54 protein-coding genes and 1 tRNA gene (2 of these 55 cut by a window edge) are annotated in these 56,007 nt (G+C 66.4%); 37 read left to right on the forward strand and 18 right to left on the reverse strand.

All coding sequences use genetic code 11. The features are described from left to right. A protein-coding gene (locus ACRYLO_RS12010) for an outer membrane protein (protein WP_482660372.1) crosses the window boundary here: on the forward strand, nt 1–228 show its end. It extends 321 nt beyond the left edge of the window; 228 of the gene's 549 nt are visible here — the last part of the coding sequence; its start codon lies off the left edge, out of view; the stop codon is at nt 226–228. 325 nt (nt 229–553) lie between these two features. On the opposite strand, the gene phbB is transcribed toward ACRYLO_RS12010, so the two are convergent. From phbB to ACRYLO_RS12025, 3 genes are read right to left on the reverse strand one after another with little or no spacing between them, the layout of a single operon-like run. Continuing rightward, entirely contained in the window at nt 554–1,276 is a 723-nt protein-coding gene (gene phbB, locus ACRYLO_RS12015) for an acetoacetyl-CoA reductase (RefSeq protein WP_482660373.1), read from the reverse strand. A 29-nt stretch (nt 1,277–1,305) separates the two neighbouring features. Further along, nucleotides 1,306–2,310 (reverse strand): ferrochelatase, encoded by a 1,005-nt coding sequence (gene hemH / locus ACRYLO_RS12020; RefSeq protein ID WP_482660374.1) that lies wholly within the window; start codon nt 2,308–2,310, stop codon nt 1,306–1,308. Then, the gene (locus ACRYLO_RS12025; RefSeq protein ID WP_482660375.1) at nt 2,310–4,535 is read right to left on the reverse strand and encodes a xanthine dehydrogenase family protein molybdopterin-binding subunit; all 2,226 of its coding nucleotides are present in this window, start codon (nt 4,533–4,535) and stop codon (nt 2,310–2,312) included. Before ACRYLO_RS12025 ends, hemH begins: the two co-directional genes overlap by 1 nt. 259 nt (nt 4,536–4,794) lie before the next feature. Here ACRYLO_RS12025 and lgt point away from each other — a divergent pair, with 259 nt between their 5' ends. The 5 genes from lgt (at nt 4,795) to ACRYLO_RS12050 (ending at nt 9,500) form a co-directional block, all read left to right on the forward strand. Beyond that, a complete protein-coding gene (gene lgt, locus ACRYLO_RS12030) occupies nt 4,795–5,685 on the forward strand; it encodes a prolipoprotein diacylglyceryl transferase (protein ID WP_482660376.1) in 891 nt (296 codons plus the stop codon). A gap of 83 nt (nt 5,686–5,768) precedes the next feature. Next, complete coding sequence (locus ACRYLO_RS12035) at nt 5,769–6,833, forward strand: class I SAM-dependent methyltransferase (protein WP_482660377.1); 1,065 nt, start codon at nt 5,769–5,771, stop codon at nt 6,831–6,833. After that, a complete protein-coding gene (locus ACRYLO_RS12040; RefSeq protein ID WP_482660378.1) occupies nt 6,830–7,354 on the forward strand; it encodes a GNAT family N-acetyltransferase in 525 nt (174 codons plus the stop codon). The genes ACRYLO_RS12035 and ACRYLO_RS12040 overlap by 4 nt, the downstream gene beginning before the upstream one ends. Next, nucleotides 7,351–8,118, forward strand: coding sequence for a peptidoglycan editing factor PgeF (gene pgeF, locus ACRYLO_RS12045; protein ID WP_482660379.1), 768 nt, complete (start codon nt 7,351–7,353; stop codon nt 8,116–8,118). Before ACRYLO_RS12040 ends, pgeF begins: the two co-directional genes overlap by 4 nt. A gap of 56 nt (nt 8,119–8,174) precedes the next feature. Further along, nucleotides 8,175–9,500, forward strand: a complete 1,326-nt coding sequence (locus ACRYLO_RS12050; RefSeq protein WP_482660380.1) for a cystathionine gamma-synthase family protein — start codon at nt 8,175–8,177, stop codon at nt 9,498–9,500. Between the two features lie 114 nt (nt 9,501–9,614). Here the strand turns inward: ACRYLO_RS12050 and ACRYLO_RS12055 are convergent, their stop codons facing one another. Beyond that, nucleotides 9,615–10,559: an alpha/beta hydrolase gene (locus ACRYLO_RS12055; RefSeq protein ID WP_482660381.1), complete on the reverse strand. Its 945-nt coding sequence runs from the start codon at nt 10,557–10,559 to the stop codon at nt 9,615–9,617. Between the two features lie 152 nt (nt 10,560–10,711). On the opposite strand from ACRYLO_RS12055, the gene ACRYLO_RS12060 reads away from it, so the two are divergent. The 4 genes from ACRYLO_RS12060 to ACRYLO_RS12075 all read left to right on the forward strand — a co-directional run bounded on the left by ACRYLO_RS12060 (nt 10,712) and on the right by ACRYLO_RS12075 (nt 16,402). Further along, a complete protein-coding gene (locus ACRYLO_RS12060; RefSeq protein WP_482660382.1) occupies nt 10,712–11,554 on the forward strand; it encodes a cupin-like domain-containing protein in 843 nt (280 codons plus the stop codon). A 48-nt stretch (nt 11,555–11,602) separates the two neighbouring features. Beyond that, entirely contained in the window at nt 11,603–12,760 is a 1,158-nt protein-coding gene (locus ACRYLO_RS12065) for a tetratricopeptide repeat protein (RefSeq protein WP_482660383.1), read from the forward strand. A gap of 96 nt (nt 12,761–12,856) precedes the next feature. After that, nucleotides 12,857–13,732 carry a thiamine-phosphate kinase gene (gene thiL / locus ACRYLO_RS12070; protein WP_482661737.1) on the forward strand — a complete coding sequence of 292 codons (876 nt, stop codon included), beginning with the start codon at nt 12,857–12,859 and terminating at the stop codon, nt 13,730–13,732. 573 nt (nt 13,733–14,305) lie between these two features. Continuing rightward, nucleotides 14,306–16,402 carry a sodium-translocating pyrophosphatase gene (locus ACRYLO_RS12075; RefSeq protein ID WP_482660384.1) on the forward strand — a complete coding sequence of 699 codons (2,097 nt, stop codon included), beginning with the start codon at nt 14,306–14,308 and terminating at the stop codon, nt 16,400–16,402. 68 nt (nt 16,403–16,470) lie between these two features. Here the strand turns inward: ACRYLO_RS12075 and ACRYLO_RS12080 are convergent, their stop codons facing one another. Next, nucleotides 16,471–17,313 carry an endonuclease/exonuclease/phosphatase family protein gene (locus ACRYLO_RS12080; RefSeq protein ID WP_482660385.1) on the reverse strand — a complete coding sequence of 281 codons (843 nt, stop codon included), beginning with the start codon at nt 17,311–17,313 and terminating at the stop codon, nt 16,471–16,473. A gap of 65 nt (nt 17,314–17,378) precedes the next feature. On the opposite strand from ACRYLO_RS12080, the gene ACRYLO_RS12085 reads away from it, so the two are divergent. Both ACRYLO_RS12085 and ACRYLO_RS12090 read left to right on the forward strand, forming a co-directional pair. Beyond that, nucleotides 17,379–18,389: a LacI family DNA-binding transcriptional regulator gene (locus ACRYLO_RS12085; protein WP_482660386.1), complete on the forward strand. Its 1,011-nt coding sequence runs from the start codon at nt 17,379–17,381 to the stop codon at nt 18,387–18,389. Between the two features lie 171 nt (nt 18,390–18,560). Further along, nucleotides 18,561–21,167 (forward strand): TonB-dependent receptor, encoded by a 2,607-nt coding sequence (locus ACRYLO_RS12090; RefSeq protein ID WP_482660387.1) that lies wholly within the window; start codon nt 18,561–18,563, stop codon nt 21,165–21,167. Nucleotides 21,168–21,188: 21 nt separating this feature from the next. Here the strand turns inward: ACRYLO_RS12090 and ACRYLO_RS12095 are convergent, their stop codons facing one another. Continuing rightward, nucleotides 21,189–21,857, reverse strand: coding sequence for an aspartyl/asparaginyl beta-hydroxylase domain-containing protein (locus ACRYLO_RS12095; RefSeq protein WP_482660388.1), 669 nt, complete (start codon nt 21,855–21,857; stop codon nt 21,189–21,191). Between the two features lie 185 nt (nt 21,858–22,042). Between ACRYLO_RS12095 and ACRYLO_RS12100 the strand changes: the two genes are divergently transcribed. Then, on the forward strand, nt 22,043–24,946 hold the full coding sequence (locus ACRYLO_RS12100; protein ID WP_482660389.1) for a M16 family metallopeptidase: 2,904 nt from the start codon (nt 22,043–22,045) through the stop codon (nt 24,944–24,946). Nucleotides 24,947–25,058: 112 nt separating this feature from the next. Here ACRYLO_RS12100 and ACRYLO_RS12105 read toward each other — a convergent pair whose 3' ends face one another. After that, nucleotides 25,059–26,858 (reverse strand): AMP-dependent synthetase/ligase, encoded by a 1,800-nt coding sequence (locus ACRYLO_RS12105; RefSeq protein ID WP_482660390.1) that lies wholly within the window; start codon nt 26,856–26,858, stop codon nt 25,059–25,061. A gap of 92 nt (nt 26,859–26,950) precedes the next feature. Then, nucleotides 26,951–27,922: a quinone-dependent dihydroorotate dehydrogenase gene (locus ACRYLO_RS12110; RefSeq protein WP_482661738.1), complete on the reverse strand. Its 972-nt coding sequence runs from the start codon at nt 27,920–27,922 to the stop codon at nt 26,951–26,953. 141 nt (nt 27,923–28,063) lie between these two features. Here ACRYLO_RS12110 and ACRYLO_RS12115 point away from each other — a divergent pair, with 141 nt between their 5' ends. From ACRYLO_RS12115 to ACRYLO_RS12165, 11 genes are all read left to right on the forward strand, one after another. After that, nucleotides 28,064–28,483 carry an SUF system Fe-S cluster assembly regulator gene (locus tag ACRYLO_RS12115; protein WP_482660391.1) on the forward strand — a complete coding sequence of 140 codons (420 nt, stop codon included), beginning with the start codon at nt 28,064–28,066 and terminating at the stop codon, nt 28,481–28,483. Then, nucleotides 28,483–29,946: a Fe-S cluster assembly protein SufB gene (sufB, locus tag ACRYLO_RS12120; RefSeq protein ID WP_482660392.1), complete on the forward strand. Its 1,464-nt coding sequence runs from the start codon at nt 28,483–28,485 to the stop codon at nt 29,944–29,946. The genes ACRYLO_RS12115 and sufB overlap by 1 nt, the downstream gene beginning before the upstream one ends. Beyond that, nucleotides 29,943–30,431: an energy transducer TonB gene (locus ACRYLO_RS12125; protein WP_482660393.1), complete on the forward strand. Its 489-nt coding sequence runs from the start codon at nt 29,943–29,945 to the stop codon at nt 30,429–30,431. The genes sufB and ACRYLO_RS12125 overlap by 4 nt, the downstream gene beginning before the upstream one ends. 63 nt (nt 30,432–30,494) lie before the next feature. Next, nucleotides 30,495–31,238: a Fe-S cluster assembly ATPase SufC gene (sufC, locus tag ACRYLO_RS12130; protein WP_482660394.1), complete on the forward strand. Its 744-nt coding sequence runs from the start codon at nt 30,495–30,497 to the stop codon at nt 31,236–31,238. After that, on the forward strand, nt 31,238–31,612 hold the full coding sequence (locus ACRYLO_RS12135; RefSeq protein WP_482660395.1) for a hypothetical protein: 375 nt from the start codon (nt 31,238–31,240) through the stop codon (nt 31,610–31,612). Before sufC ends, ACRYLO_RS12135 begins: the two co-directional genes overlap by 1 nt. Beyond that, the gene (locus tag ACRYLO_RS12140) at nt 31,609–31,992 is read left to right on the forward strand and encodes a hypothetical protein (RefSeq protein ID WP_482660396.1); all 384 of its coding nucleotides are present in this window, start codon (nt 31,609–31,611) and stop codon (nt 31,990–31,992) included. Before ACRYLO_RS12135 ends, ACRYLO_RS12140 begins: the two co-directional genes overlap by 4 nt. Further along, a complete protein-coding gene (locus tag ACRYLO_RS12145) occupies nt 31,989–33,086 on the forward strand; it encodes a SufB/SufD family protein (protein WP_482660397.1) in 1,098 nt (365 codons plus the stop codon). The genes ACRYLO_RS12140 and ACRYLO_RS12145 overlap by 4 nt, the downstream gene beginning before the upstream one ends. Next, entirely contained in the window at nt 33,083–34,294 is a 1,212-nt protein-coding gene (locus ACRYLO_RS12150) for an aminotransferase class V-fold PLP-dependent enzyme (RefSeq protein WP_482660398.1), read from the forward strand. Before ACRYLO_RS12145 ends, ACRYLO_RS12150 begins: the two co-directional genes overlap by 4 nt. Next, nucleotides 34,291–34,755: an SUF system Fe-S cluster assembly protein gene (locus ACRYLO_RS12155; RefSeq protein ID WP_482660399.1), complete on the forward strand. Its 465-nt coding sequence runs from the start codon at nt 34,291–34,293 to the stop codon at nt 34,753–34,755. The genes ACRYLO_RS12150 and ACRYLO_RS12155 overlap by 4 nt, the downstream gene beginning before the upstream one ends. Then, nucleotides 34,755–35,111 carry a HesB/IscA family protein gene (locus ACRYLO_RS12160; RefSeq protein ID WP_482660400.1) on the forward strand — a complete coding sequence of 119 codons (357 nt, stop codon included), beginning with the start codon at nt 34,755–34,757 and terminating at the stop codon, nt 35,109–35,111. Before ACRYLO_RS12155 ends, ACRYLO_RS12160 begins: the two co-directional genes overlap by 1 nt. Then, a complete protein-coding gene (locus ACRYLO_RS12165; protein WP_482660401.1) occupies nt 35,089–35,259 on the forward strand; it encodes a hypothetical protein in 171 nt (56 codons plus the stop codon). The genes ACRYLO_RS12160 and ACRYLO_RS12165 overlap by 23 nt, the downstream gene beginning before the upstream one ends. Here the strand turns inward: ACRYLO_RS12165 and ACRYLO_RS12170 are convergent. Both ACRYLO_RS12170 and ACRYLO_RS12175 read right to left on the reverse strand, forming a co-directional pair. Next, on the reverse strand, nt 35,256–35,675 hold the full coding sequence (locus tag ACRYLO_RS12170; RefSeq protein ID WP_294014915.1) for a VOC family protein: 420 nt from the start codon (nt 35,673–35,675) through the stop codon (nt 35,256–35,258). The genes ACRYLO_RS12165 and ACRYLO_RS12170 overlap by 4 nt on opposite strands. Then, the gene (locus tag ACRYLO_RS12175) at nt 35,675–36,670 is read right to left on the reverse strand and encodes a 2-hydroxyacid dehydrogenase (protein ID WP_482660402.1); all 996 of its coding nucleotides are present in this window, start codon (nt 36,668–36,670) and stop codon (nt 35,675–35,677) included. Before ACRYLO_RS12175 ends, ACRYLO_RS12170 begins: the two co-directional genes overlap by 1 nt. 98 nt (nt 36,671–36,768) lie before the next feature. Here ACRYLO_RS12175 and ACRYLO_RS12180 point away from each other — a divergent pair, with 98 nt between their 5' ends. After that, nucleotides 36,769–37,257, forward strand: a complete 489-nt coding sequence (locus ACRYLO_RS12180) for an SH3 domain-containing protein (RefSeq protein WP_482660403.1) — start codon at nt 36,769–36,771, stop codon at nt 37,255–37,257. A gap of 163 nt (nt 37,258–37,420) precedes the next feature. Here ACRYLO_RS12180 and ACRYLO_RS12185 read toward each other — a convergent pair whose 3' ends face one another. After that, the gene (locus ACRYLO_RS12185; protein WP_482660404.1) at nt 37,421–38,107 is read right to left on the reverse strand and encodes an RlmE family RNA methyltransferase; all 687 of its coding nucleotides are present in this window, start codon (nt 38,105–38,107) and stop codon (nt 37,421–37,423) included. Then, entirely contained in the window at nt 38,104–39,162 is a 1,059-nt protein-coding gene (locus ACRYLO_RS12190) for a Ppx/GppA phosphatase family protein (protein ID WP_482660405.1), read from the reverse strand. Before ACRYLO_RS12190 ends, ACRYLO_RS12185 begins: the two co-directional genes overlap by 4 nt. A 168-nt stretch (nt 39,163–39,330) precedes the next feature. On the opposite strand from ACRYLO_RS12190, the gene ACRYLO_RS12195 reads away from it, so the two are divergent. Beyond that, nucleotides 39,331–39,404 (forward strand) — tRNA-Gln (locus ACRYLO_RS12195). Between the two features lie 230 nt (nt 39,405–39,634). After that, a complete protein-coding gene (locus tag ACRYLO_RS12200; protein ID WP_482660406.1) occupies nt 39,635–41,605 on the forward strand; it encodes a putative bifunctional diguanylate cyclase/phosphodiesterase in 1,971 nt (656 codons plus the stop codon). Nucleotides 41,606–41,631: 26 nt separating this feature from the next. Here the strand turns inward: ACRYLO_RS12200 and ACRYLO_RS12205 are convergent, their stop codons facing one another. Then, complete coding sequence (locus tag ACRYLO_RS12205) at nt 41,632–42,819, reverse strand: acetyl-CoA C-acyltransferase (protein ID WP_482660407.1); 1,188 nt, start codon at nt 42,817–42,819, stop codon at nt 41,632–41,634. A 54-nt stretch (nt 42,820–42,873) separates the two neighbouring features. Here ACRYLO_RS12205 and ACRYLO_RS12210 point away from each other — a divergent pair, with 54 nt between their 5' ends. Genes ACRYLO_RS12210 through ACRYLO_RS12220 form a run of 3 tightly spaced genes read left to right on the forward strand, consistent with a single transcriptional unit; the run spans nt 42,874 to nt 45,291 of the window. After that, nucleotides 42,874–43,146, forward strand: a complete 273-nt coding sequence (locus ACRYLO_RS12210; RefSeq protein WP_482660408.1) for a hypothetical protein — start codon at nt 42,874–42,876, stop codon at nt 43,144–43,146. Continuing rightward, the gene (locus ACRYLO_RS12215; RefSeq protein ID WP_482660409.1) at nt 43,139–43,882 is read left to right on the forward strand and encodes a prepilin peptidase; all 744 of its coding nucleotides are present in this window, start codon (nt 43,139–43,141) and stop codon (nt 43,880–43,882) included. Before ACRYLO_RS12210 ends, ACRYLO_RS12215 begins: the two co-directional genes overlap by 8 nt. 2 nt (nt 43,883–43,884) lie before the next feature. Then, nucleotides 43,885–45,291: a coniferyl aldehyde dehydrogenase gene (locus tag ACRYLO_RS12220; protein ID WP_482660410.1), complete on the forward strand. Its 1,407-nt coding sequence runs from the start codon at nt 43,885–43,887 to the stop codon at nt 45,289–45,291. Here the strand turns inward: ACRYLO_RS12220 and ACRYLO_RS12225 are convergent. The 3 genes from ACRYLO_RS12225 to ACRYLO_RS12235 all read right to left on the reverse strand — a co-directional run bounded on the left by ACRYLO_RS12225 (nt 45,288) and on the right by ACRYLO_RS12235 (nt 48,580). After that, nucleotides 45,288–45,980: a glutamine amidotransferase gene (locus ACRYLO_RS12225; RefSeq protein WP_482660411.1), complete on the reverse strand. Its 693-nt coding sequence runs from the start codon at nt 45,978–45,980 to the stop codon at nt 45,288–45,290. The two genes, ACRYLO_RS12220 and ACRYLO_RS12225, sit on opposite strands and share 4 nt — an antisense overlap. A gap of 3 nt (nt 45,981–45,983) precedes the next feature. Continuing rightward, nucleotides 45,984–47,387 (reverse strand): NAD(P)H-dependent flavin oxidoreductase, encoded by a 1,404-nt coding sequence (locus ACRYLO_RS12230; RefSeq protein WP_482661739.1) that lies wholly within the window; start codon nt 47,385–47,387, stop codon nt 45,984–45,986. 62 nt (nt 47,388–47,449) lie between these two features. Then, nucleotides 47,450–48,580: a glycosyltransferase gene (locus tag ACRYLO_RS12235; protein WP_482660412.1), complete on the reverse strand. Its 1,131-nt coding sequence runs from the start codon at nt 48,578–48,580 to the stop codon at nt 47,450–47,452. A 456-nt stretch (nt 48,581–49,036) separates the two neighbouring features. Here ACRYLO_RS12235 and ACRYLO_RS12240 point away from each other — a divergent pair, with 456 nt between their 5' ends. After that, nucleotides 49,037–49,240: a hypothetical protein gene (locus tag ACRYLO_RS12240; RefSeq protein ID WP_482660413.1), complete on the forward strand. Its 204-nt coding sequence runs from the start codon at nt 49,037–49,039 to the stop codon at nt 49,238–49,240. A 93-nt stretch (nt 49,241–49,333) separates the two neighbouring features. Here ACRYLO_RS12240 and ACRYLO_RS12245 read toward each other — a convergent pair whose 3' ends face one another. Both ACRYLO_RS12245 and ACRYLO_RS12250 read right to left on the reverse strand, forming a co-directional pair. Then, nucleotides 49,334–49,696, reverse strand: a complete 363-nt coding sequence (locus ACRYLO_RS12245; RefSeq protein WP_482660414.1) for an endonuclease domain-containing protein — start codon at nt 49,694–49,696, stop codon at nt 49,334–49,336. 102 nt (nt 49,697–49,798) lie between these two features. Then, nucleotides 49,799–50,656, reverse strand: a complete 858-nt coding sequence (locus tag ACRYLO_RS12250) for an alpha/beta fold hydrolase (protein ID WP_482661740.1) — start codon at nt 50,654–50,656, stop codon at nt 49,799–49,801. A gap of 197 nt (nt 50,657–50,853) precedes the next feature. Between ACRYLO_RS12250 and ACRYLO_RS12255 the strand changes: the two genes are divergently transcribed. From ACRYLO_RS12255 to ACRYLO_RS12280, 6 genes are all read left to right on the forward strand, one after another. Further along, entirely contained in the window at nt 50,854–52,260 is a 1,407-nt protein-coding gene (locus tag ACRYLO_RS12255) for a protein adenylyltransferase SelO family protein (protein ID WP_482660415.1), read from the forward strand. Between the two features lie 68 nt (nt 52,261–52,328). After that, nucleotides 52,329–53,744, forward strand: coding sequence for a succinylglutamate-semialdehyde dehydrogenase (gene astD / locus ACRYLO_RS12260; protein WP_482660416.1), 1,416 nt, complete (start codon nt 52,329–52,331; stop codon nt 53,742–53,744). 101 nt (nt 53,745–53,845) lie between these two features. Continuing rightward, on the forward strand, nt 53,846–54,019 hold the full coding sequence (locus ACRYLO_RS12265) for a hypothetical protein (protein WP_482660417.1): 174 nt from the start codon (nt 53,846–53,848) through the stop codon (nt 54,017–54,019). A 66-nt stretch (nt 54,020–54,085) separates the two neighbouring features. Further along, a complete protein-coding gene (gene cobA, locus ACRYLO_RS12270) occupies nt 54,086–54,871 on the forward strand; it encodes a uroporphyrinogen-III C-methyltransferase (RefSeq protein WP_482660418.1) in 786 nt (261 codons plus the stop codon). Next, a complete protein-coding gene (locus ACRYLO_RS12275; RefSeq protein WP_482660419.1) occupies nt 54,868–55,164 on the forward strand; it encodes a DUF2849 domain-containing protein in 297 nt (98 codons plus the stop codon). Before cobA ends, ACRYLO_RS12275 begins: the two co-directional genes overlap by 4 nt. A gap of 1 nt (nt 55,165) precedes the next feature. Further along, nucleotides 55,166–56,007: the 5' portion of a nitrite/sulfite reductase gene (locus ACRYLO_RS12280; protein WP_482660420.1), read on the forward strand. 790 nt of this gene lie beyond the right edge of the window; only the first 842 of its 1,632 coding nucleotides appear in the window; it begins with the start codon at nt 55,166–55,168; its stop codon lies off the right edge, out of view.

A 56,007-nucleotide genomic window follows, 5' to 3' on the forward strand; every position in this document is an offset into this window, starting at 1 on the left:
GTCGGCGTGGTGGCCGGCAAGACGCTGATCTACGCCAAGGCGGGCTATTCCAACTTCCGCCTGCTCACGGTCGCCGGCAACGGCAACGCCGACGGCTTCCGCCTCGGCGCGGGCGTCGAGCACAAGCTGGGCGAGAAGGTCTTCGCCAAGGTCGAATATCGCTACACCGACTATGAAGCCGGCATGACCCGCCATCAGGGGGTTGCGGGGATCGGGTTGCGGTTCTGATTGGACTGCAATGAACAAAGGGGCGGTTCCCGGTTGGGGACCGCTCCTCAATCAATCCTCCCCCGCCAGGGGGAGGTGGCGCCGAAGGCGACGGAGGGGGAGGACGGCTGCGCCGTCGATCGTCGTGCTTCCTCCCCCTCCGCCAGCTACGCTGGCACCTCCCCCTGGCGGGGGAGGATAAAGGGAGGATGCGGTCAGCACGGGCAAAGCCCGTGCTTGGCGTCGGACGGCTCCGCATACGCGGCCCCGCCGTCCGTGCCGGGTCGTGCGCGATGGGCACCGGCGCCGTCCCCCGGCTTGCGCCGGGGCGACGCGCCTCGACCCGTCAGTACATATGCTGGCCGCCATTGATCGACAGCGTCGACCCGGTCACGAACCCGCCGTCCTCCGAACACAGGAACGCCACGGCCCGCGCAATTTCCTTCGCCTGGCCCAGCCGTCCGACCGGAATCTTGGCGACAATCTTCTCCAGCACTTCGGCCGGAACTGCCGCGACCATGTCGGTATCGATATAGCCCGGCGCGATCGCGTTGACCGTCACCCCGGCGCGCGCGCCTTCCTGCGCCAGCGCCTTGGTAAAGCCATGGATGCCGCTCTTTGCTGCAGCATAATTGACCTGGCCGTACTGGCCCGCCTGACCGTTGATCGACCCGATATTGACGATGCGGCCCCATTTGCGGTCGCGCATGCCCGGGAACACGCCCTTGGCCATGTTGAAGCAACCGCCAAGGTTGGTGTCCATGACCTCTTTCCACATCTGGTAGGTCATTTTGAGGATCGTGCCATCGCGCGTGATGCCCGCATTGTTGACCAGCACATCGACCGGCCCCAGCGCCGCCTCGACCTCCGCAACCCCCGCCTGGCACGCGTCATAGTCCGACACGTCCCATTTGAACGCCGCGATCCCCGTGCGCTCGGTAAACTCCGCCGCGCGCTGGTCGTTGCCCGCATAATTGGCGGCAACGGTCATCCCCATGTCCTTGAGCGCGACGCTGATCGCCTCGCCAATCCCGCGCGTGCCGCCCGTAACGATCGCTACCCGTGCCATAATCTCTCCTAAACCGATTTCGGCAAAGGCTAGGGAAGGTCGGCCCAACCCGCAAGTTCAGATGCGACAATGCTGCGCAACATCGCGATGCCCGGAGCGCTGTCGTTGAGGCACGACAGATAGGCGAAATGCGTGCCCCCCGCTTCCTCGAAACTCTCCCGCCCGCGGATCGCCAGCTCCTCCAGCGTCTCGAGGCAGTCGGCGGAAAAGCCCGGCGCGACGATCGCGATCTTCTTCACGCCCTTGCCCGGAAGCGCCTCCAGCACCGTATCGGTCGCCGGCTCCAGCCACTTGGCCCGCCCGAAGCGCGACTGGAACGTCACCGTCAGCTCACGCCCCAGCGCCTCGCCCAGCAGCCGCGCGGTCTTGCGGCAATGGCAGTGATAGGGGTCACCCAGCTCCAGCGTCCGCTGCGGCATCCCGTGAAAGCTCGCCAGCACCGCATCCGGCTCGAAATCGAGCGCGGCCAGCTGCGTCCGCACCGATTGCGCCAGCGCCGCAATGTAGCGCGGATCGTCAAAATAGGGCGGCAGCGTGCGCAGCGCGGGCTGCCAGCGCATCGCCGCCAGCGTCTCGAACGCCTTGTCCACCACCGTCGCGCTCGTCGCCGCGCAATATTGCGGGTAGAGCGGCGCGATCAGGATGCGCTCGCACCCGGCATCCTTCATCGCCTTCAGCTTCGCCGGGATCGACGGATTGCCATAGCGCATCGCCCAGTCGACCGTGATCTCCGGCCACGCCGCCTGCAACGCCACCGCCTGCCGCTTCGTAATCGCAGCGAGCGGCGAGCCGTCATCGGTCCACACCTGTTGATAGGCATGCGCCGACTTGGCCGGGCGCGTGCGCAGGATGATGCCGCGCAGGATCGGCTGCCAGATCAGCGCCGGGATCTCGACCACGCGCCGATCCGACAGAAACTCGCCCAGATAGCGCCGCACCGCACCCGCATCGGGCGCGTCGGGCGTGCCGAGATTGACCAGCAGCACGCCGATCCGCCGCGGCGCAACCGCGGGATGGCCTTGCGGTAACAGCATCATTCGCCTCCGGGAATCAGGGGAAGTTGCCGCAAGCGCACGCCGGTCGCAGCATGGATCGCGTTCGCAATGGCGGGCGCGACCGGCGGCACCGCCAGCTCGCTCACCCCGCCGGGATCGGCCTCGCTCGCGATCAGTTCGATCATGATCTCGGGCGTATCGGCGAGGCGCGGCAGGTCAAGATCGGCGAACCCGCGCGCCTCGGCCATGTTGCCGGTAAAGCCAGTCGTGACGCCCAGCGCCCCGGCCATGCCGAAAATCAGCCCGCCCTCGATCTGTTGCTGCACCACATCGGGGTTGACCACGCGCCCGCAATCGACCGCCGCAACGATGCGATCGACCTTGATGCGCTGGTCGCCGCCGACCGACGCCTCGACCATCACCGCGATGTACGACCCGCGAAAGGCATGGCACGCCAGCCCCTGCCCGCTGCCGGCAAGCCCGCCCTGCCAGCCACCCAGCGTCGCGACGGTGGACAGGCACCGCGCCAGTCGCGGCTCGCCGCCCAGCATCGCGATGCGGAAACTATGCGCCTCGATCTGCGCGACATGCGCCAGTTCGTCGATGAAGCTCTCGGTAAAGAACGCCGTCGCGCCATGCGATCCGGACCGCCAGTAGCCGGTCGGCAGGCCGATCTCGGCGGGATGATGATCGACCGCCAGATTGGCGATGCGATAGGGCGGCCGCGCCCCCGCCACCGCCGCCGGATCGCCGCTGCCCGCCAGTGCCAGCCCCGCCGCAATCGCGCTGTCCCCGCCCATCAGCCGCGCCGCCAGCTCATGCCCGCTCGCCGGTGCCGCAATCTTCGCGAGCCACCCCGCCACCGCACCATTGCTGCCCAGCCGCGCGGTCATCCGTGCAGCGGCCGGCGCGCGATAGCGGTCGTGCAGACACGTCTCGCCGCGCGACCAGGTCAGCTGCACCGGCTTGCCCACCTCACGCGCGATCAGCGCCACCTGCTGCGCGACCGCATGCTCCAGATTCTGCCCGAACGATCCCCCGGCGAACACCGGATGGATGACGACATTGCTTTCGCTCATGCCCAACACATCCGCGACCGCCGCGCGGGCAAGGCCGGGGGCCTGCGTCGCCATCCAGATGCGACAGCGCCCATCGGCAAAGCTCGCCGTCGCCGCCATCGGCTCGATCGCGGCGTGCAGCGCCACCCCGACGCGATACTCGGCCGTCACCACGCGCGCGCCCTTGAACGTTGCGGACAGGTCGCCCGCCGACTCGATCCGGGTGCCATCGCCATTCAGCGCGGCATCGAGCGCCGCCTGGATCGACGCGCTGTCGACCTTGGTCGCGACCTCGAACCGCGGCTTCATCGCATCAAGCGCGCGCTGCGCCGCCCAGCTGTTGTTCGCCACCGCCGCGACCCAGCGCTCATTCTTCACAATGTGCAGCATGCCCGGCACGCCGCGCGCCGCCGCCTCGTCCAGCGCATAGAGCTTCACCGTGCCGACCGGCCCCTGCCGGATCGCGGCGAACACCATGTCGGGCAGGCGAATGTCGGCGGCGAAATTCGCGCTGCCGGTGACCTTGCCCGGCGCGTCCAGTCGCGGCACCGGCTCGCCCATCAACCGCGCGCCATCGCCCTCGCGCAGCGGCAGATCGGCCGGCACCGTTTCGCCCGCCGCCTCGACCGCCAACTCGCCAAAGCCGATCTTCTGCTTGTCATGCACGACAAAGCCGTTCGCGGTATCGCACGCGGTCCATTCGACGCCCCAGCGCCGCGCCGCCGCCTGACACAGCATCGCCCGCGCTGCCGCTCCGGCCTCGCGCAGCGGCTCGGCAAACTGGCGCATCGATGTCGACGCGCCGGTCAGCACCAGTGCAGTGCGCTGCGCATGGGTGGCGCGCAACCGCTCGGGCAGTACGCCGGGGAACAGCTCCCCCGCCGCCATCGCATTGGCGTAAAGCGGGCTCAACGGCGCCTGCTCGACCCCCACCCGACGCCAGTCCGCGCCCAATTCATCGGCAACGATCTGCGGCAGCGTCGTGAACACGCCCTGCCCATATTCGCATTGCGGCACCGCAACTGTCACCTGCCCGTCCGGCGCGATCTTCAGCCACGCCCCGAACGCCGCCTCACCCTCGCGCACCGGCAGATTTGGCAGATAGGTGCGCGGCCACGCCGCCCATGCGACGATCAGCCCGATCCCCGCACCGCCACCGATCAGCAGCGTGCGCCGGTCGATCCCCTTGAAACCCTTCCGCTCCATCCCCGCCGCTCTAGCGGGGCGGATACCGCTGCGCCACTCCCCAATCCTCCCCCGCAAGGGGGAGGTGGCGTCCCGGACTTGTTCCGGGACGACGGAGGGGGAGGAACGGAGTGACCTCGACCGTCGTGCTTCCTCCCCCTCCGTCACGCTACGCGTGCCACCTCCCCCTGGCGGGGGAGGATTAACGCACCCCCCATCCCCCTTGGCCCCGCCGTCATATCCCGATAGGACAGCGCCGAACTCCCGGGGAGCCCGACACGTGATCCTGACCGCCGCCGCGCAAGCGACATCCCATATCCAGTTCAGCGACCTCGGCCTGCATTCGGTCGCGCTCGATCTGAGCTTCTTCAAGCTCAAATGGTATTCGCTCGCCTATATCGCGGGCATCCTGGTCGGCTGGTGGTATCTGCTCAAATTGCTGGCCCAGCCGGGTGCGCCGATGGCGCGCCGCCACGCCGACGACATGGTGTTCTATGCCACCATCGGCATCATCGTCGGCGGCCGGCTCGGCTATGTGATCTTCTACCAGCCCGCCCTGTTCCTCGAACCGCTCAAGCTGGTGCAATTGTGGGAGGGCGGCATGTCCTTCCATGGCGGCACGATCGGCGTGATGCTCGCGATCCTGTGGCTGTGCCGCAAGGAGCAGCTCAACTGGCTCCGCGTCCACGATTATGTCGCCTGCTGCGTCCCGTTCGGCCTGTTCTTCGGGCGCATCGCCAATTTCGTGAATGGCGAACTTTGGGGGCATCCCACCACCGTGCCCTGGGGCATCGTCCACGACATGAACGACCGTCAGCAGCTCACCGGCGAAACCTTCGCCCGCCACCCCAGCCAGCTGTACGAGGCGGGCCTCGAGGGTCTGCTCGTCGGCATCATCCTGTGGTTCCTGTTCTGGAAGACCGACGCGCGGTATCAGCCGGGCAAGCTCGTCGGCACCTTCATCCTCGGCTACGGCCTGTCGCGCTGGTTCGTCGAATTCTTCCGCGAACATGACGCGCAGTTCAACGACACGATCTTCGCCACGCCCGGCCTGCATATGGGCCAGCTGCTGACGCTCCCGATGATCTTCGGCGGCATCTATCTGATCGCCACCGCCAAGAAGCGGCGTGAGCGGGTCGAGCCGTTCGCGGGCGACCAGACCATTGCGTAAAACGCCCCTTCCGTTGCGGGAGGGAAACCAAAATCTCCCCTCCCGCTTGCGGGAGGGGTCGGGGGAGGGCATGTCGCCAAGCGATGACCGAACAGGCTAATTCCGAAGGCCCCCTGCCCGAGCGCATCGCCCGCGCGATCACGCTTGCCGGGCCGATTCCGCTCTCGCAGTTCATGGGTGCGGCCAACACCCATTATTACGCAACGCGCGACCCGCTCGGCACGCGCGGCGATTTCACCACCGCGCCCGAAATCAGCCAGATGTTCGGCGAGCTGGTCGGCCTCGCGCTCGCCGACCTGTGGGACCGCGCCGACCGCGCCGACTGCCATTATGTCGAGCTTGGCCCGGGCCGCGGCACGCTCGCCAGCGATGCGCTGCGTGCGATGCGCAGCGCCGGCCTGACCCCGCCAGTGCATTTCGTCGAAAACAGCCCGATGCTGCGCGCCGAACAGGCCAAGGCGGTGCCCAACGCCGAATGGTCGCTCGATCTCGTCGGCATCCCCGATGACAAGCCGCTGCTGGTCGTCGCCAACGAATTCTTCGACGCGCTCCCGATCCGGCAGCTGGTCAAGACGCAACATGGCTGGCGCGAGCGGCTGGTCGCCTGTCAGGACACGTTGTTCCTCCCCGTCATCGGCCACACCATCTTCGATCCGATCATCCCGCCGCAGTTCCGCGATGCGCCCGACGGGTCGATCCTCGAAACCTCGCCCCCCAGCGTCGCGATCCTGCGCGCCCTCGCCGCACGTTTGCTGCAACAGGGCGGCGCAGCGATCGTCATCGACTATGGCTATGCCGGCCCCGCAATCGGCGACACGCTTCAGGCGGTGCGCGGCCATGCCTATGTCAATCCGTTCGAGGATCCGGGCGAAGCCGACCTCACCGCCCATGTCGATTTCGGCACGCTGATCGAAGCCGCGCGGGTCGAGGGGTTGGAGGCATATGGCCCCGTATCGCAGGGCGCATGGCTGCGCGATCTCGGCATCGAACCGCGCGCAGCCGCGCTGACTCGCGCCGCGCCCGACCGTGCCGAAGACATCGCCGCCGCCCGCGACCGCCTGATCGGCGACGACGCGATGGGCGAGCTGTTCAAGGTCGTCGCACTCACCGCCCCCGGCTGGCCGATCCCGGCCGGGTTTGCGGAATGACGATCGCCGCCGCCCTCGCCATCGACACGCCCACCCCCGCCGACGCCGCCGCGCTCGACGCGATGGCGGAGGCCAGCTGGCGCGACACCTTCGCGCACTTCTACAAGCCCGAGGATCTGGCCGCCTTTCTCGACGAGAATTTCGGCGAGGATGGGCGCCTGGCCCGCGACCTCGCCAACCCGGCGATCACCTGGGCCGTTGCGCGCGCCGATGGGGTGATCGCCGGTTACGCGAAGATGGTGCCCCCGACCCTCGAACAGGCCGGCCCCGCCGACGCGCAACTGGCGCAGCTCTATGTCGCGACCGACTGGCACGGGCGCGGTGTCGCACAGGCGCTGATGGACTGGGCGATGACCACCGCCCGCGCCCGCCGCGCCCCCGCCTTGCTGCTGACGGTGTTCGAAGAGAACCACCGCGCGATCGCCTTCTACGCCAAATATGGCTTCGTCCATGTCGGCGACTATGCCTTCCCCGTCGGCCGCCAGATCGACCGCGACCTCGTAATGCGGCTCGCCCTGTGAGCGACCTCACCATCCTGCGCGCCGCCGCGCTCGACGGCGTCGCGCACGGCTTTGTCGGCCGCACCGGCGGCGTCACCACCGGCCCGACCGCCAGCCTCGACATGGGCCGCCGCGGTCTGCCCCCCACGCCGGAGCTTCAGGAAAACCAGCGCCGCGTGATCGCGGCCATCGCGCCGGGCATCCGCTTCGCCACCGTGCATCAGGTCCACTCGCCCGACGCGGTGATCGTCGCCGACGGCTGGGACGAGGACAATCGCCCACACGCCGACGCGCTCGTCACCGACCGCCCCGGCATCCTGCTCGGCATCCTCACCGCCGACTGCGCCCCCGTCCTGTTCGCCGACCGCACCGCCGGTGTCGTCGCCGCCGCCCATGCCGGATGGAAGGGCGCGCTGCACGGCGTCACCGACGCGACCGTCGCTCGCATGGAAGAACTCGGCGCGGACCGCAGCCGCATCGCCGCCGCCGTAGGGCCCTGCATCGCCCGCGCCAGCTACGAGGTCGACGAGGCTTTCCTCGCCCGCTTCGCCGCCGCCGACCCGGCCAACGACCGCTTCTTCACCCCCGGCAAGCCCGGCCACCACCAGTTCGACCTTGAGGCGTATGTCGTCCACCGCCTCGCCGCCGCTGGCCTGCGCCGGATCGAAGCGCTCGGCGCGGACACCTATGCCGACCCCGCGCGTTTCTTCAGCTATCGCCGCGCCACGCATGAAGGCGCCCCGGACTATGGCCGTCAGATCAGCGTGATCGCATTGACGGAATGATCCAAGGGTGCGACGGCTGCGGTAACTAGTTTCACTTGATACCAGGAGCGGCCCGCATGACCGACACTTCCGACCAGACCCCCGACGAAGCCGCCCTCACCGGCACCACCCCGCGCCGCCGCCCCAAGCCCCCGGTCGACACCGTCGGCGGCCGCAAGCTCAGCCCCAGCACGCTGATGATGGGCCATGGCTATGACCCGGTGCTGTCCGAAGGCTCATTGAAGCCGCCGATCTTCGCCACCTCGACCTTCGTCTTCCCCAACGCCGCCGCCGGCAAGCGCCATTTCGAAGGCGTCACCGGCAAGCGTCCCGGCGGCGCCGAGGGCCTTGTCTATTCGCGCTTCAACGGCCCCAACCAGGAAATCCTCGAGGATCGCCTCGGCGTGTGGGAAGAGGCGGAGGACGCGCTCGCCTTCTCCTCCGGCATGTCCGCCATCGCCACCCTGTTCCTCGCAATGGTCAAGCCCGGCGACACCATCGTCCACAGCGGCCCGCTCTACGCCGCCACCGAAACGCTGATTGCCCGCATCCTCGGCAAGTTCGGCGTCCACTGGGTCGACTTCCCCGCCGGCGCCACGCGCGAAGAGATCGACGCGGTGCTGCAAAAGGCATCATCGGGCAATGTCGCCCTCATCTATCTCGAAAGCCCCGCCAACCCGACCAACGTGCTGGTCGATGTTGAGGCCGTCGCCGCCAGCCGCGACGCCATCTTCACCGGCGACACCAAGCCGCCGATCGCGATCGACAACACCTTCCTCGGCCCGCTCTGGGCGCAACCGCTCAAGCAGGGCGCCGACCTCGTCGTCTATTCGCTGACCAAATATGCCGGCGGCCATAGTGACCTCGTCGCGGGCGGCGTGCTGGGCAGCAAGGCGCACATCAACACCATCCGCATGATGCGCAACACGATCGGCACGATCTGCGACCCCAACACGGCGTGGATGTTGCTGCGGTCGCTGGAGACGCTGGAGCTGCGCATGAGCCGCGCAGGCGAAAACGCCGCCAAGGTCTGCGAATATCTGCGCACCCACCCCAAGGTCGAAAGCGTCGGCTATCTCGGCTTTCTCCCCGAAGGCAGCCGCCAGCGCGACATTTACGACCGCCACTGCACCGGCGCCGGATCGACCTTCTCGCTTTACCTCAAGGGCGGCGAGAAAGAGGCCTTCGCCTTCCTCGACTCCTTAAAGATCGCCAAGCTCGCGGTCAGCCTCGGCGGCACCGAAACCCTCGCCAGCGCCCCCGCCGCGATGACCCACCTCTCGGTCCCCGACGCGCGCAAGCAGGCGCTCGGCATCACCGACAATCTCGTGCGCATCTCGATCGGCGTCGAAAATGCCGACGACCTGATCGCGGACTTCGAGGAAGCGCTGAAGGCGGTGTGACTCGGAAAGCCCCTCCCCTTCAGAGTATCGGGCGGCCATGCCCCCGGCATGGCCTAAACAGCGCGGGGCGCTGTTTACCCGATACTGGGTTGGGGTGGGGCGGTAGTGGCCAGCTCAGCGCCCGCCTCTGCCCCGGTCGAGAAATCCGAGCGGAATGTCGATCCGCTCGCGCCACGCCCGCTCATTATGCTCGGTGCCGGTAAAGCTGCGTAGCTCGAACGTCCGCCCCGGCACCCAGCCCAGCGTCGGCAGCATCGCGTCGACCGCCTTGGCGAAGGGCGGATAGGCCGCGTCCAGCGTCATCGTCCCATGGTCGAGATAGACGCGGTTGCGCGCGGGATCGAACGCGGTCCCCGTCAGCCACGCACGCAACGCCCGCGCCACCGCCTCCGGCCCCCCGGGCGGGCGGCTATAGGGTGCCATCGGCGCCGCCAGTGGCAGATGGATCGACAGGCACGCCGCCTGCCCGAACACGCGCGGATATTCGCCGACCGCATAGAGCGAGATCAGCCCGCCCATCGACGATCCCATCACCGATGTGTCCGCCGGCCCCGCCAGCGTGCGGAAGCGCCGGTCGATCGCCGGCTTCAGCTCCTCGACGATGAAGCGCAGATAGGCGTCGCCCAGCAACGGCCCGCCCGCCATCTCCAGCACCGCCGCACGATACGCCTCGGGCAGGTGCGCCGCGACCTTTTGCGGGAAATATTCGGAAAAGCGTGCCGACGTGTTCACGATCCCGACCACGATCGTGTCGCGCAGGTCGCCGCGCGCCGCCATCCGCGTGATCGCCTCGTCCACGCCCCATTCGCCGGCGAACGCCGACTTGCCGTCGAACAGATTCTGCCCGTCATGCATGTAGAGGACCGGAAACCGCGCCGACCGCCGCGTATCATAGGCCGCCGGCAGCCACACCAGCACCTTGCGCGCCGCGACATGGCGCGACGGAAACGCATCCAGCGTCACGATCCGCCCGCCCCTCACCTGTGCGCGCGCGGGCAGCGCCGCGAGCCCAATCCCGGCCAGCCCCCCAGCCAGCACCTCGCGCCGCGCCCAGCCCATTCGCCCCTCCTGCATCACTGCCGCCAGCCTATCAGCTCCGGCGTGCCGAGGGATATACTATACGAATGCAACGCCCCCGATTTGGGGGTTTCCCGAACCGATTGCACTGGTTAACCCGACTGCGATTGCACGTCGGTGAGTGTGGGTCGAGTATGCGGGATGAGGTTGCCTTCGATACGCTCCGGGCCACGGGGCTCGCCAGCCTGTCGCGTCCGACCAGGATCGTCGGTTTTGACCAGCCCGAACTGCGCGATCCCGGCTTTCTGGCCGAATTGAGCGCGATGCGCTTTCCGGTGGTCAACAACTATCTCGACGATCTGCGCGCCGGCCGCGATCTCGGCGGCACGCCGCGCGACATGACACTGGCGGCCTATCTCGCATCGCCTGCGCCGTCGGCGGAGCATGCAAATGCGCTCGAAATGGTGCTGGAGGCGAAGGTGCCACCAGCGATCCTCGACCGGATCGATCTGCCGCCATCGCTCGGCGCGATCCGCCAGCCGCGCTTCTTCGCCGGGCGACAGGGGGCCTGCGCCGACATGCATTTCGACTGGCTCAGCCACTGGCTGTTTCAGGTGCCGCTGTTCGGCCGCAAGCATTTTGCGTTTCTGCCGATCGCCGCCGCCGGATCGCTCGACGTGAAGGCCAATTTCGCCCGGCGCAATCTGCGCGGCATGACCCTCGATGAGTGGACGGCGTTGGTCGACGAACATGGCGGATGCCATTTCGTCATCGGCCCGGGTGAGGCGCTGGTCCAGCCGCCCTTCTGGTGGCATTGCGTCAGCTATGTCGAGCCGGCTGCAACGGTATCGATTGGAATTGGCCCGGTCGATCCGGTGATCGACGCGATTGTCGCCGAACCCGGTCCCCGCGACTGGAGCCTGGCGGCGCTGTTTCAAAAGCGGCTTCAGGGCGGCCCCGACGCCGAGGGCGCAACACGCATGATCGACGCGATGCACGCACGGCTCAAGGCACGGGCGAACCAGCCCGCAGCCTGACGCAATTCGTCGCTTGCCCGAAGCGCGGCCGCGGCGCACATCTCCGCCATGCGCCGCCTCGCCCTGCTGCTCGCCCTGATCGCCACGCCCGCCGCCGCGGATGAGTTCAAATTCGGCCTCCAGCTCGACGAGAGCGGCGCCGCCCTGCCGCGCGAAGCCGTGCTCCAGGCGACGGCGGACTCGCGCAGCAACTGCACCCCCGCCACCCCGCCGAGCGAAGATTGCGCGCTCGGCCTCGTCGCCGCCGCCGAGCTGCTCGCCACCGCCGGCCTGTTCGACGAAGCCGAACGCGCCGCCCGCACCGCCCTCACCATGATGGAAAGCCTGCGCGGCCCCGCGCATGAAGACACGAGCGTCGTGCGCGGCACGCTGGGCGCGGTACTGCTGCGCGGCGGCCGTTATGGCGAGGCCGAACCGGTGCTGCGCGTCGCGGCGCAGACGCTTCAGGCCAGCGCGAACGGCGACCCCGAATTGCTCGCCGATCACCTGATGAACCTCGGTATCGTGCTCGCCGAACAACGCCGCTATGCCGAGGCCGAACCCGCGCTCCGCCGCGCAATCGCGGTGCGGCAGGACAAGCTGCCCGATAACCTCATCGCCATCGCCACCGCCCGCTCGAACCTCGGCGTACTCCTCGCCCGAACCGGGCGGGACCAGGACGCGCTGGCCGAGCAACAGGCCGCATTCGCGATCCGGCGCGATCGGTTGAAGGCCAGCCATTACGACTTCGGCACCTCGATGCTCAACCTCGCCGAACTGCTCGCGCGCCAGCCGGATGCCGCGCGCCTCATTGCCGAACCCTATCTGCGCGCCGGGCTGATGACGCGCGAAGCCGTGCTGCCCCCCGGCGACCCGCGCACCACGCTCGCCCAGACGATGCTCGCGGAAAATCTCGACGCGCAGGGCAAGCGCACCGGCGCGCTCGAACTCTATCTGTTCGCCTATGCCGGCGCGCGCGAAACCCTGTCCCCCGACGCCCCCTTGCGCATCCGCGCCGCCCACAACCTCGCCCGCTTCCTCGCCGCCAACGGAACCGGCCTCCCCGTCGCCCGCACCCTGCTCCGCGAAGCCGCAACCGGCGTCCTCACCCGCGCCGCCCGCGCGCAGGAGTTCGACGAGTCCAGCCGCGCCGACCTGTCGCAATGGCGCGGGGTGTTTGCAGGCGGGGTGGCAGTGGCGTGGCGGTTGGGAGGAAGGGTTCCATAAGAGCTGATCAGCCTTCTTCCCCTCGTCCCTCCGCAGAGGGGAGAGGGAACGAAGGCCGTGCTGGCACCGCATCTATACTATGGCTACACCCGCCAAGTGCCCGACGAGTTCACCTTCCTCACCGCCCTGCGCGCCATCGCGACGCACCCGGCAGCGGCGGGGCTCGCGGACGATACCGCCCAGCTCGATGTCGCGGCGGGTCGCCTGATCCTCACCAGCGACACGATGGTCGAGTCGGTCCACTACCGCCCGCATGATCCGCCAGAGTCGGTCGGCTGGCGGCTGGCGGCGGTCAACCTCTCGGACCTCACGGCCAAGGGCGCGACACCGCTCGCATGCCTGCTCAATTACAGCCTGTCGGGCGATGCCGTGTGGGACCGCGCCTTCCTCGACGGTCTCAACCAGGCGCTCACCACCTACGCCATGCCGTTGATCGGCGGCGACACGGTGGCGATGCCCGGCGGAGCCCCGCGTAGCCTTACCCTCACCGCCATCGGCACCGCGCCACCCAAAGTCCCCCTGCGCAGCGGCGCGCAGCCCGGTGACACGCTTTGGGTCACCGGCACCATCGGCGGCGCCGCGTTCGGCGCGGATGGGAACCCGCGCGATCTCGCCCGCTATCTCAACCCTGTCCCGCGCGTCGCGGAGGGACAGGCGCTCGCCCCGCTCGCCACCGCAATGATGGACGTGTCCGACGGCCTGCTGATCGACGCCCAGCGGCTCGCCACAGCCAGCGGCATCGCGATCCACATCGACCTCGACGCGGTCCCGCTCGCCCTCCCCGGCCCGATCCTCGACGCGGCCTGTGCCGGCGACGATTACGAACTGCTCTTCACCCTGCCCGATGGCGTCGAGCCACCGGTCCCCGCAACCCGCATCGGCACCGCCAGCCCCGGCAGCGGCCTCACCCTCACGGCCAACGGCGCCGCCATCCCCCTCCCCGCCCGCCTCGGCTACCGTCACGGCGGCTGAGCATCGATAATCCTCCCCCGCCAGGGGGAGGTGGCAGCGCAGCTGACGGAGGGGGAGGAAGGGTCTCAGCAAGAGGCGACAGGACACAGCCGTCCTCCCCCTCCGTCGCCTTCGGCGCCACCTCCCCCTGGCGGGGGAGGATTGAGAAGGCCCACCCCCAACAACCCCCTTCAAATGTTGGATTTCTTCTGATCTACCCTGATCGATGAAGCCGACTCCATCCGACTCAGCCACCCCCACGTCGCCAACGCGACGCGCTCCGGTCGCGTGCCGGTTGTCAGCCTGTCGCTCCCCCGTCGCGTCGCGGTTGTCAGCCCGTCGCGCCCGCGTCGCGCCGCTGTCGCGTCACCGTCGCGCACCTGTCGAAAACCTGTCGCATCGCGGTCGCCAACCCGGCGCGTTTCCCTCCGCCGCGCAGGACACCCCGTTTTTTCGTCAGCTTCGTCGGACACCGCGCCGATCCACCACGCCGCTTGACAGCCCCCCGCCCCTCTCTACGCTCCACCCCGACGCGGTTTGTACCGGGCATCAAGATCTGGACGACCCGCGGGATTCACAGGGGAAGGATACCAGATGACGGTTGTTACGATCGCCATCGGGTGCGGCTTACTCGCCGTGCTCTATGGAATTTTCACGAGCTATCAGGTGCTCGCTTATTCGGCCGGCAATGCCCGGATGCAGGAAATCGCTGCGGCTATTCAGGAAGGCGCGCAGGCCTATCTTGCCAAGCAATATACCGCGATCGCCGTCGTCGGCGCCATCGTCGCGCTATTGGTCGGCTATTTCTTGGGGCTCACTTCGGCAGTGGGCTTCCTGCTCGGCGCAGTGTTGTCGGGCATCACCGGCTTTATCGGGATGAACATCTCGGTCCGCGCCAATGTCCGCACGGCTGAGGCTGCACGCACCTCGCTGCAGTCGGGCCTCACCGTCGCATTCCGCGCCGGGGCGATCACCGGCATGCTGGTGGCGGGGCTTGCGCTGCTCGCGATCTCGGTCTTCTTCTGGTATCTCACCGGCCCGGCCGGTTACGCCCCACAGGATCGCCATGTCGTCGACGCGCTCGTCGCACTGGCATTCGGCGCATCGCTGATCTCGATCTTCGCCCGCCTCGGCGGCGGCATCTTCACCAAGGCTGCGGACGTCGGCGCCGACATGGTCGGCAAGAACGAGCTCGGCTTTGACGAGGATGACGACCGCAACCCCGGCGTCATCGCCGATAACGTCGGCGACAATGTCGGCGATTGCGCAGGGATGGCCGCCGATCTGTTCGAAACCTATGTCGTCACGGTCGGCGCGACGATGGTGCTGACCGCTTTGCTGGTCACCGGCATCGACAATGCGTCGCTGCTCGCGCTGATGAGCCTGCCGCTCGCGGTCGGCGGCATCTGCATCATCACCTCAATTATCGGCACCTATTTCGTCCGGCTCGGCTCGGGCACCAACATCATGGGCGCGCTGTACAAGGGCTTCGTCGCCACTGCGCTGCTGTCGATCCCGGCAATCTATTACGTCACCGCGCAAACGCTGGGCGGCATGGACACGCAGGTTGGCGGCGGCCTCAACTTCACCGGCATGGACCTGTTCTGGTCGATGATGGTCGGCCTTGGCGTCACCGGCCTTTTGGTGTGGATCACCGAATATTACACCGGCACCAACTATCGCCCGGTCAAGTCGATCGCCAAGGCGTCTGACTCCGGCCATGGCACCAACGTCATTCAGGGCCTTGCGATCTCGATGGAGTCGACCGCGCTGCCGACGTTGGTGATCGTGGTCGGCATCATCGCCAGCTTCCAGATCGCCGGGCTGATGGGCATCGCCTTTGCCGCCACCTCGATGCTGGCGCTGGCCGGCATGGTCGTTGCGCTCGACGCCTATGGTCCAGTGACCGACAATGCCGGCGGCATTGCGGAGATGGCCGGCCTAGACAAGGAAGTGCGGGAGCGCACCGACGCGCTCGACGCCGTGGGCAACACGACCAAGGCAGTGACCAAGGGTTATGCGATCGGTTCGGCCGGCCTCGCCGCGCTGGTGCTGTTCGCCACCTACACCGTCGATCTGGGCGAGTTCTTCGCCGATGTCGCGGTGAACTTCTCGCTGTCCAACCCCTATGTCATCGTGGGGCTGCTGCTCGGCGCACTGCTGCCGTACATGTTCGGCGGCATGGCAATGACCGCCGTTGGTCGCACCGCGCAGGCGGTGGCGCAGGACATCCGTGCGCAGTTCAAGGAAAACCCCGGCATCGCCGATCGCAGCGTCCGTCCCAACTATGCCCGCACCGTGGGTCTGGTGACGTCGGGCGCGATCCGCGAAATGATCGTCCCTTCGCTGCTCCCGGTGCTCGCGCCGATCGCGGTGTATTTTGCGATCACCGCGGTGGCGGGTCAGGCCAATGGCTTTGCCGCGCTTGGCGCATTGCTGATCGGCGTGATCGTCTCGGGCCTGTTCGTCGCAATCTCGATGACCAGCGGCGGCGGCGCGTGGGACAATGCCAAGAAGGTGATCGAACTCGGCGCCTATGGCGGCAAGGGCAGCCCGGCGCATCAGGCCGCGGTGACTGGCGACACCGTCGGCGATCCCTACAAGGATACGGCGGGTCCGGCGGTCAATCCGATGATCAAGATCACCAACATCGTCGCGCTGCTGCTCCTCGCGGCACTCGCGGCGGGCTGATCTGTCTGGTCTTCTTCAGCCCCTCCCGCCTTCGCGGGAGGGGTTGGGGAGGGTCTTCTTCTTGAGGTTCAAGGCCAGCGGTAATCGGCCACCACCGGAAAGTGATCCGACGGAAACCGCCCGCCCCGCCCGAAATCGACCGTCTCGACCGCCACCGGCGTCAGCCCCCGGGCCATCACCCAGTCGATCCGCCTCCCCGGCGTTCCGGAAAAGCCATGGAACGTCCCCTCCGGCCCCTTCCGCTCCGGTGCCGCAACCCAGGCATCGGCCAGCCGGGCACTCAAAATGCGATGGGCTTCGCTGTCCGGCCCGGTGTTGAAGTCCCCGGTCAGCACCACCACCTCACCAGCAGGCCGCTGCGCCACCCATTGTGCAATCGCCGCCGCACATTTGCTGCGCGCAACCTCATCCTCGGCGCGATACGGAAAATGCGTGTTGATCAGCCAGAAGCGGTGACCAGCCGCCGTCTCGAACAGTCCCCAGGTCGCCATCCGCGGATAGGGATGCCCCCAGCTGATACTCCCCGGCACGCTCGGCGTATCCGACAGCCAGAAATGGCCCAGATCGACCACCTTCATCCGGTCACGGCGAAAAAACACCCCCATATGCTCATCGCCCCGCCCGCCGCGCCGGTCGATCCCGAACCAGCTGAACTGCGGCAGCCGCTCGACGACCTGATCGCCCTGGATCTTCCACAATTCCTGCGTGCCGATGATGTCGGGATCGCATCGCCGGATCGTCTCGACGAACAGATCGCGCCGCGCCTCCCACCGGTTCGGCCCGTCCGAGTCGATCGGCAGGCGAACGTTGAAGCTCATCGCCCGCAAGCCGGTCCGCTTCGCTGCGGCATGGGCCAATCCGGGCATCAGCCCCAGTCCCGCCGCTACCGCGACAACTCCGCGCCGATCCATGACCAAACTCCACTCTTGCCTGTTGCCAACGCTGTCACCTATGCCTGACGCGTCAGGGGAGGCAAATGGCGCGACGGCCGACGATCAAGGAAGTTTCGAAACTCGCGGGCGTGTCGTTCAAGACCGTCTCGCGCGTGCTGAACAATGAAAAGAACGTCAGCGAGGAAACCCGCCGTCGGGTCGAGCAGGTGGTTGCCGAACTCAACTTCCGCCCCAGCCTCGCCGCACGCACCCTCGCCGGGCGCAAGTCGTTTCAGGTCGGACTGCTCTACGACAATCCCAGCCCCTATTATGTCTATCACCTGCTCGCCGGCGCGCAGGAGGGGTGCGCCGAACATGGCTATCGCCTGCTGACCCAGCCGGTCGACAGCACCGCCCCCGGCCTCGTCGCCGATGTCGCGGCTCTGGTCGATGAAACGCATCTCGACGGACTCATCCTATCCCCCCCGGTGACCGAGAACGAAGCCCTGCTCGACGAACTCGACCGGCGCGGCCTGCCCTATGTGCGGATCGAGCCAGGGCTGCGCCGCGATGTCGGGCGATCGGTCACGATCGACGACGCCAGCGCGGCGCAAGAGGCGACGGCGCATCTCCTGGCACACGGCCATCGCCGCATCGCGTTCATCAAGGGGCCGCTCAGCCATGTTTCGACGGTCGAGCGCCTGAAGGGTTATCGCGCCGCGCTTGATGCCGCCGCGGTGGCGTTTGAACCCGATCTGGTGGCGGCGGGGGACTACAGCATCGAATCGGGCCGCCGCGCCGCCGTGGCCCTGCTCGACCGCGCCGCGCCGCCGACCGCGATCTTTGCCGGCAATGACGATATGGCGGCTGGCGCGCTCGCGGTGGCGCATGAGCGCGGGATCACCGTGCCCGACCAGCTGTCGATCGTCGGGTTCGACGATTCCGACCTTGCCGCTGCGGTGTGGCCACCCCTCACCACCGTGCGGCAGCCCGTGCACGAACTTGCCCGCAGTGCCGCGGATCTGCTGCTTGACGCAAAAAACCAGCGCGACCGGATGACGTTCGACACCCGGCTGATTGCCCGCGCCAGTACCGGCCCCGCCCCCTCCCGCTAGCACAAGTTGTCCGACATCTCGATTGACACGCCGAACGACTTGTAGGACAACACGACTGACACCGGTGTCTTAAAGCCGGGTCGATTGGCGCATGGCGCAGGAGAGGGGAACATTGGGTGAGAGGTGCACCCGCCCCCTGTCCGTGCCGTGCGGATAGAGGGAGGGAATATCATGAGCATCCGCACGTCCACGAACTGGGGCATCGCCGCCGGCGCGCTCGCAACCGCACTCGCATTCAGCACACCGGCACTGGCGCAGGACGCCGCGCCGGAGGGCGACGCCGAGGCAAAGGACGAAATCGTCGTGACCGGCATCCGCGCGTCGCTCGAGCGCGCGGCCGACATCAAGCGCGAGGCCGACCAGGTCCTCGACGTCATCACCGCCGAAGATGTCGGCAAACTGCCCGACGCCAATGTTGCCGAGGCACTGCAGCGCGTGACCGGTGTCCAGATCACCCGCGTGTTCGGCGAGGGGCAGTCGGTGTCGGTGCGCGGGCTTCAGCAGGTGCGGGTCGAAGTCGATGGCCGCACTCTGCTCGGCTGGTCGGCGCGCCTGTCGCCACCCGAAAATGATCAGCTCGGCCGGTCGTCCGGGCTCGACTCGGTGCCCTCCAGCCTGTTCGGACGGCTTGAAGTGCGCAAATCGCCGCTCGCCAGCCAGGCCGAAGGCGGGCTCGGCGGCACCGTCAATCTCGTCACCCCCAAGCCGCTCGACTTCCGCGATACCACCGTTTCGCTGCGCGCGACCGGCGTCTATTCGGAGAATAGCAAGACGTTCGAACCGGTGCTGACCGGCTTTGCGACCACCAAATTCGCCGATGGCAAGGTCGGCGTGATGCTGGCGGCGGAGTATCAGAAGCGCACCTCGACCACCCAGGCGTTCGAGCGCAACAATTTCCTCAACCGCACCTATACCGGCACCGGTGCCGGCGTGGTCCCGACCCCGGTGCTGCTGCAATATGAGAATTTCGTGGTCGATCGCTCACGCATCGGCCTCAACGGCGCGGTGCAGGTCGAGGTGACGCCGGAATTCGTGGTGACCGCCGACGTGCTCTTCTCGCGCCTCACAACGGGTCGTCATCAGGATTTCTTCGCCTTCCGCCTGCCCACCGGCAGCAACCCGGTCAGCAACCGCGTCGTCGAAAATGGTGTGGTCGTCGCGGGCAATGCCAATGGCACGGTGACGACTGCGGGCCAGATCCGGAACGAGCCGACCGAAAGCTATCTCTACGGCCTCAACGGCAAATATGAGAGCGGCGGGCTGACCATCGCGGCCGACGGCTATTACAGCAAGGGCACGATCGACCAGACGATCCAGATCATCACGCTTCAGGGCACCGCATTGGTCCCAGGTGCCTTCGATTTCCGCAACGGCACGATCCCCAGCCTTGATCTCGGCACCTGGGATCCAACCGCCTATTCCTCCTACAACCCGGCGAGCAACGGGGTGCGCAGCAACCGCCTGCTCGGCCTGCTTGAGGAATGGACGGGCAAGCTCGACCTGTCCTATGAATTCGACGGCGGGTTCACCCTTTCGGCGGGCGTGCGCTACACTGACCTTCATGCGCGCACCAATGCTTATCGCAGCCAGGTGACCCCGACCCGCGCCGAGATCCAACCCTATCTCAATCAGGTCATGCCGGGTTCCTTCCTGAGCGATATTCCGGGCAGTTTCCCGCGGGGCTTCCTCAGCACCGCGCCCGACTTCACCTATGTCTTCACCCGCGCGCAGGCCGCACAGCCCAACCCCAACCCCAATGACCGCTCGACCCTGCTCCCCAATTCGCAGCGCGACTATGACTTTAGCGAGCGGACGCTGGCGGGCTATCTGATGGTTGCGACCAAGGGTGAGATCGGCGGCGTCCCCTTCTCCGCCAATGCCGGCGTACGCATCGCCCGGACGCAGCTGTCGGTCGACACCTTCCTCAATGTCGGAACGACCAGCACGCTGGTGACCGACGAGAATAACTATACCAACTTCCTGCCCAGCGCGAACATCGTGTTCAACGTCAGCGACAACTTCCTCGTCCGCCTGTCGGGGTCACAGACGATGCAGCGCGCATCGATCGCCGACCTTGCCCCGTCGACCTTCTTCAACGCGACCAACTTGTCGGTGACCGGCGGCAACGTCGCGCTTGAACCGCCGATCTCGACCCAGGCGGACATCAGCTTCGAATATTACACGGGCAAGAGCTCGCTGATCTCGGGCGCGTTCTTCTACAAGGACGTCAAGAACTTCATCGCCAGCTTCGTTACCACCGGCATCGACACCAACCTCGATCCTGCCGGCCGCGAACTGACCTTCTCCCGCCCCGAAAACCTCGCCAGCGCGAAGATCAAGGGGTTCGAGATCGGGGTTCAGCAGTTCTTCGACTTCCTCCCCGCCCCGCTCGACGGGCTCGGCATTATCGCCAACTACACCTTTTCGGACTCTGAGGATAATGGCGGCTTCCCGCTCGTCGCGGTGTCGAAGCACAGCTACAATCTCGTCGGGCTGTATGAAAAGGGGCCGTTCTCCGCGCGCATCGCGTACAATTATCGCGACGAGGCGGTGTTCGAATTCTCCGAAGGCCGTCCCAGCTTCATCGGTCCGCGCTCGCAGCTCGACGCCCAGATCGGCGTCGATCTGGCCAAGGGGATCGCGTTGTCGCTCCAGGCACAGAATCTGATCCCGGAGGATTCGGCGACCAGCGAATACAGCGCGGCGGGTCCGATCGCGCTCAACAGCTATGCGCTGTCCGAACGGCGCTTCTCAATCGGCGTGCGCGCGAAGTTCTGACCTAGCCGGGCGGTCGGCGCTTCAGCGAAGCGCCGACCGCAATCGCAGCAGCGTGTCGGCGAACCACCGCCCCGGCTGACGCAGCGGTCGCCGCACGCGCACGCGCAGCACTACCCGCGTCCCGCCGCTGTCGTTCCACGACTCATGGTCATAGGTATCGTCGAACACCAACGTCTCGCCCTCGGCCCAGCGGACCATGCGGTCCCCCACGCGCATCCGCGCATCGCCGTCACGCGGGACGATCAGGCCGAGGTGGCAGGTCAGCAACCCGCGGGTCGGTCCGCGATGCACCGGGACATGCGCGCCCGGCGGCAGCACCGAAAAGCTCGCGCTGTCCAGTCCAGGAATCGCCGCCACAGCAGCAGCCGTTGCCGGACAGCGCGCGGCGTTCGCCGATTCGCGACCACCCCTCCGCCACAATGTGAGGCGCGCATCGGCCTGTCCCTGATCCGTGCCGAGCGCGGTAGCACGCGCCTCGTCCCGGATCGCGCACCAATTATCGCGCAGCTCTCGAGTCCAGCCAAAGGCACGCATGTCGAGCACCGGCGCAATCGGCACCAGCGAGAATTCGCCGATCACCCGGTCGGCAATGCGGTGCAATCCGGCGCGACGCGGCGCGCGCGCGCGCCCGGCGGGGGCAAGCTGCGGGGCGAACGACAGCGCAACCGGCTCGCTTTCACTTCGACCCATCGACCGCTGATACACCTGATGCCCCGCCCTGCTGTCCGTCGACGTCCGTTTCCGTCGCCGCTTCGACTCTGCGCCTAGGCAGACTCTGGGTCCAAAACATGGCCGAACCCGCGCCAAACTCGCACGCGCCAAAGCGTTTCTGCGGCGCTGGCAAGCGGCACGCATCCAAGCTAAGCTTCTGCGCGATGGCATTGTTTCCCCGCGTAAGGCCGCTCGCCCTTCCCTTCCTGCTGATCGCTGCGGCGCTGCCCGCGCTTGGCCAGTCCAGCGCTCCTGCGGCACAAACCGCCCCTGCGCCGGTCACCGTCGACAAGACGCCGTGGCTCTACAAGGGCAGCGACATTGCGCACGACCCGGCATGGCGGTTCGGCACGCTGCCCAACGGCTTGCGCTATGCGGTGCGCAAGAACGACGTGCCGCCCGGCCAGGTCGCGGTGCGGCTGCACATCGCCGTCGGATCGCTGATGGAGCAGGAGAGCGAAAAGGGCTTCGCGCATCTGCTCGAACATCTCTCCTTCCGCGGGTCGTCGAAAATACCCGACGGCGAATCGAAGCGGGTGTGGCAGCGGCTGGGCGTCACCTTCGGTTCGGACAGCAACGCCAGCACCACCCCGGTTTCGACGACCTACAAGCTCGACCTGCCCGAAGCGACCGAGGCGAGCCTCGACCAGTCGATGATGATCCTCGCCGACATGATGGCGGCACCGAACATCACCACCGAATCGCTGACGCTGGAACGCCCCGTGGTGCTGGCTGAACAGCGCGAGGCGCTGGGGCCGGCGGAGCGGTTGGAAGAGATGCAACGCCGCCTGCTCTTCGCGGGGCAGCGCTTTGCCGACCGTCCGGTGATCGGCACGGTTCAGACCCTGACCGGCGCGACCACCGAGTCGGTCCGCGCCTTTCACCAGCGCTGGTATCGGCCCGAACGCGCCACGCTGGTGATCGTCGGCGACCTCGACCCCGACCTGTTCGAGGCCCAGATCGCCAAGCATTTCGCGGCGTGGAAGGGAGTCGGCCCCAGTCCCGCGACCCCCGATTTCGGCACGCCCAGCGACGCGCATCCCAAGAGCGCCGCCCTGGTCGAACCGACCCTGCCTCCGGTCGTCGTGCTGGCGACGCTGCGTCCATGGACCGTGTTCGAGGATACGGTGAAGTTCAATCAGGAACGCTGGGTCGATTTCGTCGCCGTGCGCATCATCAACCGCCGCCTGGAACGCCGCGCCCGCGCCGGGTCGAGCTATCTTCAGGCCAGCGCCGATCTGTCCGATGCGGTGCGTTCGGCCAATATCACCTCGATCCAGGTGATTCCGATCGGCGAGGATTGGGAGACCGCGCTCAAGGAAGTGCGCGGCGTCGTCGCCGATGCGCTCGCCACCGCCCCGACCCAGGCCGAGATCGACCGCGAGGTGAACGAAATCGCCTCGGAGATGCGCAACGCGATCGACACCGCGCGCGTGACCGCCGGATCGATCCGCGCCGACACGCTGATCGCGGCCATCGACATCAATGAGGTGACGACCAGCGAACAGACGAGCTTCGGCATCTTCCAGGGCGCAATCGACCAACAGATGTTCACGCCCGAACGCGTGCTGGCATCGACCCGGCGGGTACTTCAGGGTGTCGCGACCCGTGCGATCATCAACACGCGCACCGCCGATGCCAATGTCCAGGCCAAGCTGGCCGCCGCGCTGCAGGCCGACGTCAGCGGACTGGCCGGCTCCCGCGCCGCGCTGCGCAATGTCAGCTTCGCCTCGCTGCCCAAACTCGGGACGCCGGGCACGGTAGCGTCGCGGTCGATCGCCGTGACCGATCCGAAGATCGAACAGGTCCGCTATTCCAATGGCGTGACCGGCCTGTTCTACCAGAATCCGGGAGAAGTGGGCCGGATCTATATCTCGGTCCGCTTTGGCCGGGGGATGCAGGCGCTGCCCTCCAACCGCCAGACTCCGGCCTGGGCCGCCAACTTGGCGCTGCTTGAAAGCGGCATCGGCAAGTTGGGACAGGAAGAGATCGACCAGATTACGGGCGACCGGCGCATTTCGATGCAGTTCGGCGTGGGCGACGACGCCTTCGTCATCGCTGGCCAGACCTCACCCGCCGACCTTGCCGATCAGCTTCGCCTGATGGCGACCAAATTGGAGGTCCCGGGCTGGGATCCCAAGCCGATCGCGCGGGCGCGCGCGCTTGCAATCGCCGGCAATGCGGCGCGCAACGCGTCGCCCGACGCGGTAATCGGCAACAGCCTGGAAAAGCTGCTCCATGCCGGCGATCCGCGGTGGGGCATGCCCGAACTCGCCGACATCGAAAAGCTGACCGCCAGGGATTTCCGCACCTTCTGGGAACCGTTGCTGGCCAGCGGGCCGATCGAGGTGCAGGTGTTCGGCGATATCGATGTCGCCAAGGCGATCGAGGCGGTGCGCATGACCTTCGGCGCGATGAAGCCGCGCCGCGCGTCGCGGATCGTTTCCGCCGCCGTGCGCTTCCCCGCGCATGTCGAAAGCCCGGTCGTGCTGCGCCATACCGGCGAGCCCGATCAGGCGGCGGCGGTCATCGCATGGCAGGCGGGTGGCGGCGCGACCAACATTTCCGAAGGGCGCAAGCTGGAGATTCTGGCGGCGGTGATGCGCGACCGCATTCTCGACCGCATCCGCTCGACCGAAGGGGTCAGCTATTCGCCCACCGTCATCAGCCAATCGCCGGTCGGCCAGCCCGGCGGCGGGCGGGTGATCGCGTTGACGCTGCTGCCGCCCGACAAGACCGACCTGTTCCTGAAGGTCGCGCGGGAGATCGCCGCCGACCTGATCGCCAAGCCGATCGAACTTGACGAACTGCGCCGCGCCCTGGTTCCGACCGCGCAGATGATCTCGCGCCGGGCCAGCGGCAACCCGTTCTGGATGCAGCAGACCGAGGGCGGCACCTATGATCCGCGCCGTCTTGCGGCCGTGAGCACGCTCGGCATCGACTATGGCCGCACCGGGCCGGAAGAGCTTCAGGCGCTCGCGATCAAATATCTGGCGCGTGACAAGGACTGGTCGATGGTCGTCCTGCCCGAGGAGAAAGCAGCGGCGCCAGCGACTGGGAGTCGGTAAGCCTATCCCTTCGTCGTCCCGGCCTTGAGCCGCGGCAGGGCTTTTTCTTGCACGAAAAGAAGCCCAGCCCCGGCTCAAGGCCGGGGCGACGACAGGGTAAACCGGTCCCAGCCTATTGCTTGTACAACCCGTCCAGCCGCTCGCCATACACACCCTTCAGGATGTGGCGGCGGATCTTCAGGCTCGGCGTCAGCTGCTGATTCTCGATCGTGAACGGCTCGTCCGCCAGGATGAAGCGGCGGACGCGCTCGATCACCGACAGATCCTTGTTCACCCGGTCGACCGCGGCGCTGATCGCGGCGCGATACTCCGGGTTCTCGCGCAATGCCTTGAGGTCGCACTTGGTGCCCGTCTTCGCGCAATATTCCTGCGTCCATTCGGGGTCAGGCACCAGCACGGCGGTCATGTACGGCTTGCGATCGCCCGCGATCATCGCCTGCATGATTTCGGGCTGCAGCGTCAGCATGCCCTCGACCTTTTGCGGGGCGACATTGTCGCCCTTGTCGTTGACGATGATGTCCTTCTTGCGGTCGGTGATCTTGATCCGGCCCTTGTCGTCGATCAGGCCGATATCGCCGGTATGCAGCCACCCGTCCTTGAGGACACGGGCGGTTTCCGCCTCGTTCCGCCAGTAACCGTGCATCACCAATTCGCCGCGCACCAGGATTTCGCCATCGTCGGCGATCTTGACTTCGACCCCCTCCAGCGGCGGGCCGACCGTGTCGTGCTTGAGGCCGACCTTGGGCCGGTTACAGCTGATCACCGGCGCCGCCTCGGTCTGGCCATAGCCCTGCAGAAAGGTGATGCCGAGGCTCTCGAAAAATACGCCGACTTCGGGGTTGAGCGGCGCGCCGCCCGACACCATCGCCTTGATCCGCCCGCCGAACTTCTTTGACAATTTGGGCTTGAGCGTGCGGTCGAGGAACAGGCTCATCGGCAGGTCGAGCAGCGTGTTCTTGCCCGCCGCCTTCTTGCCGCCGATGCTGACCGCACGGTCGAGCAGGTAATTGGCGAACTTACCCTGTTTCTCGACCTGCTTGCTGATCCGCGTGCGCAGCACTTCGAACAGGCGCGGCACCACGACCATCAGCGTCGGGCGCACCTCCTCGATATTCGACGCAAGCTTGTCGAGCCCTTCGGAATAATAGATTTGCGCGCCCAGTCCGATCGGGAAATGCTGCCCGCCAGTATGCTCATAGGCGTGGCTCAATGGCAGGAACGACAGGAAGATCTCGTCCTCCCAGCCGAAATCCTCGCTGATCACGGTGCAGCAGCCTTCGACATTGGTCAGGATCGCGCCATGATGCTGCATCACGCCGCGTGGGGACCCGCCGGTGCCGCTGGTGTAGATGATGCACGCCAGGTCGGCCCGCTTCATCCGCGCCGCCGCCTGCTCGGCCTCGGCCACATCGACCGGGTTGGCGGCGATCAGCGCGTTCCAGTCGTGAAAGTCGATCGCACCCGGCTGGCTGAGCTTGAGCTCCTCCATCCCGATCACGACATGCCCGACGCTGCCCGCCGTATGCAGGATCGCCGGCAACAGCGTTTTTGCCAGCTTGGCGTCGGACACGATCGTCATCGTCGCGCCCGAATTGTCGATGATATGCTGGTGATCCCGCTCGGTATTGGTGGTGTAGGTCGGCACCGTGACGCCGCCCGCCGCCATGATTGCCAGATCGCTCAGGCACCATTCCGGGCGATTCTCGCTGACCAGCATCACGCGGTCGCCGGGCTTCAGCCCCAGCTGCTTGAGCGCGGCGGCCAGGCTGGCGACCTTGCGGGCGGATTCAGCCCAGCTGGTGGAGTGCCACTTGCCGCCAGACTTCGCCCATAGAAACGGGGCATCGCCCTGTTCCCGGGCGCGCGTGAAGAACATCGAAACCAGATTGTCGAATTTTTCGAGCTTGCGCATCCTGTTCCCAACTCCTGCGGCGCGAGTTCGTGCCCGCGCTCGATCTGCGCGCAAACCCTAACGACACCGCTGGCAATCGCAATGCCGCTACGTCACAGCCGTTGCAGAATGCGCCGCACCAGCCCCGGCCCCTCGAACACCAAAGCGGAGTAAATCTGCACCATCGCCGCCCCGGCATCGAGCCGCGCCAGCGCCTCCACGGGCGAGTCGATCCCGCCCACCGCGATCACCGGCAGCGCGCCATCGGCAATCTCCAGCGCCTGGGCCAGCTTCGCCCGCGCCAGCGCCGCCAGCGGCCGCCCCGACAGCCCGCCCGCCTCACGCGCCAGCGGCGAACGCAGGCTATCCGGGCGCGAAATCGTGGTATTCCCGACGATCAGCGCATCGACGCTCGCATTGGCGGCGGCGGCAACCACGCCCGCCATGCCATCGCGGTCGAGATCGGGCGCCACCTTCAGAAACAACGGCACCCGCCGCCCCTCCAGCATCCGCGCCGCGCTCGCCGCGTTCAACAGCTCGTCCAGCGCCGGCCGCGACTGCAGGTCGCGCAGCCCCGGCGTGTTGGGTGAGCTGACATTGATCGTCACATAGTCCGCATGCGGCGCGACCTTGGCCACGCCCAGCGCATAGTCAGCAACCCGATCATCGCTATCCTTGTTCGCCCCGACATTGATGCCGAGCACGCCCGCCCGCTTCGCCCGCTTGACCCGCTCCAGCGCCGCATCGATCCCGCCATTGTTGAACCCCATGCGGTTCACCACCGCGCGATCCTCGACCAGCCGGAACAGTCGCGGCTTGGGATTGCCCGCCTGCGGGCGCGGGGTCAGCGATCCGATCTCGACGCTACCAAAGCCCAGCCCCATCAGCCCGTCAATCGCCTCGCCATCCTTGTCGAGTCCTGCCGCCAAGCCAACCGGATTGGGAAATTCCACGCCCCCAATCGTCACCGGCCGCACGCGCGGGATCGCGCCACCCGGCGCCAGCGCCGCCGCGCGGATCGCAAGCCGGTGCGCGCGCTCGGCATCGAGGGTGTAGATCAGCGGCTTCAGCAGGTCGTAGAGCATGAACGCCCCATAGTGCGACGGCTTGACGAACGCTACGACCAAGCCCATCTGCCCAATCGGAACGAATCATTCCGATTTAAGAATTGTTCGCAACTGCGGTAGGCCGTAGCGCTTTTGCGCGGAGGCCCAACAAGGAAGTTCATGCGGCTCTCCGCTCAAACCGATTATGCAGTGGTCATGCTCTCCGCCGCCGCGCGCCATTGCGGCGTCAGCGGGCGGCTGAACGCGACCCTGCTGGCGGACGAGACCGGCCTGCCTTTGCCCACCGTCCAGAAACTTGTCAGCCGCCTGTCCGCCGCCGGCCTGATCGAAAGCGCACGCGGCACCGGCGGCGGCTTCCGCCTCGCCCGCCCGCCCGCCGCAATCAGCCTCGCCGACATCGTCGAGGCGATCGAGGGGCCGATCGCGCTCACCGCCTGTGTCGACAGCAACAAGCATGACTGCGTGATCGACGCCACCTGCCGCGTGAAGCCGCATTGGACCAGCGTCAACGCATCGGTCCGCGGTGCGCTCGCGGGCGTCACCCTCGCCTCCCTCTCCTCCCAGCCGGTATCCGCATAATGGCCACGAAGAACGCAGAGGCGATCGCCGCCGCCAACAAGAAGTACGAGTGGGGCTTCTCCTCGCCAATCGAACAGGACTTCGCGCCCAAGGGGCTGAGCGAGGATACCGTCCGCTTCATCTCGGCCAAGAAGAACGAGCCGGAGTGGATGCTCGATTGGCGGCTCAAGGCCTATCGCCACTGGCTCACGATGACCGCGCCCGACTGGGCGAAGCTCGACATCGACCCGATCGACTATCAGGACGCTTATTATTACGCCGAGCCCAAGGCGAAGCCGAAACTCGGCAGCCTGGACGAGGTCGATCCCGAAATCCTGCGCGTCTATGAAAAGCTCGGCATCCCGATCGAGGAGCAAAAGGTGCTCGCCGGGGTCGAGGGCGCGCGCAAGGTCGCGGTCGACGCGGTGTTCGACAGCGTCAGCGTTGCCACCACCTTCCGCAAGGAGCTCGAGGCCGCTGGCGTCATCTTCCGTTCCATCAGCGAAGCGATCCGCGAATATCCCGAGCTGGTGAAGAAGTGGCTCGGGAAGGTCGTGCCGATGCACGACAACTACTTCGCCGCGCTCAACTGCGCGGTCTTTTCCGACGGCACCTTCGTCTACATCCCTGAGGGCGTGCGCTGCCCAATGGAGCTGTCGACCTATTTCCGCATCAACGCCGAAAATACCGGCCAGTTCGAACGCACGCTGATCGTTGCCGACAAGGGCAGCTATGTCAGCTATCTCGAAGGCTGCACCGCGCCAATGCGCGACGAAAACCAGCTCCACGCCGCGGTGGTCGAACTGGTCGCGCTTGACGATGCCGAGATCAAATACTCGACCGTCCAGAACTGGTATCCGGGCGACGAGAATGGCAAGGGCGGCATCTACAATTTCGTGACCAAGCGCGCGCTCTGCCAGGGCCGCAACAGCAAGGTCAGCTGGACCCAGGTCGAAACCGGCAGCGCGATCACCTGGAAATACCCCAGCTGCGTCCTCAACGGCGAAAACAGCGTCGGCGAATTCTACTCGGTCGCGGTGACGAACAACCGCCAGCAGGCCGATACCGGCACGAAGATGATCCACAATGGCAAGGGGTCGCGCTCGACGATCATCTCCAAGGGGATCAGCGCGGGCCGCAGCAACAACACCTATCGCGGCCTCGTCCGCGTCGCGCCGGGCGCGGAGGGCGTACGCAACTTCACCCAGTGCGACAGCCTGCTGCTCGGCTCCGAATGCGGCGCACACACCGTGCCCTATATCGAAGTCAGGAATCCTTCAGCTCAGATCGAGCACGAGGCGACCACGAGCAAGATCAGCGAGGACCAGATGTTCTACGCCATGCAACGTGGGCTGGATCAGGAAGCGGCGGTCGCCCTGATCGTCAACGGCTTCGCCAAGGAAGTGCTGCAGCAGCTGCCGATGGAGTTCGCGGTCGAGGCACAGAAGCTGCTCGGCATTTCGCTGGAAGGCAGCGTGGGATGATCGCCGCGCTCGCCCTTCTGGCGGTCATGCCGCAGGACGCGGTCGCCGCGCCCGAGCCCGAATATGAGGAAGTGGTCATCACCGCCCGCGTCGGCCGCGTCGCGCTGGTGTTCGACCGCGCGCCCGACGGTCGCCTGATCAATTGCCGCGTGTTCAAATCCTCCGGCACCAAGCGGATCGACGACGCCGCCTGCACCGCGCTGCCCGATTGCGTCACCTCGACCAAGGGGCAGGAATTTTGCGGCGGCACCGGCGCAGGCCTGACCGCGACCGCGCCGAAAATCCTGACAACCGAGCCAAAGCTCGGCCTCGGCGTCTCGCTCAAACCCGAAGCACCGAAAATGCCCGCCGTCGGCCCGGTCGTTGCGGGCAAGGCGGACGAAGACCCCAACCGGCTCGGCAAACTCCCGCCCCCGCCCAAGGACGAAAGCGGCACCCCCGCGATCACGCTGGGCGGAATGAAGCCGCAGGAGGAGCCGCGGTGAGCGGCGCCCCATTTCCCTTCTTCCGTCATGCTGACGAATCTCAGAATTTGCACGCAGGATAACATGCTCCAGATCACCAACCTCCACGCCGAAATCGACGGAAAGCCGATCCTCAAGGGCCTGACCCTCAGCCTCAATGCGGGCGAAGTCCACGCGATCATGGGTCCGAACGGCGCGGGCAAATCGACGCTCGGCTATGTCCTTGGCGGCCGCCCCGGTTACGAGGTGACCGAGGGGAGCGTGACCTTCAACGGCACCGACCTGCTCGACCTCGAACCGCATGAACGCGCCGCCGCCGGCCTGTTCCTCGGCTTCCAATACCCGGTCGAAATCCCCGGCGTATCGAACGTCCAGTTCCTGCGCGAAAGCCTCAACAGCCAGCGCCGCGCGCGCGACGAAGCCCCGCTGTCGGGCGCCGAGTTCCTGAAACTCGCCCGCGCCCAGGCCGCCGCGCTCGAAATGGACGCCGAGATGCTCAAGCGCCCGGTCAATGTCGGATTCTCGGGCGGCGAGAAGAAGCGCAACGAGATGGTTCAGATGGGCATCCTCGCCCCGCGCCTCGCGATCCTCGACGAAACCGATTCCGGCCTCGATATCGACGCGCTGCGCATCGTCGGCGACGGCATCAACCGCATCATGCGCGCCCCCGACAAGGCGGTGCTGCTGATCACCCACTATCAGCGCCTGCTCGATTACGTGAAGCCGGACTTCGTCCACATCCTCGCCGATGGCCGCATCGTGAAGACCGGCGGCCCCGAACTCGCGCTCGAACTGGAGCGCGAGGGCTACGCGCAGGTGGCGGCATGATGACATCCCGGCAAGGCTGGATCGCAGCGCTGCTCGGCATCAGCCTATGGGCGTGCGGCGCGGCGATCGTCCATTTCCTGCCCTTCCTGTTCGATGGCGGGATCGCGACGGCGGCGATGTTCGGGGTCGGCGTCATCACCAGCCTGATGACGGTCGAAGCCGCGCGTCGGCTCGGCGGCGCATCGGGCGCGCCGCTGATCGCGATGATGGCGCTGGGCACCGGCATCGCCCTGCTGCTCGACGGGATCGGCCTTGCCTTCGTGCCCGATGTCTATGCCGGGCGCAGTTTTGCAAGCCAGGCCGGCGCGGCCTTCATCATGTGGGCGGGCGGCGCTGGACTGCTGATCGCGCTGGTGACGGAGCGGAAGCGATGAGCGCGCTCGTCCTCGCGCTCGCGCTCCAGACCGCCGCACCGCCGCCCGCCGACGCGGTCGCCGAAGAAATCGTCGTGATCGGTGAAAAGATGAAGACGTGGCGCGCCGCGATCCGCTTCGGGACGAAGGGCACGGAGTGCACGGTCAAGGTCTCGACCGGCGACGCCGCAATCGACCGAATCGGCTGTGCTGCAATGGAGCAATGCTGGCCCGACGTCGCCGCCCGCTTCGAAGCGACCCGCGCAAAGGGCGTGACCGCCGCCGACCGCAAGACGCAGCGCGCGGCGCTCAACAAGGAACTCGGTACCTGCGTGATGGCGCGGCGTGAGGCGGGCATAGCCGAACTGGCCGATGCCCGCGTGGCGGAGAAATTGAAGTGACCCACGGACTCGTCCTCGACGCTCCCGTTGCGGAGGATTGGCGCTGGTTCGATGCCGCGCCGCTCGACGTGCTGGCGGCGACGCCGCGTGCCGCCGCCCCCGATGTCGCGCATCTGTGGATCGACCTGCCCGGCCCGCGCCTGTTGTTCGTCGATGGTGCATTCGTCGCCGACGCCAGCGCGCCCGGCGCGGTCGAGATTTCCGCCGCGCCGATCATGACCCGCGCCAATCCCTATTCGGAAGCGGCGTGTGCACAGGCAACGGCCGGCTATGTCCTGTACCTTAAGTCGCAAGCCGCGCTCGACGGCCCGATCCAGGTGATCCACGCCACCACCGGCGGCGTCGCGCATTTGTCGAACAAGATCGTGATGCAGGCCGATGCCGTCGCCTCCTTGGTCGAAACCCATGTCGGCCCCGGCTGGAGCAACGCCAATCTGTGGGCCGAACTGGCAGAAGGTGCGCGGCTGATGCGCGCGGTGCGCGTGCTCAAGGACGATGGCGCGCACACCGATTATGCCGATGCCACCATCGGTCAGGCGGCCAGCTTTGTCAGCACCGCACTCGTCACCGGCTGCCGCACCGCGCGGGTCGAGGCGCGGCTGACGCTGACCGGCGAAGGCGCCTTTGGCGAAGCGGGCGGCGCGCTGCTCACCCGTGGCGATGAGAAGGCCGATGCCGCGACCGTGGCCGATCATGCCGCGCCCGAAGGCACCAGCCGCCAGATCTGGCGCGCGGTTGCCGCCGACACCTCGACCGCCAGCATCGCCTCGCGCGCCGCAGTCCGCCGCGACGCGCAGAAGACCGACGGCGAACAATCGCTGCGCGGCCTGTTGCTCAAGCGCACCGCGACGGTGAATTTGAAGCCCGAACTCGAAATCTTCGCCGATGACGTGAAGTGCGCGCACGGCGCGACCGTGGGCGAACTCGACGCCAGGGCGTTGTTCTACATGCAGTCGCGCGGCATTCCGGAAGCACAGGCCAAGGCACTGCTCACCCGCGCCTTCGTCGCCGACGCGATCGACCGGATCGGGGACGAAGCGGTGCGTGAGGCATTTGCAGCGGACGCCGATGCCTGGCTGGAGGCGGCGCTGTGACCACCCTCACCGCCACCGCTCCCCTCGACGTCCTCGCCGATTTCCCGGCGATCCCGGCAGGCTGGGCCTATCTCGACACCGCTGCCACCTCGCAAAAGCCGCAGGCGGTGATCGACGCGATCACGCGCGGCTATGCGCAGGACTACGCCACGGTCCATCGCGGCGTGTATCAGCGCTCGGCCGACATGACCCTCGCCTATGAAGCCGCACGCCGCCGCGTCGCGACCTTCATCGGCGGGCGCGAAGACGAAGTCGTGTTCGTGCGCGGCGCGACTGAGGGGATCAACCTCGTCGCGCAAAGTTGGGCCATCCCCAATCTCCGTGCCGGCGACCGCATCCTGCTCAGCCAGCTCGAGCATCACAGCAATATCGTGCCGTGGCAGCTGGCAGCGGAGCGCACCGGCGCGGTGATCGACGTTGTGCCGTTGACCGATGACCACCGCATCGACCTCGACGCGATGGCGGCGATGCTGACCGAGCGGCACAAGCTCGTCGCGCTGACCCATGTCTCCAACGTCATGGGCTCGATCCTCGACGTGCCGCGCGCGACGCAGCTTGCGCACGGCGTCGGGGCAAAGATCCTGATCGACGGCTGCCAGGCGGTCCCCCGTCTGCCCGTGAACGTCGCCGAGCTTGGCTGCGACTTCTACGTCTTTTCGGGCCACAAGCTCTACGGCCCGACCGGCATCGGCGTGCTATGGGGTCGCCACGAACTGCTCGACGCGATGCCGCCCTGGCAGGGTGGCGGGTCGATGATCGACCGGGTGACGTTCGAAAAGACGACCTACGCCCCCGCGCCGGGACGGTTCGAGGCGGGGACGCCGCACATCATCGGCGTGACGGGCCTGCACGCCGCGATCGACTATATCGACGCAATCGGCCTCGACCGCATCCACGCGCATGAAAGCGCCCTGGTGAAAGCAGCCCGCGACGCCCTGTCCGGCCTCAACAGCGTCCGGCTGCTCGGCCCTGACGACAGCGCCGGAATCGTCAGTTTCGTCGTGGAGGGGGTGCATCCGCACGACGTCGCCACCATCTTGGACGAAGACAATGTCGCCATCCGCGCCGGGCATCATTGCGCGCAGCCGCTGATGGACAGCCTCGGGCTGCCGGCAACCGCACGCGCCAGTTTCGGCGTCTATAATAGCGCGAGCGACATCGCCGCACTGGTCAAGGGAATCGAACGAGTGACGAGGATCTTCGGATGAACGAAGAACGCAGGATCGAAGTCGAGGAAGTGGACGCAGTCGCGCCGCCGCCGCGCGCACGTGTGGAAGACGCGCGAGAGACGTTTGAACGCAAGCGCGACTATCTTGAGGGCTTCCTTTCACAAAAGCCCGCAGATGTCCCCAAAGGCGAACCCGGCGGCGCGACCTATGACGCGATCATCGACGCCTTGAAGGACATTTACGACCCCGAAATCCCGGTCAACATCTACGACCTGGGCCTGATCTATAACGTCGAAGTGACCGATGCCGGCCACGCGGTGGTCACGATGACGCTCACCACCCCGCACTGCCCGGTCGCGGAATCGATGCCGGCCGAGGTGGAACTGCGCGTCGGCGCGGTGCCCGGGGTCGGCCATGCCGAGGTCAACCTTGTCTGGGACCCGCCCTGGGATCCCGCGAAGATGAGCGACGAAGCGCGGCTCGAACTGGGGATGCTGTGATGACCGAGGTAAAGACCCGCGCCCGCCCCGCCGCGATCCTGCTGACCCCAGCATCGGAAGCCCGCATCGCCGACCTGATGGCGAAAGCGCCCGACGGCGCGATCGGCGTGAAGCTGTCGACCCCGCGCCGCGGCTGCTCGGGCCTTGCCTATTCGGTCGATTACGTCACCGCCGCCAACCCGATGGACGAGCGGATCGACACGCCCGGCGGCACCCTGTTCGTCGATGGTGGGTCGGTGCTCTACCTGATCGGATCGACGATGGACTGGGTCGAGGATGATTTCACGGCCGGGTTTGTATTCAACAATCCGAACGCCAAGGGCGCCTGCGGCTGTGGCGAGAGCTTCACTGTCTGACGCCCCCGAAAAGTCGAACACCGCCCGCAACGCCGCCATCGCGGCAACGGTGCTGCTCGCGCCGGGCGGGTTTATTCTCGGCGGGATCCTGATCGCCCGCGCGATGAAGAAGCGGCGCGCGGCGAAGGAAGTCGAAGCGGCGGATTAAACCGCGAACAGCTGCCCGATATCCTTGAACGCCTTGAATTCCAGCGCATTGCCGGCGGGGTCGAAGAAGAACATCGTCGCCTGTTCGCCGGGCTGGCCGGCGAAGCGGATATGCGGCTGGATCACGAACTCGGTTCCCGCCGCCTTCACCCGATCGGCCAGCGCATGCCATTCGTCCCAGTCGAGCACCAGCCCGAAATGCGGCACCGGCACCGCATCACCATCGACAGCGTTGCGCAGCCGGACCCCCGCCCCCTCACCCTTGTGCAGCACCAGCTGATGCCCGCGCAGGTCGAAATCGATCCAATGTCCCGGGTCCTCGCGCCCCTGCGGGCAGCCGAGCAGGTCGCCGTAAAAGGCGCGCCCCGCCTCCAGATCGTCGACCGGAATTGCCAGGTGAAAGCGCGGCATCGTCATCACATCCATCCTTCCAGCACCTGATCGGGCGGACGATGACCGTCGGCCCAGAAACGGATATTGGCGATCACCTTCTCCCCGGTCGCCTGCCGCCCCTCGAACGTTGCCGAGCCCATATGCGGCGTCATCACGACATTGGGCAAGGCGAGCAGGCGCGGATCGATCTGCGGCTCGAACCGCCACACGTCCAGCCCCGCCCCGGCGAGCCGCCCGCCCTCCAGCGCATCGACCAGCGCCGCTTCGTCGACGATCCCGCCGCGCGAGGCGTTGATGAGATAGACGTGAGGCCCGAGTAGCCCGATCCGGCGCGCATCGATCAGGTCGCGGCTCTGGTCGTTGAGCGGCGTGTGGATCGTCAGAATGTCGATCTCGCCCAGCATCGCGTCGAGATCGGCGTGGAATGTCGCGCTCAGCTCGGCCTCGACCGCTTCGGGCAAGCGGTGGCGATTATGATAGTGGATCGACAGGCCAAATGCCCGCGCGCGCCGTGCGACTGCCTGGCCGATCCGCCCCATTCCGACAATGCCCAGCTTCTTTCCGCCGATCCGATGGCCCAGCATTCCACCGGGCGACCAGCCCCTCCACTGGCCCGACCGGACCAACTTCTCGCCCTCGGCCAGCCGGCGCGGCACGGTTAGGATCAGCGCCATGGTCATGTCGGCGGTGTCTTCGGTGAGCACACCGGGGGTGTTGGTCACCACGATGCCCCGCGCCCGCGCCGCGCGCAGATCGATATGGTTCACCCCCGCGCCGAAATTGGCAATCAGCTTCAGCCGCGCGCCCGCCGCTGCTATCAGCTCGGCATCGATCGTGTCGGTAACGCTGGGAACCAGCACGTCGCAATTCTGCACCGCCGCGACGAGCGTCGCACGATCAATCCCCTCCTCGACCGGGTGGAGTACGGTATCGAACAGCTCCACCATCCGCTGCTCGACCGCCTCGGGGAGCTTGCGGGTGACGACCACACGGGGCCGGGAGACGCGCGGCTGTGCCATGCCGGTTCGCTTGGCCTCACGGCGCGCGCCAGTCAACGGTTGATGCCGATGGCCGTCCGCCCCTAAGATAGGGCCGACACGTGTTCGCGGGGGAAATAATGCAATTGCGGGTGCTTCTTGCCGCACTGGTGACGGTCGCGTTGGGGATTTGCGCGATCGGCGACGCCTGGGCGCAGCAGCGCAAGCCGCCCTATTTCGCTTCGATCGCCGCCAGCAAGGCGCGGATGCGCACCGGACCGGGGCGCAACTATCCCGCCAGCTGGCTTTATGTCCGCGCCGATCTGCCGATCAAGGTGATCGAAGTCTATAATGACTGGCGCAAGGTCGAGGATCCGGACGGCACCCAGGGCTGGATGCTGGTGTCGCTGCTGTCGAGCACGCGCACCGCGATCGTCGTCGGATCGGTGCTGGAGATGCGCGACGAGCCGCGCTTTGGTGCGCGCGTCAACTGGCGCGCCGCCCCCGGGGTGGTCGGCAAGATCAGCAAATGCCGCCGCGGCTGGTGCTGGCTCGATGTGCGCGGACGCGGCGGCTATGTCGAACAGAACCGCATCTGGGGCACCGAGCCGGGCGAGGAAGTGCCCTAGGGTCTGTACTCAATCAGCACGGGGTCGAGACGGAGCGGATTTTGGCGCAGGGCGAGGAGCGCGGAGGGAGCGATGCCAAAGCATCGAGACCGACGAGGGACGACGCCATGCGCCAAAAGGCGCCCGCCGCTGCGCGGTTGCCCGGTCTGATTGAGTACAGACCCTAGACCTCTTCCTCCGGGCTTTCCACCCGCCCCTTAAACCCCTGCGCCACCACGAACCATTCGACCGATCCCTTGCGGCTCGACGGCGGCTTGGCGTGCTTCACGCTGGTAAAGTTGCGCTTCATCTCCGCAACCAGCGTGCTGTCGGCACCGCCCGCAAAGACCTTCGAGACGAATGCGCCACCAGGAGCGAGATTCTGGATCGCGAAGTCGAGCGCGGTTTCCACCAGTCCCATGGTGCGCAGCGCATCGGTCTGCGCGTGGCCGACGGTGTTGGCCGCCATGTCCGACAGGACCAGGTCAGGCGCACCGCCCAGCGCTTCGACCAACCGGTCCGGGGCCGCATCGTCGGTGAAGTCCATCTGAAAGATCGTGACTCCCTCGATCGGATCGACCGGCAACAGGTCGATACCGACCACTGCCGCCTTGGGCAGCTTGCGGCGGATCACCTGGGCCCACCCGCCCGGCGCGATGCCGAGATCGACGACGCGCTTGGCACCCTTGAGCATGTCGAACTTTTCGTCGAGCTCGATCAGCTTATAGGCGGCGCGGCTGCGATAGCCCTCTGCCTTGGCCTTTTTGACATAGGGGTCGTTGAGCTGGCGTTCGAGCCAGCGGATCGACTGGCTGGTGCGCCCGCGCCCGGTGCGCACGCGCGTATGCCCTCGCGTTCCGCCCCGGCTCACAGCGTGCGTCCGTCGATCAGGCGGCGAAGGATGCCTTCGCGAATGCCGCGGTCGGCAATGCCAAGCCGTTCGGCGGGCCAGATGTCCATGATCGTCTCCAATATCGCGCAGCCCGCAACGACCAGATCGGCCCGCTCGGAACCGATGCACGGGATCGCCGACCGGCCGGCCAGGTCGAGTTCGGCGATGCGCTGACTGACCGCCCGCATCGACGCGGCCGATACGATCAGCCCGTCGACGGCGTTACGGTCATAGGACGGCAGGCCGAGATGCACGCTCGCCAGCGTCGTCACGGTACCACTTGTGCCGAGCAGCCGCGGCGTGCCGGTGATCCTTGAGAGCCGGGCGACAAATGGCGCAAACGCCTCGACCACCGCAGCACGCATCCGGGCATAAGCGGCGGCGCGGGTTTCGGCATCATGATCGCCCACGATGCCGCGCGCCTCGGTCAGCGAAACAACGCCCCATGGCGCGCTATGCCAGTCCAGGATCCGCGGCTGTTCCCCGGTCGAATCGACCACCACCAGCTCGGTCGATCCACCGCCGATATCGAACACCAGCGCCGGGCCATCGCCGGGCTCCAGCAGCGCGTGGCAACCCAGGACGGCGAGCCGCGCTTCTTCCTCTGCAGTGATGATGTCGAGCACGATTCCAGTCTCGCGATAAACACGCTGGATGAACTCCGGCCCGTTCGCCGCCTGCCGGCACGCTTCGGTCGCGACCGACCGCGACAGCGCAACGTTGCGGCGGCGCAGCTTTTCGGCACAGATGCGCAACGCCGCGATTGTCCGCTCGATCGCCGCATCCGACAGCCGTCCGCTCGACGCCAGCCCCTCGCCCAGGCGCACGATGCGCGAAAAAGCGTCAACTACTGTAAAGCCACCTCCCGTGGGCCGGGCGATCAGCAGCCGACAATTATTCGTGCCCAGGTCCAGCGCGGCATAATGGCGCGCCTCGGGCCAGCGCGCACGCCCCGCATTCGGGGCAAGTTCAGGGGCCGGGCGGGCCGGTTTCTTGGCCGGCGGGCGCGGCATCCTGGCGGAGCCATCCCCCATGCAACTACTCACTTATGTTCTTCCGTCACGGCCGGAACAGGCCGCCGGTGCTTGGTAGCCAAGCTAGCGCAAGGACTTGGGGCAGGCAAGCGGCGCCGATGGCAACCGCATCGTTACCCTATTGACCCGGACGCCAAGCCCGCATAGATGCGCGCGCTCCGAGCGCGATGCCCTGTCGTCTAATGGTAAGACCACGGACTCTGACTCCGTTAATTGTGGTTCGAATCCACACGGGGCATCCAATTCACCGCTAGGCACCATACAGCACCGATGGCACGTCGTTTCCCCGCGACAGGAATGATGCGCGGGTGACACGCCCGTTATGCGCCCTGCCCGCCGATTTCCGGTGGGCGCCGCCCGAATCCCAAAATTCTCCCCTAAAATGTGAAGCTCCAGCCAGTTGAGATCGGCTGGGCGTTCCATCCGGCCATCCATCGGCCAGTACGAGGATTGAGGCAAAGCAGGCCGCCGGATGACCTTCTATCGCGCCATGAACGGATTGTGGGCCATCGGCAGCTCCGCCGAACTGGTGGCCGCGCAATATCGCGCGTTACGCAACCAGATCCCGCTGATGTACGCGCTGATGATCGTCGACGCGGGGTTTCTTGCGGCTGCGACATTCCATAAAGTTCCGTTACTGCTCAGCGTCGGCGCGCCGATACTCCTCGCGCTGATGGCAACGGGCCGTGCGCTGATCTGGCTCAAGCGACCGGGTGCCATCGCAGAGATCGCCAACATCCGGCGCTATCTTCGCGGCACGGTCGTCGTGGCTGCGATCCTCAGCACCGCATTTGGTGGCTGGGGGTTCGTGCTCATGAGTTTTGCGACCCCGGAGCAAGTCTTTGCGATCGCGCTCTATATCTTCGTCGGTGCGATCGGATGCTGCTACTGCCTTCAGGCGCTTCCGGCGGCGGCACGGCTGGTTCTGCTGCTCGGCGCAGCACCCGTCACTGCCCGCCTTTGGCTGTCCAATGACTGGTATCTGTTCGGCATCGGCGTGAACTTCGTCCTTGTCGCGGCACTGATCGCCAAGATGCTGTCGAGCTATCATGACGGTTATATCGACATGCTCAACTCGCGATCGGAAATGCTGGTCGAGCAGGCGCGGGCGCAATCGGCGGAGCGCCGCGCGCAGCAACTGGCCTATCAGGATGTCCTGACCGAACTCCCGAATCGCCGCGCGCTGAGCGAGAATCTCGCCGGCCTGCGCTTTCTGGCCCCGCAACGCGCGCTTGCGCTGCTGGTGCTCGATCTCGACCATTTCAAAGCGGTAAATGACGTCCATGGCCACCATGCGGGCGATGAATTGCTGCAACGGGTGGCCGCATGCCTGACCGAGATTCTGGAGGGCACCGGGACGGCCTATCGGCTCGGCGGCGACGAGTTCGCGATCACCCTGGACCTCGACCCCGCTCAGTCCGACCTGCCCGAGGTGACCGCGCACCGCATCGTGACCAAGCTCGCCGCGCCATTCTGGATCGACGGTCTCGTCCATCATATCGGGGGGAGCATCGGCATTTCGCTTTACCCGCGCGACGCGACCGACAGCGAAACGCTGATGCGCCGTGCCGATATCGCGCTGTATCAGGCCAAGTCATGCGGACGATCGCAGTATCGCATGTTCGAACGTGCCATGGATGCCGAGATTGTCCGCCGGTCGGTGCTGGAGCAGGAGTTCCGTCGCGACCTGGTCCAGGGCGCCTTCCGTCCTTATTATCAGCCGATCGTCCATCTCGAGTCCGGCGACATTACCGGTTTCGAGATGCTCGCGCGCTGGAAGCGCGACGATGGCACGGATGTCGGACCCTGCGAGTTCATCCCGATCGCCGAGGAATGCGGGTTGGTCGGCGAATTGATGCTCAGCCTGCTCGAACAAGCCTGTGTCGATGCGACGGCATGGGGACCGGGACTGACGCTGTCGATCAACGTGTCGCCGACCCAGCTCAAGGACCGATGGCTCAGCGAGAAGATCCTGCGCGTCCTGACCCAGACCGGGCTACCGCCGCAGCGGTTGAAGCTGGAGATTACCGAAAATGCGCTGATCGCCGAGCCAGCGCATGCCAAGTTGGTCGTCGAAAGCCTGAAGAATCAGGGCGTCCTGCTCGCGCTCGACGATTTCGGCACCGGCTATTCGTCGATTCAGCATCTGCGCATCCTGCCGTTCGACAATGTGAAGATCGATCGATCCTTCATCACCGGTATCGAACACGATGCTGAGGCGCACCGCATGGCGGTGTCGATTATCCACCTTGCCTTCAACCTCGGCCTTTCGGTGGTGGCTGAGGGCGTCGAGTGCGCCGGCGTCCTTGCCATCCTCAAGGAAATTGGTTGCGCAGAGGGACAGGGCTATTTCTTCGGCCGCGCGGTCAGTCAGGCTGGAGCGCTCGCCCTGCTCGATCAATCGCGCGGGCTGGCCGAGAAGGGTGAACGCCGCGCCGTCTGACGATCGGCACGGCGTCCCGACGAAAATCAGTCGATCAGTTCCAGCGCCACGGCGGTCGCCTCACCCCCGCCGATGCACAAAGACGCCATCCCGCGCTTCTGGCCGTTGTTCTGCAGAGCGGCGATCAGCGTCGCCATGATCCGCGCGCCGCTCGCACCGATCGGGTGACCCATCGCGCAGGCGCCGCCATTGATGTTGAGGATGTCGTGCGGAATCGACAGGTCGCGCATCGCGATCATCGCGACGACGGCAAACGCCTCATTCACCTCGAACAGATCGACTTCGCCGATCCCCCAACCGGCCTTGGCCAGCGCCTTTTGCATCGCGAACACCGGGGCGGTGGTGAAGCGTGCGGGGGCATGGGCGTGACCGGCATGTGCGACCAGTCGCGCGACGGGAGTGAGGCCCAGCTTTTCAGCAACGGACGCACGGGTCATCACCAGCGCGGCCGCACCGTCGGAGATTGACGATGCGTTCGCCGCAGTCACCGTGCCGTCCTTGGCAAAGGCGGGCTTGAGCGCAGGGATCTTCGCTGGGTCACCCTTGGACGGCTGTTCGTCGATCGCGACGGTGACGACGCCCTTACGGGTCTTGACCTCGACGGGAACGATCTCCCGGTCGAACCCACCATTCGCTTGGGCCTTTTGGGCGCGGGTCAGGCTGGCGATAGCATAGTCGTCCTGCGCTTCGCGCGTGAACTGATATTCGGTCGCGATCTCCTCGGCATAGGTGCCCATCGCGCGGCCGGGCTCATAGGCGTCCTCAAGGCCGTCGAGGAACATATGGTCGTAGAGCCGGTCATGCCCGATCCGCGCGCCGTTGCGGTGCTTGAGCGACAGATACGGCGCGTTGGTCATGCTCTCCAGCCCGCCCGCGATGATCAGATCCGCCGATCCCGCCACCAGCGCATCGGACGCCATGATCGCAGCCTGCATGCCCGATCCGCACATCTTGTTGACCGTCGTCGCCTCGATATGCTGCGGCAGGCCCGCACGGATCGCCGCCTGACGCGCGGGGGCCTGACCGAGCCCGGCGGGCAGCACGCAGCCCATATAGATGCGCTCGATCGCCTCACCCTTCAGCCCCGCACGCTCGACCGCCGCGCCGACCGCCGTCGCACCCAGCTCGGTCGCGGTCACATCGGCCAGCGCGCCCTGCATGCTGCCCATGGGGGTGCGGGCATAAGAGACGATGACGACGGGATCGGTGGACATGTTGGCCTCTCCGGGAGTTTGCGTTGCGGGCGATCTAGGCTTGCGCCCCCACAAATGCAAAAGGGAGCGACGATGGAACTGCTGGACATCCTCAAATGGTTCGCCTCGATCAGCGGCATCATCGCCGCGTTCATGGTCAGCCTCGACAATGGCCGCCGCGTCACCGGGTGGGGCTTTGCGTTGTTCGTCGCGTCGAGCATCGCGTGGATCACCGGCGCGATGATCGACGGCGAAGAGGCGTTGCTGTCGCAGAATGCGGTACTGTTCGGAATCAACATCTTCGGCGTCTATCGCTACCTGATCCGCAAGAAGGCAGTCGATGGCTGACCTTTACTGGCCGCTCCTGCTCGGCATACTGGGACTCGTCTTTGGCAGTTTCATCGCCACCGTCGCGATCCGATGGCCGCAGGGGCGCAGCGCATTGCAGGGACGGTCGGAGTGTGACGGCTGCGACAAGGCATTGGCAGCACATGAATTGATCCCGCTGCTTAGTTTCGTGCTGCAGCGCGGGCGGTGCCGGGCGTGCGGCAACGCCATCCACCTCGCCCACCCCGCCACCGAAGTCGCAGGGCTAGCGATCGGCGTCGCCGCGGGGCTGGTCGCGCCGGGATGGGAGGGCGTGGCGGGTGCGGTGTTCGGCTGGCTGCTGCTGGCACTGGCCGCGCTCGATCTCGCCGCCTTCTGGCTGCCCAATGTGCTGACCGGCACACTTGCGGTCGCCGGCGTTGTGGACGGCATCTTTTTCGAGCCGGGCTGGATCGACCGCATTCTTGGCGGGTTGATCGGATTCGGCCTGCTCTATCTGGTCGCCTTCACCTATCGCCACGTCCGCAAGCGTGAGGGGCTGGGCGGGGGCGATCCCAAGCTGTTCGGGGCGATCGGCCTGTGGCTGGGCGCGTCGATGCTCGCGCCCGTTTTGCTAGGAGCGAGCGTCACCGGGCTGGCGGTCGCACTCGCGATGAAGCTGTCGGGACGCGAAATCGGGATGACGAGTCGGCTTCCACTCGGCACATTGCTTGCCATCGCCGCATTCCCGGCGTGGCTCTATTCGGTTGGAGTGTGACGATGCGCGAGATTCTGGATGCCCAGCGGGCAGCGTTCATGGCGGAGCTGCCGGTCGGGCTCGACGTGCGCAAGGATCGGCTGAAGCGCGCCGCCGCGATGGTGCGCGACAATGCCGCCCGCTTCTGCGACGCGCTCAGCGAGGATTTCGGGCATCGCAGCCGCCAGCAATCGATGATCACCGACATCGCGGCATCGGTCTCGCCGCTCGACCATGCGCGCAAGTCGCTCGACCGCTGGGCGCGGCGGGAGAAGAAGCCGGTGATGTTCCCGCTCGGCCTGCTCGGCGCAAAGGCATGGGTCGAATATCAGCCCAAGGGCGTGGTCGGAATCATCTCGCCCTGGAATTTCCCGGTCAATCTGGTGATGAGCCCGCTCGCCGGCGTGTTCGCGGCGGGCAATCGCGCGATGGTGAAGACCAGCGAATTCACCCCGGTCACCGCCGCGTTGTTCGAGCAACTGGCGCCCAAATATTTCGACCCGACCGAGCTGGCATTCATCAGCGGCGGGCCGGATGTCGGCAAGGCGTTCGCCTCCCTCCCCTTCGACCATCTGCTGTTCACTGGCGCGACTGGCGTCGGTCGGCATATCCTCCACGCCGCCGCCGATAACCTGACGCCGGTCACGCTGGAGCTGGGCGGCAAATCGCCCGCGATCCTGGGCCGCTCCGCCAATCTGGCGCAGGCGACCGAGCGGGTGGCGATTGGCAAGATGCTCAATGCCGGACAGATCTGCATCGCCCCCGACTATCTGATGGTCGCGGCGGAGCAGGAAGCGGCGGCGGTTGACGGTATCGTCGCGGCGGCGTCCGCCATGTACCCGACATTGCTGGCCAACCCCGACTATACCTCGGTCGTGAACGACCGGCACTATGCACGCCTGACCGCCGCCATTGCCGACGCCCGTGACAAGGGGGCGGAGGTGATCGAGGTCAATCCGGGGAACGAGGATTTTGCCGCGTCGAACAGCCGCAAGCTGCCGCTGCACATTGTGCGCAACCCGACCGACGACATGATCGTGATGCAGGAAGAGATTTTCGGGCCGATCCTGCCGGTGCGGAAGTACGACAGCATCGACGGCGCGATTGCCGAAGTGAACCGGCGCGACCGGCCGCTCGCGCTCTATTATTTCGGCAACGATGAGGGCGAGCGGCGGCGGGTGCTCGACCGGACGATCTCGGGCGGGGTCAGCCTGGACGACACGATCTTCCATGTTTCGATGGAGGAGTTGCCGTTCGGCGGCATCGGGCCGTCAGGTATGGGTGCCTATCATGGCGAGCCGGGCTTCCGCACCTTCAGCCATGCCAAGTCGGTGTTCAAGCAATCGAAGCTCAACGTGGCCAAGCTCGGCGGGCTCATGCCGCCTTATGGCAAGACCACCGACAGCGCGATCAAGCGGCAGATCGGCTAGAGCCCGGCCAGCCACTCGCTCAGCATCGCCCGCCCCGCCGCCGCCGCTGCGGAGCCGAGCCGGCCGTGCTGGTCGCGCAGCTCGGAGATCGTCAGCCCGCCCTGCGCCACATAATGGTCCGAGCCGTCGAGCCACTCTTCGAACTGCGCATCTTCCCCGATTTCGGGATGGAATTGCAGCGCCAGGAGCTGCGCCCCGCGGCGGAATGCCTGGTTGCGATAGGCCGGGGTGGACGCAAGCAATTCGGTGTCGTCGGGCAGGTCGAACGTGTCGCCATGCCAGTGCATCACCGGAACCCCGTCAAAATGCCGGAGCGGGGATGCGGCCCCAGCGTCGTTCAGCGCTACCGGGGCGAAGCCGACCTCCTTGACCGGCCCGGCAAACACGTCCGCCCCTAGCGCGGCTGCGATCAACTGTGCGCCGAGACAGACGCCCAGCGTCGGCCGGGCCAAGGCAATGCGCTCGGTGAGCCCGGCGACCTCGCCCTCGATCCACGGATGGGCGGAGCGCTCGTAAACGCCCATCGGGCCGCCCATCAGGACGAGCAGATCGGGCGCTGCGAAATCCAGTGATGCGAAGGCCGGGTCGTCGACATCCACGGTGTCGATGACATAGCCCGCCGCAGCGATCGGCGCCTGAAACCCCGCCAGCCCTTCATAGGGTTTGTGCCGGATCGCGAGCGCCTGCACCGGTCAATCCCCTGTCAGAATCCGGTCGACCAGTTGCTTCACCGTCGGCACGAAACCGTTGGAGTAGAAGGGGTCGCGCTTGAAGTTATACGCGGCGTGGCCGGCGAACATCAGATTCTGGTCGGTCGGGCCGCCATGGGCGATGTCCTGCAGCGTCTTTTGAATGCAGAAGCTGCGCGGATCGGCGAGGCGGCCGGTCGAGTTGGTCTCGCTGTCCGCCCAGCTCGAAAAGCTGCACTGGCTGAGGCAGCCCATACAATCGGCCTGATCCTTGCGGATCAGCTGCTTTTCTTCCGTGCCGACGAAGATCAGCGTGTTGTCGGGCGTCTTGAGCGCGTCGGTGAAGCCCAGGCCCACCCATTCGCGGGCGCGCAGCAGATCGTTGCGGGTCACCCAGAAGTTCTTGCCCTTCACCCCGGCGTCGAGCTGGAAGCTGTGGTCGCCCGCCTGCTCGGTCGAATAGGCGATCTGGCGCTCGGAGCGCGCTTCGAGGCTGCGCAGGAACGGGTTGCGGACGGCTGATGAATAAAAGCCGGTCGGCGAGAAGCGGTGCAGCAGCACGTCGCCCTCTTCGATCTCCATCAGCTTCGACTTCCACTCCTGCGGGATCGGGCTTTCCTGCGTCAGCAGCGGACGCGTGCCGAACTGGAAAGCGATTGTCCCGAGTTCGGGATTGTCGATCCAGTCGGACCAGTCGCGCAGATACCAGACGCCACCGGCCATCACGATCGGCACATCGTCCGAAATGCCGCCTTCGCGCATCACGTCCCGCAGTTCCTTGACGCGCGGATAGGGATCCTGCGGCGCGCGGGGGTCTTCGGCATTGGACAGGCCGTTATGCCCGCCGGCGAGCCAGGGATCCTCATACACCACCGCCGCCAGCCATTCGCTCGCCTTGGAATAAGCGCGCTTCCACAGCGCGCGGAAGGCGCGGCCGGAACTGACGATCGGGAGATAGCTGACGCCGTAGGACGCGGTGATTTCGGACAGCTTGTAGGGCATGCCCGCGCCGCAGGTCACGCCGGCGACCATGCCGCGGGTCCGCTCCAGCACGCCGTGCAGGATGCGCTGGGCACCGCCCATTTCCCACAGCACGTTGATGTTGATCGCGCCCTTGCCGCCCGAGATTTCGAACGCGCGCTTGACCTGCTGCACCGCGCCTTCGATCGCATAGGCGATCAGTTCCTCATGGCGCTCGCGGCGGGTCAGCGCCTTGTAAATCTGGGGGATGATCTTGCCTTCGGCGTCATAGCTGTCGGCGTTGACCGCGCTGACCGTTCCGATGCCGCCCGCTGCGGCCCAGGCACCTGCCGAAGCATGATTGGTCGCCGCGACACCCTTGCCGCCTTCCACCAACGGCCAGACTTCCTGGCCGTTATAGACGATCGGCTTCAAACCCTTGAACAACGACATCCTCCGAGAAATTCCGTTTTTGCCTTAGCTTCGACAGGTCGGTTTTGCGAGCGCTATTAGCCCAGCGCGCCCGGGCGCCCTGCAGCCTCCGAATAGAGTTTCGCATAGGCCGCGATCATCGCCTGTTCGTCGAACAACGCACGGGCGCGGATCTGGTTCGCCTTGCCGACGGTGCGGCGGGCGTCGGGATGGGCGGCGAGCACCTCGATCCGGTCGCGCAGATGGACCGGGTTCCAGTCCTTGCTGATCGTCGAGACATTGTCGGGATCGACCATCTTGGCGACATCGCCGACGGGGGTCGATGCGATCGGCAGCCCCGCCGCCATCGCCTCCATCACTGCAATCGGCTGTTGCTCGCTCTTCGACGACAGCGCGAAGATATCGAACAGGCCCATATATTTGTGCGGATCGGGCAGGAAGCCGGCGAGCAGCACCTGTTTTTCCATGCCCATGTTCGCAATCGTATCCTCGATCGCCTCCCGGTCCGGGCCTTCGCCGACGATCACCAATTGCGCCTTGGTCTTCATGCCGCCGACCGCGCGGACCAGCATCGGGATATCCTTGACCGGGCGCAGACCGGCAAGGGTGCCGACCACGACATGGCCAGGCAGGCGCTTGAAGCCCGGGATCGCTTTGGGATCGGGCTTGCGGGCATAGGCGGCGACGTCGATGCCGTTGGAGATGCGGTGGATGCGGGCCTTGGGCTGCTTCCACACATGATAGGCGATGCTTTCCAGATTGTGCGACGGCACGACCAGGCCATGCGCGGCGGTCAGCGCGATGCGGCGGTACATGTTGCGGACGCGGTTGAGGCGGAACGCCTCGTCGGAATTAAAGCCGTCTTCGTGATGGATCACCGGGGGCATGTTCTTGCCGAACACCCGCCGCGCCATCACCCCGTCGATCGCGCCCCAATTATAGGTGAGGACCAGGTCGAAGCGCGCCATGAACTTGGCAATCGCCTCGTACCGCGCGACCGAGGGCTTGCCGGTCAGCGGCGGCGGGTTCTGGGCGATTTCGTAGCGGATGCCCTTGGCAATCGCGTCGCGGGCACTCAGCGCGCCGTCGACCCCGGAAACGATGACATGCTTCGCCCGGTCGCCAAAGGCGTTCATCAGGCGGACGGCGCGGGCTTCCTTGCCGCCCAGATCGAAGCTGGAGTGGAGGTGCAGGATGTTGAGCATCATCGGCGCCTTGCAGTCCTGATTTCCGGGGCGGTGTCAACCGGGCTGTCCGACGAAGCTGACGTAAATGTGGGGGTTTTGGGGGGACGCGACCGGGAAGCGACTGCGACGCGACGGGTTTTGGACTGGGACGCGACAGGTGGCCGACTGTTACGCGACGCGCGCGCGACAAGATGACAATTGTGACGGGACCGCGACGCGACACCTGTGCGACTGGCACCTGACGGGCGCGGGACACTGTCAGGCGGGGTGTGTTGCGGTTCAAGGCGTCGGATCGTGTCCACCCCAAGGGTAGATCAGAATAAATCCAACATTGGAAGGGTTTTGGGGGCGCTCGCCAGGGCCAAGTTCAAGTTCCCGCGAACCGTAGCGTGCGAACTCAACGGCTGTTAAACCTGCCCCATGTGTAGCGATACGGGGGCAACACCCTTCCTAAGGGTCCGATTTGAGGGACACGCCGTGGTCAGCGAACGTTTCTTGCGCGATATGCACGAGACATGCTGGGAGCAGATCGGCCCGATCGACACGGACTCATCGCCCGCCGCGACCTTTATCGCCCCCTACGATGATGAATCATCGGACGTGCTGCGAGAAGCGATTCAAAAGATAGAGGGAGCATACGGAGTGAAATGCCTCGGCTGGCATTGGTCGGCGCTATTGTGATCGCAATGCGTGCTCGACGCTGAGATCGCTCCCGTTCTTAGCCCTCTCCCGCTTGCGGGAGAGGGTTGGGTGAGGGTCTTCTTCTTTTTCTTGCTACTCACCATCGCCAGCGGCTGAACCCGCGAGCGCGGCGCTGACCACCGTCAACACTCCGTCGAGATTCTCGAGCACCTCGTTGTTCCAGAAACGGAGGATACGGAACCCCTCGGCCTCAAGGAATGCCGTGCGCGCCGCGTCGCTTTCGATGCTGTGCTGGCTGCCGTCGATCTCGACGATCAGCATTGCCTCCAGACAGGCGAAGTCTGCGATGTAGGGGCCGATCGAGTGCTGGAAGCGGAATTTGTGGCCGTTGATCTGGCGGTTGCGGGCGGCTTGCCAGAAGTGGTTTTCGGCTTCGGTTCGGGCGCGGCGGAGGGGGGCGGCGTGGGGGTTTATGGTGCGGCGGACGGGCGGCATTTGAGGAGGGTAGAAAAGAAGAACGAGAGAAGAAAGGCAGAAGAAGAAGACCCTCACCCAACCCTCTCCCGCGAGCGGGAGAGGGCTAAGAAGAAGAGGCCCTTACCCAACCCTCTGCAGCAACCGGTCGATGGCCGCTGCCGCTTCGGGTTCGGTCAGGGTTGGCGTGTGGCCGGTGTCGGGGATGATCACCAGCTCGCTCGCCGCGACTTGGGCGTGCATGCGGTCGGCGACGGCGGCGGGGAGGATGTCGGAGGTGCCGCCGCGGACGATCAGCAGGGGTTTGTCGGCGAGGCCGGCGAAGGCGCGCCACATGTCGGGGCCGGCTTCGTTGCCGGGGACGCGGAAGGGTTCGGCGATCTTCATGTCATAGTCGAGCACGATTCGCCCCGCGCTGGTCAGGCGGTGCGTGCGCTTGGCCATGTCGAGCCATTCGGTGATGCCCCAATTGGGGTACACATGCGCGTTCGCCTCCGCCACCGCGCGGGCAGCGTGCATCCAGGTCGGGTGCCAGGTCGATTTGCCGACATAGCCGCGGATGCGGCCGAGCCCCGCCGGGTCGATTTCCGGCCCGACATCGTTGAGCACCGCGCCGGCGATGCGTTCGGGATGAGTCGAGGCCATCAGCATCGTCAATATGCCGCCTAATGACGTCCCGACCGCGACGAAGCGGTCGAGCTTCAGTTCCCCGACCAGCGCCTCCAGATCCTGGAGATAGGTCAGCGGGACATAGGTCATCGGGTCCTTGGCATAGCCGCTTTCGCCACGCCCGCGCAGTTCGACCGCGATCACGCGCCAATCGCCGGACAGCCGCTCGGCGAGCTGCTCATAATCGCGGGCGTTGCGGGTCAGGCCGGGGATGCACAGCAAGGGCGGGCGGTCTGCACGGCCCGGATAATCGCGATAATGCAGCCGCAGCCCGTCGCCGGACCACCAATAGCCATCGGAATATTTGGGCAGGTTGCGCGCGGTCGCCATCGCCCCCCATATCGCCGCATGGCCGATTTCCCGCAAGCTCCGTTACCCAATCGCGATCTGCCCTGCCCCTGTCATCCCCGCGAAGGCGGGGATCCATTGGCACTGCGGTCGCGGCTATGCCTTGGAGGACAGCCAGAATGGATCCCCGCCTGCGCGGGGATGACGGGGAGAGCGGGCGCATGACCGATTTCCCGCAAGCGCCCGCGTACATGCCCGATCCGGCGGTGCTGAAACTGGGCGATTCATTCTACGATCCCGTCGATGCCGCCGACTTTCCGAAGACGGTCCTGCGCTTCCGCAACGATCGCGCGGCGGCGGAGGTGGGGCTGGACGGGCTGAGCGACGATCAGTGGCTGAGGCATTTCGGGCGGTTTACGCCGCTGCCGGGCAACCTGCCCCGGCCGCTGGCGATGCGATACCACGGGCATCAGTTCCGGGTGTATAATCCCGAGCTGGGCGACGGGCGCGGGTTCACATTCGCGCAGATGCGGCGCGGGGCGGACGGCGACCTGATGGAACTGGGCACCAAGGGTTCGGGCCAGACGCCGTGGAGCCGGTTCGGCGACGGGCGGCTGACGCTGAAGGGTGGCGTGCGCGAGGTGCTGGCGACCGAGATGCTGCAGGCGCTGGGCGTGAACACCTCCCGCAGTTTCTCGCTGATCGAGACGGGCGAGGCGCTGCAGCGCAATGACGAGCCGTCCCCCACCCGTTCCGCCGTGCTGGTGCGGATGAGCCATGGGCAGATCCGCATCGGGACGTTCCAGCGGCTGGCCTATCATGGCGATACGGAGAATATGCGGCGGCTGGTCGACTGGTGCCTGGCCGAATTGTTCGGGGTGAAGCCGTTCGAGGACCCGGTCGCGCAGTTTTTCGAGCTGGTGGTTGCGCGCACCGCGGCGCTGGCGGGCGAGTATATGGTCGCGGGGTTCGTGCATGGCGTGCTCAACACCGACAACATCAATGTGACCGGCGAGAGCTTCGACTATGGGCCGTGGCGGTTTGCGGCGAATTTCGATCCCGGCTTTACTGCCGCCTATTTCGACCATGCCGGACTTTATGCCTTTGGTCGTCAGCCCGATGCGATCCTGTGGGATGTCGCGCAGCTGGCGGTGTCGCTGCGCATCATCAGCGAGGCGCCGCCGCTGATCGCACGGCTCGAGAAGTTCGAGCATTATTACAAGATGTTCTATGAGCTCCCGCTGCGCCGACGGCTGGGGATTGTCCCGCCCGAGGGAGTCGATGCACCTGCGCTGGGCTGGGCGCTCAAGGATGCGGTCGAGCAAGCGCTGATGGCGACGGGCCAGTCGATCGATCGCTTCTTCTTCGACGCCTATGGCGGCACCCTGCCCGGTAGCTATGGCCCGGAATGGGATGCGGTGCGCGCGGCGCTCGCCCCCTATGCGCCGGTTCCGCAGGCGCGCGACCACGCCTATTTCGCGGGTGAACCCTGTTCGATGCTGATCGATGAGGTCGAGGCGATCTGGGCAGCGATCGACCGCGACGATGATTGGGGGCCGTTCAACGCCAAGGTGGCGGCGATTCGGCACATGGGCGCTGCGCTCGATACGGGCGCATGTCACGGGTGAGGTGGCAACACGCTTAATAGCTGCTAGAGGAAGTCCGATCCAAGGGGCTCCAACGCATAGAAAGACCCATGCCCGCCACGGAAATCATTTCGACCGAACCCGCCACCGGTGCCGTGCTGTGGCGGCACAAGATCGGCGATGTCGACGGAGAGGTTGCCAAGGCCCGCGCCAGCTGGGCCGAATGGGCGGCGCGTCCGCTTGCCTATCGCATCGAGGCGCTGCGCCGCTTCGCCAACGTTGTGCGGCAAAAGAGCGACGCCTTCACCGACCTGATCGCGCGCGAGACCGGCAAGCCGCTGTGGGAAGCGCGGACCGAGGTCGAGACGGTCATCGCCAAGGTCGATATCTCGATCAGCGCCTTTTCCGAGCGCACCGGACAGCGGCGGATCGATGCGGCGATGAACACGCGCCTTGCGCTGCGGCACAAGCCGCATGGCGTGCTGGCGGTGCTCGGGCCGTATAATTTCCCGGCGCATCTGCCCAACGGGCACATCGTCCCGGCGCTGCTGGCGGGCAATGCCGTCGTGTTCAAGCCATCGGAAAAGACCCCGGCGACCGGCGCATTCCTGGTCGAATGCTTCCATGCGGCCGGGGTGCCCGAAGGGTGCATCCGCCTGCTGATCGGCGGGCCGGACGAGGGCAAGGCGCTGGCCGGCCATGACGGGATCGACGGGCTGTTGTTCACCGGCTCGGCCCGCACCGGCATCGCGCTCAACCGCGCGTTCGCGTCGAAGCCCGAGAAGATCCTGGCGCTGGAGATGGGCGGCAACAACCCGATCCTGGTGTGGGATACGCCCGACATCTATTCCGCCGCCGTGCTGGTGGTGCAGTCGGCGTTCACCAGCGCCGGACAGCGTTGCACCGCCGCGCGCCGCCTGATCGTCGACGAGAAATTGTTCGAACCGCTGGTGGGTGAGGTCAACCGGCTGATCGGGCGGCTGATCATCGGCGAGCCGCATGCCGACCCGGCGCCGTTCATGGGGCCGGTGATCGACAATGACACCGCCGACCTGCTGACCGAAAGCTTCCTCGAGCTGACCTTCCTGGGCGGCAAGCCGCTGCGGCACATGGAGCGGCCGATCGAGGGGCGGCCGTTCGTCACCCCGGCGATGATCGACATGACCGAGGCGAAGGAAAAGCCCGATGTCGAGCTGTTCGGCCCGATTCTGCAGGTCATCCGCGCCAAGACGTTCGAGGAGGCGATCGCCGAGGCGAACAACACCCGCTACGGCCTGTCGGCCAGCCTGGTCAGCCAGGACCCGCAGCTCTACGACCAGTTCTGGGCCAATATCCGCGCGGGCATCGTCAACTGGAACAAGCCGACCAACGGCGCGAGTTCGTCGGCGCCGTTCGGCGGCATCGGCTGGTCGGGCAACCATCGCCCCAGCGCCTTCTACGCCGCCGATTATTGCGCCTATCCGGTGGTATCGTCCGAATCCGAACAGGCGCGGGTGTCGATCGGGATCGGGTTGCGCGAAAGCTGACGCCGCGCCCGCGACACCCGAGTTCGGCACGAATTACGAATTTATTCAGGTAGATGCGATGAGCTGCGGAACAGGCGCAGCACCTGTGGATTGAGCGCGCCGTGAAACCGCTCGTCCTTGCGTCGCCCGCCCCGCCCCGTGCCCAGCGTCTGGCCCAGGAGGCCCGCAATTGCCTGACCATCGCGGTCGGGCATCGCGATATCGCGTTCGCCGCCGAGCTGATCGACGAGGCGGTGAAACTGGCCCAGCGCGCGCGCGAACTGACCAAGGCATAGATTCGCTAGCCTGTCCCCAAGCAACCCTCGGTTGTGGCGTGCCCGCCCGACAGCCATTTGGGTGACATGGTTTCCTTGCTCGATCCCACCGCGCGTGGCCGCGTCATCCTGGTCGGGGCCGGCCCCGGCGATCCCGGCCTGCTCACCGTCCGCGCGGTCGAAGCGCTCAAGTCCGCCGATGTGCTGGTCCATGACGGTCTGGTCGATCCGCGTGTGCTCGACCTCGCGCCGCACGCGCACCGCATCTGCGTCGCCAAGAAGCGCTCCAAGCACACTGTGCCACAGGATGGCATCAACGCGCTGATCATCGCGCATGTGAAGACCGGCGCAATCGTCGTGCGGCTGAAGGGCGGCGACCCGTTCATCTTTGGCCGGGGCGGCGAAGAGGTCGAGGCGGTGCGCGCCGCCGGGCTGCCGGTCGAGGTGATTCCGGGCGTCAGCGCGGCGCTGGGCGCGGCGGCGGAGGCGATGCTGCCGCTGACGCATCGCGACTGGTCGAGCGCGGTCAGCTTCGTCGCGGGCCAGTGCAAGGGGCTGAAGGATCAGGATTGGTCGGGTCTGGCGGGCAAGGGCCGCACGCTGGTCATCTATATGGGTGTCGCCACCTGCCCCGACATTGCCGAGAAATTGATGGGCGATGGCGTGGCGCCGGACATGCCGGTCGCGGTGCTCGAGCGCGCGACGCTGCCGGGCAGCCGCGCGATCCGCACCCTGCTCGCCGATCTGGGCCCGATGGTCGAGCGCGAGAAGGTGCAGAGCCCCGCGATCATCGTGGTCGGCGAAGTGGTCGCGCTGTCGGATGCGCAGGACAAGCTCGCCAGCTGGGCGAAAGCGGCGGAGGCGCTGGCATGAAACTGTTGACCGGAAACGATCTCGCCACCGGCGATGTGACCTGGTGGACCGGCGAAGGCTGGTCGCGCCATGTCGAGGATGCGGTCGATGTCGGCGAGACTGGCGAGGCGATCGCGCAGGCCGAGGAAGGCGCGCGCCGGGTCAACGGCCCCTATGTCATCGACGCGACGCAAACGCCCGATGGGCCGCGCCCTGCGCATATCAAGGACCGCATCCGCGCGCTCGGCCCGACCGTGCGCCCGGACCTGACGCTCAAACCCGCCGATCCCAATGCCGGCAGCTGGGTGATCTGACATGTACAAATATGACGAATATGACCATTCGATCGTCGCGGCGCGGGTCGAGGAGTTTCGCGATCAGGTGAACCGCCGTCTCGCGGGGCAGATCACCGAGGACCAGTTCAAGCCGCTGCGGTTGATGAACGGCCTGTATCTGCAGCTGCACGCGTACATGCTGCGCGTCGCGGTACCCTATGGCACGCTCGACAGCCGCCAGATGCGGATGCTCGCGCATATCGCGCGCAAGTATGACCGCGATTACGGCCATTTCACCACGCGCCAGAATATCCAGTATAACTGGATCAAGCTGGAGGATGCGCCCGACATTCTTGCCGAGCTGGCGACGGTCGAGATGCATGCGATCCAGACCTCGGGCAATTGCATCCGCAATATCAGCAGCGACCAATGGGCCGGCGCAGCGGCGGACGAGCTGACCGATCCGCGCCCCTGGGCCGAATTGCTGCGCCAGTGGAGCACCTTCCACCCCGAATTCAGTTACCTCCCGCGCAAGTTCAAGATCGCGGTGATCGCGGCGGATGAGGATCGCGCGGCGATGCGGCTGCACGATATCGGCATCCAGATCGTCGAACGCGACGGCGTGCATGGCGCGGCGGTCTATGTCGGCGGCGGCATGGGGCGCACCCCGATGATTGCGCCGCTGATCAAGGAGTTCGTGCCGCTCGAAGACCTGCTGAGCTATATCGAGGCGTGCCTGCGCGTCTACAATCGCTATGGCCGCCGCGACAATATGTACAAGGCGCGGATCAAGATCCTGGTCCATGAGATCGGCGCCGACAGCTATCGCGCGCAGGTCGAGGACGAGTTTGTCGCGGTCAAGAAGCTGGGCATCGATCCGCC

The organism is Sphingomonas sp. SDUR79, from assembly GCF_056821745.1.

Excerpts from the sequence above, each read along its gene's own strand:
- ACRYLO_RS12175 (WP_482660402.1), bottom strand. The coding sequence starts at position 36,670 with ATGGCACAGCCGCGCGTCTCCCGGCCCCGTGTGGTCGTCACCCGCAAG.
- sufB (WP_482660392.1), top strand. The coding sequence starts at position 28,483 with ATGGCCACGAAGAACGCAGAGGCGATCGCCGCCGCCAACAAGAAGTAC.
- ACRYLO_RS12205 (WP_482660407.1), bottom strand. The coding sequence starts at position 42,819 with ATGTCCACCGATCCCGTCGTCATCGTCTCTTATGCCCGCACCCCCATG.
- ACRYLO_RS12110 (WP_482661738.1), bottom strand. The coding sequence starts at position 27,922 with ATGCTCTACGACCTGCTGAAGCCGCTGATCTACACCCTCGATGCCGAG.
- ACRYLO_RS12060 (WP_482660382.1), top strand. The coding sequence starts at position 10,712 with ATGCGGGATGAGGTTGCCTTCGATACGCTCCGGGCCACGGGGCTCGCC.
- ACRYLO_RS12115 (WP_482660391.1), top strand. The coding sequence starts at position 28,064 with ATGCGGCTCTCCGCTCAAACCGATTATGCAGTGGTCATGCTCTCCGCC.
- hemH (WP_482660374.1), bottom strand. The coding sequence starts at position 2,310 with ATGCTGTTACCGCAAGGCCATCCCGCGGTTGCGCCGCGGCGGATCGGC.
- ACRYLO_RS12100 (WP_482660389.1), top strand. The coding sequence starts at position 22,043 with ATGGCATTGTTTCCCCGCGTAAGGCCGCTCGCCCTTCCCTTCCTGCTG.
- ACRYLO_RS12035 (WP_482660377.1), top strand. The coding sequence starts at position 5,769 with ATGACCGAACAGGCTAATTCCGAAGGCCCCCTGCCCGAGCGCATCGCC.
- ACRYLO_RS12075 (WP_482660384.1), top strand. The coding sequence starts at position 14,306 with ATGACGGTTGTTACGATCGCCATCGGGTGCGGCTTACTCGCCGTGCTC.
- ACRYLO_RS12025 (WP_482660375.1), bottom strand. The coding sequence starts at position 4,535 with ATGGAGCGGAAGGGTTTCAAGGGGATCGACCGGCGCACGCTGCTGATC.
- ACRYLO_RS12220 (WP_482660410.1), top strand. The coding sequence starts at position 43,885 with ATGCGCGAGATTCTGGATGCCCAGCGGGCAGCGTTCATGGCGGAGCTG.
- ACRYLO_RS12155 (WP_482660399.1), top strand. The coding sequence starts at position 34,291 with ATGAACGAAGAACGCAGGATCGAAGTCGAGGAAGTGGACGCAGTCGCG.
- ACRYLO_RS12235 (WP_482660412.1), bottom strand. The coding sequence starts at position 48,580 with ATGATGCTCAACATCCTGCACCTCCACTCCAGCTTCGATCTGGGCGGC.
- ACRYLO_RS12065 (WP_482660383.1), top strand. The coding sequence starts at position 11,603 with ATGCGCCGCCTCGCCCTGCTGCTCGCCCTGATCGCCACGCCCGCCGCC.
- astD (WP_482660416.1), top strand. The coding sequence starts at position 52,329 with ATGCCCGCCACGGAAATCATTTCGACCGAACCCGCCACCGGTGCCGTG.
- phbB (WP_482660373.1), bottom strand. The coding sequence starts at position 1,276 with ATGGCACGGGTAGCGATCGTTACGGGCGGCACGCGCGGGATTGGCGAG.
- ACRYLO_RS12095 (WP_482660388.1), bottom strand. The coding sequence starts at position 21,857 with ATGGGTCGAAGTGAAAGCGAGCCGGTTGCGCTGTCGTTCGCCCCGCAG.
- ACRYLO_RS12200 (WP_482660406.1), top strand. The coding sequence starts at position 39,635 with ATGACCTTCTATCGCGCCATGAACGGATTGTGGGCCATCGGCAGCTCC.
- ACRYLO_RS12190 (WP_482660405.1), bottom strand. The coding sequence starts at position 39,162 with ATGGGGGATGGCTCCGCCAGGATGCCGCGCCCGCCGGCCAAGAAACCG.
- ACRYLO_RS12125 (WP_482660393.1), top strand. The coding sequence starts at position 29,943 with ATGATCGCCGCGCTCGCCCTTCTGGCGGTCATGCCGCAGGACGCGGTC.
- sufC (WP_482660394.1), top strand. The coding sequence starts at position 30,495 with ATGCTCCAGATCACCAACCTCCACGCCGAAATCGACGGAAAGCCGATC.
- ACRYLO_RS12085 (WP_482660386.1), top strand. The coding sequence starts at position 17,379 with ATGGCGCGACGGCCGACGATCAAGGAAGTTTCGAAACTCGCGGGCGTG.
- cobA (WP_482660418.1), top strand. The coding sequence starts at position 54,086 with ATGGTTTCCTTGCTCGATCCCACCGCGCGTGGCCGCGTCATCCTGGTC.
- ACRYLO_RS12140 (WP_482660396.1), top strand. The coding sequence starts at position 31,609 with ATGAGCGCGCTCGTCCTCGCGCTCGCGCTCCAGACCGCCGCACCGCCG.
- ACRYLO_RS12160 (WP_482660400.1), top strand. The coding sequence starts at position 34,755 with ATGACCGAGGTAAAGACCCGCGCCCGCCCCGCCGCGATCCTGCTGACC.
- ACRYLO_RS12135 (WP_482660395.1), top strand. The coding sequence starts at position 31,238 with ATGACATCCCGGCAAGGCTGGATCGCAGCGCTGCTCGGCATCAGCCTA.
- ACRYLO_RS12210 (WP_482660408.1), top strand. The coding sequence starts at position 42,874 with ATGCAAAAGGGAGCGACGATGGAACTGCTGGACATCCTCAAATGGTTC.
- ACRYLO_RS12275 (WP_482660419.1), top strand. The coding sequence starts at position 54,868 with ATGAAACTGTTGACCGGAAACGATCTCGCCACCGGCGATGTGACCTGG.
- ACRYLO_RS12080 (WP_482660385.1), bottom strand. The coding sequence starts at position 17,313 with ATGGATCGGCGCGGAGTTGTCGCGGTAGCGGCGGGACTGGGGCTGATG.
- ACRYLO_RS12215 (WP_482660409.1), top strand. The coding sequence starts at position 43,139 with ATGGCTGACCTTTACTGGCCGCTCCTGCTCGGCATACTGGGACTCGTC.
- ACRYLO_RS12105 (WP_482660390.1), bottom strand. The coding sequence starts at position 26,858 with ATGCGCAAGCTCGAAAAATTCGACAATCTGGTTTCGATGTTCTTCACG.
- ACRYLO_RS12040 (WP_482660378.1), top strand. The coding sequence starts at position 6,830 with ATGACGATCGCCGCCGCCCTCGCCATCGACACGCCCACCCCCGCCGAC.
- ACRYLO_RS12245 (WP_482660414.1), bottom strand. The coding sequence starts at position 49,696 with ATGCCGCCCGTCCGCCGCACCATAAACCCCCACGCCGCCCCCCTCCGC.
- ACRYLO_RS12180 (WP_482660403.1), top strand. The coding sequence starts at position 36,769 with ATGCAATTGCGGGTGCTTCTTGCCGCACTGGTGACGGTCGCGTTGGGG.
- ACRYLO_RS12050 (WP_482660380.1), top strand. The coding sequence starts at position 8,175 with ATGACCGACACTTCCGACCAGACCCCCGACGAAGCCGCCCTCACCGGC.
- ACRYLO_RS12055 (WP_482660381.1), bottom strand. The coding sequence starts at position 10,559 with ATGGGCTGGGCGCGGCGCGAGGTGCTGGCTGGGGGGCTGGCCGGGATT.
- ACRYLO_RS12090 (WP_482660387.1), top strand. The coding sequence starts at position 18,561 with ATGAGCATCCGCACGTCCACGAACTGGGGCATCGCCGCCGGCGCGCTC.
- ACRYLO_RS12170 (WP_294014915.1), bottom strand. The coding sequence starts at position 35,675 with ATGACGATGCCGCGCTTTCACCTGGCAATTCCGGTCGACGATCTGGAG.
- ACRYLO_RS12255 (WP_482660415.1), top strand. The coding sequence starts at position 50,854 with ATGACCGATTTCCCGCAAGCGCCCGCGTACATGCCCGATCCGGCGGTG.